Raw genomic sequence first — 42,124 nt, forward strand, 5'->3', positions numbered from 1 at the left:
GGATTCTTAAGGCCCTCGGCCTTAAGCGGGGCCGCGTCGGGTCTTAGGCCGAGCTTGCTCGGTCTTAGAGCCGTCGACAGCAGCGATAGGGCAGCGCCCTGGTCTCCCCGAAGGGGCCGCCGGAGGCATCCCTTACCTCGTCGTCAGGCGCATCCCTCCTACGCGTTGCCGACCACGATGTCGCCGCCGGTGCGTTCGGGGGCGGCGAAGTTGAGGAAGGAGCGGGAGGAGTTGTCGAACACGTAGGTGGGTTGTTCGGTGGTGGTGAAGTGGGTCTGGCTGGCGTCGATGTTGTTGATTTCCGAGGTGCTGCGGTCGACGTTTTCGAAGTTGTTGATCTGGTTGAGCGTGGTGGAGTTATCGGCCTCCACGATTCGGGATTCGGGGAAGGCCAGGGTTACGGAGCGGGTTTCGTCGAAGGTCGTGTCGTTGTCGTTGACGTAGGTGGTGTGGGAGTTGTCCTGGTCGGTGAAGTTGTAGGCCGTGGTGGTTTCCTCGCGGCGCGAGTTGTCGATCTCGTTCACGTGGGTGTCGTTGTAGGCCAGGGAGGAGTTGAGTTCGGTGACCACCTCGGTCCGGGAATTGTCCTGTTCGTTCCGTTCCACGACGTGGTTTTCGGTGGTGCTTTGGCTGGCGTCCACGTTGCGCACGTCGGTGTTCTCGGTGGTCAGGGTGGTTTCGTGGTTTTCCTGGTTGGTGAAGCTGCGCGAGTTGTCCTGTTCGTTGGTGACGTTGGTCACATTGGAGAACTGGTTGTCGTTGTTGAAGTTCTGGGTGACCTTTTCCGTGTTCTCGGTGGTCTGGTTGGTGGACAGGTCCAGGTTGCGGTGGGTGGAATTGTCGAACTCGTTCTGGGCCAGGGACCGGTCGTTGCGCTCAATGGACTGGATCATGGACTGGTCCAGGACCTGGTCCACGGTCTTGTTCTGGATCACCTGGCGGTTCTGCTCGATGTCCTGGGTCTGGTCGATGTTCATGGAGTATTGGGAGCTCATGTCGATGGGCGCGCCCCGGCCCATGTTCTGGTCGAATTCGGTCTTGGGCGTGGAGAAGGTCTCGGCGTACCCGTCCGAGGTCGGCACCCACGGAGCCATGGGCACGTGGGGCGGCTCATAGGACGCGGACCGGCGCTCATGGTGGAAGACGTCGTTGGGCCAGTGCTGGGTGTGCCCGAAGTACGTGCCGTGGGGGTTGGTCATGCGGTGGGCCATGATGGTCCCGCCCGGGGTGATGGGCACGAACCCGGTCAGGGTGGGCATGGAGAAGCCGATCTGGGGCGTGAGCTGGACGCTGCCCGCCGGGGAGATGGGCTGGACGCCGAGGCCCGGAGTGATGGTCACGCTGCCCGTGGCTCTGGTCGGGGGCGAGGCGGGGTTCTCGATCGGGTTGCCGCCCACCGGTCCGCTTGGGTTGCCGCCCGTGGCCGGGGCTGCGTTGGTGCGGCCGCCTTCGGTGGAGATGGGCACGTTGGCCCCGCCCGAGACCGCGAACCCGCCGGACGTGCCCTGGCTCGGGCCGCTGCCGCCGCCGGATTGCACGGAGCCGCCGCCCGTGGCCGGGGAGATGTTCGGCTTGCCCGCTTCAGTGGAGATGGGCACGTTGGCCCCGCCCGAGACCGAGAACCCGCCCGAGGTGCCCTGGCCGATGGCGTTGTCGCTGCCGGTCCGGCCGGTGCTGCCGCCGCCCGTGGCGCTGCCCACGCCGCCGCCTCCGCCTCCGCCGCCGATGTGCGCGGAGGACATGCCCGCGGTCAGCCCCCCGCCTCCTGAAGCCGCGCCGGCAAAGGCCGAGGCGAGCCCGCCGCTGGTGGCCGCCGAGTAGGGTATCCGGGCCATGGACGTGTCGATGGGCACGTGCGCGGGGGTGGCGTCAATGGGGACGTGGCCGGGCTGGCCAATGGATATCTGACCGGGCGGGTTCGCCTGGAACGAGCCTGCCGGGCCTGCGGTGATCTGGCCCGGAGGACCAGCCACGATGAAGTCGGTAGCTCCCATGGACATGGGATTTTCTCCCCGCCGGGCGGGCCTTCCCTGGTCCGCATACGCCCGCAGTGGGGCCTCCTGGCGTATATTTACAATATACGACCGGGAAAAAGGGCGTCAAGGGGTATATTCTCCGCCCGGAATCGGCGGGGAATGGCGGGGCCCGGACAGGGGCCGGGGAGGTCCGGGTCGGCGTGCCGGAGGCGGTGCGGTCGCCGCGCCGCTCCCGGCCGGGATCAGAAGGTCTCGGCGGTCTTGCCGAAGCCGTTGGCGCGGGTGCCGCCGCCATCGGCCATGCCGGTGACCTTGAGCTTGGTCTGTTCGGCCTTGAGCAGCTGGTCGCGCAGGTCCATGAGCATGGTTTCCTTCTGTTGAAGCTGCGTCTGCTTGTGGTCCTCGGGGAGGTCGCCGTCCTTCAGGGCCTTGATCTCCTCTTCGAGCTTCTGGATGCGGTCCTTGAGGAGTTGGATGGTCTGGTCCATGTCCTTTTCCTGGTCGGACTCCTTGGATTCGCCGGGTTTCTCCATGGCGGCCAGGGCGCGGCCCTCCTCGGAGATGATCACGGTGTCGCCCTGCTCGGGAACGCGTACCGCCTGCGCGGTTTCGTTCCCGGTCCTGTCCGTGGCCGCGGGTTTAACGGTCAGCGTCCCCACGAACGTTCCGGCCTGCTGCATCAATGATTCGATAGCCATGGTTCGCACTCCTTTGTTGCTGGCATGGGCATCCCCTCAACGGGCATCTCGGACGAAATAAAGAAAATTTTATGCCTGTCGACGAATCTATATCGAGCCGGCCCGAACAGCGGCTGCCACGGCGGGCGGGAGGCCCCCCCCCGTGGCGGAAAACCGTCGTCTGCGGTCAGAAGGACGCGGCGGAATTGCCGGCGCCTTCGGCCCGGGTGCCGCCGCCCACGGAGCTGCCGATGTTCTTCATCTTCTTTTCCAGGGCCTCGCTCAACTGCTTGTTCAGCTCCAAGAGCATGACCTGCTTGTCCTGGATCAGGGTCCGCTTGAGCTTTTCCGGCATATCCGACTTCTCCAGTTCCTTGATCTCCTTCTGGGTGCGCTTGATCTGCTCCTTGAGCATACGGATGATCTGGTCGATCTCGCTTTCTTTCTTCTCTTTCTGAGACTGTTCGGCGGATATGCTCACCTTGGAATCGCCGGTCTTTCCCGCGTCGCCGGACTCTTCTCCGGCGGACAGGGCCCGCGCCTCCTCGGATATCTTCACGGTGTCGCCCTGCTCGGGAATGCGCGCCTCACGGGCGGCCTCGGCCATGGTCTTGTCCGTGGCCGTCGGCTTGATGGTCAGCGTCCCCACGAACGTTCCGGTCTGTTGCAGCAGTGATTCAACCGTCATGATGCGCACCCCTTTGTAGCGGCCATGAACCTTCCCCTGGTCAGCTTATCGGACGGCGGATAGAAAACTTTAGATTTATGAATACATCTTTATATAAACTTGGGAACGGGCGTTTTGGCGAGCCACCAGGCCTGATGCCTTGCAAGCCCATTCTGCGGTTGCCTCATGGCGGCAAAAGACGCTATCCTCCGGCTGAACCGTCCTGTCGCGACACGCCAAGGAGCCACATGAGCGTCACCAATCTCGAATACCTCTTCAAGCCCAAGTCCGTGGCGGTCATCGGCGCCACCAACGACCCTCGCAACGCGGGCAATATCGTCATGCGCAACATCATGGCCGGCGGGTTCCTGGGGCCGGTCATGCCGGTTTCGTCCCAGGCCGAGGCCATAGCGGGGGTGCTCACCCATCCCTCGGTCAAGCACCTGCCCAAGACCCCGGACCTGGCCGTGGTCTGCTCGCCCCTGGACGAGGTCCCGGAGGTCATCCACTCCCTGAGGGAGCGGGGAACGCGCGCGGCCGTGCTCATGGGCGCGGGGTTCGCGTCCATGTCCTACGACGAGAGCCAGGACATCAAGTCGACCATCCTGTCCATCGCCCAGCCGCCAGAAATCCGCATTCTCGGCCCCAAATCCCTGGGGCTGATGGTCCCGTCCATGAACCTGAACGCCTCCCTGGCCCACGCCAGGGTGGAGCCGGGCAAGGTGGCCTTCATCTCCCAGTCCGACTCCCTGTTCGTCACGGTCCTGGACTGGGCCATCGACAAGGGCGTGGGCTTCTCGCACATGGTCGCCCTGGGCAGCCGCATCGACGTGACCTTCGCGGACATCCTCGACTACCTCGGCTCGGACCCGCTGACCCGGTCCATCATGCTCTACGTGGAGTCCATCCGCGACGCCCGCGAGTTCATGTCCGCGGCCCGGGCCGCCTCGCGCAACAAGCCGGTGCTGGTCATCCGGCCGGGCCAGGCCCTGGACGCCGTGTTCGCGGAGCTCAAGATGCGCGAGACCGGGCAGCGCTGCTGCTCCGACGAGATTTACGACGTGGCCTTCCGCCGTGCGGGCATGCTCCGGGTCGAGGACATCGACGGGCTGTTCGACGCGGCCCAGACCCTGTCCGCGCCGCGCCAGGTCTTCGGCCGCAAGCTGGCCATCCTGACCAACGGGACCAGCGCGGGCATTTTGGCGGCCGACCGGCTGCTGGTGGGCGGCGGCGAGATGGCCCCCCTGTCCGACGAGACCGTCAAGGGCATCGACGCGGTGCTCGGCGCGAGCAACTGGTCCAGGGCCAACCCCGTGGACATCCCGTTCAACGCAGACGGCAAGGCCTATTCCGAGGTCCTCAAGCTGCTCATCAAGGACAAGAATTCCAACGGCATCCTGGCCATGCACGTGCCCTGGACAGCCCAGCCCGACGTGGAGGTGGCCGAGGCCATCCGCGATTCCCTGAAACGGGTCCGGCGCATGGTCCTGACCGCCTGGCTCGGCTCGGGCCAGGCCGGGCAGGCCCGCGAGGTCTTCCGCAACGCGGGCATCCCGACCTACGAGACCCCTTCCCAGGCGGTCCAGGCCTTCCTGTACATGGCCGAGTACCTGCACAACCAGGAGATGCTCATCGAGACCCCGGACTCCCTGCCCACGGACTTTTTCCCGGACACCGCCGGGGCGCGCAAGATCGTCCGCCGGGCCCTGGAGAGCGGGCGCGAGTCCCTGACCGAGCCCGAGGCCAAGGACATCCTGGCCGCCTACGGCATCCCGGTGGTCGAGACGCGCATCGCCGTGTCCGCCAAGGAGGCGGTCATCGCGGCCGACGAACTCGGCTATCCCGTGGCCCTGAAGCTGCGCAGCCCGCAGATTCCCCAGCCCTACGACGTGGGCGGCGTGCTCCTGGACCTGGAGACGCCCGAGCGCGTCTGGGAAGGCGCGGCCTCCATTCTGGCCCGCTGCACCCGCGAGCGGCCCGACGCCTACATCGAGGGCTTCACGGTCCAGAGGATGGGGCGCAGGCCCGGCGCGCACGAGCTGTCCGTGTCGGCCCACCTGGACGAGATCTTCGGCCCGGTGCTCCAGTTCGGCCACGGCGGCATGGCCCGCGAGATGATCCAGGACCAGGCCCTGACCCTGCCGCCCCTGTCCATGTCCCTGGCTCGGGAGCTGGTCTCGCGCACGCGCATCAGCACCCTGCTCAAGGGCACCCCGTCCCACCTCCCGGCGGACATCGACGACATCTGCCTGACCATCATCCAGATATCCCAGCTCATCGTGGACGTGCCCCAGATCACGGCCATCGACATCAACCCGCTCTACGCCGATTCCGAGGGCGTGCTCGCCCTGGACGCCAAGATCGAGATCGCGCCGTTCGAGGGCGAGGGCGAGTCCCGGCTGGCCATCCGGCCCTATCCCCGCGAGCTGGAGGAATGCGTCACCCTCAAGAGCGGACGGCAGGTCACCCTGCGGCCTATCCGGCCCGAGGACGAGGACACCCACCGCGACTTCCTGGCCAGCCTGAGCGACGAGGACCTGCGCCTGCGCTTCTTCGGCGTGGTCCAGCGCGACTTCGACCACAAGGACATCGCCCGCTTCACCCAGATCGACTACGACCGCGAGATGGCCTTCATCGCCACGGCCCTGACCGAGCGCGGCGAGCCCGAGACGCTCGGCGTCATGCGCACCAACACCAAGCCGGACAACTCCGAGGCCGAGTTCGCCATCGTGGTCCGTTCGGACATGAAGGGCGAGGGGCTGGGCTCCATGCTCTTCCACAAGGGCATCCAGTACACCAAGGAGCGCGGCACCAGGCTGCTCACCGGCCAGACCATGCTCGAGAACAAGGCCATGCAGGGACTGTCCCGGAAGTTCGGCTTCGAGATCGCGCCCGACCCCCACGACCCGGACCTGGTGGACATGGTTCTGGACATGGGCAAGGTGGATTTCTAGGCCATGACCCTGCCTCCGGTTCACCACCATACCGGCCTGGAGGCGAGCGGCGGGGCGACTCGGGTCGCCCGGCTGCTGCTCGAGGGGCTGGCCCGGTACGAGGTGGATTCCAGCCTGTCCTTCGAGCTGGCCGAGAAGGCGGACGCGGCGGCCATCCCGCCCGAGGAATTCGGTGCGCGCCTGACTCGGGGGGCCATCGCCCACGTGCACTGCACGGGCAACTGGCCCGCCCTGCTCGGCTCCATCCCCACGGACGCGAAAGTGGTCATCACCCTGCACGACTGCGAGCTGTTCACCGGCGGCTGCCCCTATCCCCTGGACTGCCCCATCGCCGAGGACGGGTGCGCCGCCCCCTGTCCGCGCAACTTCCCGGACGCCGACGGGCTGCGCAAGCGCAAGCTGGCCGAGATTCAGCGGCTCGATCCTGTCCTGGCCGCCCCGTCGCGCTGGCTGGCCCGGCTGGCCAAGACCCATCTGCTCCGGCCGGTCCGGGTCATCCCCAACGGCATCCCCTGGCCCGCCGACCTGCGCGCCAAGGCCGAGGCCCGCAAGATGCTGGGCATCCACCCGGCGGCGCACGTGGCCCTGTTCGCGGCCCACGGCGGCATGAACGCGGCCTACAAGTCCGGCGACACCTGGCTGGAACTCTGGGAGCGCTTGAAGCGGGGCCTGCCCGACCTGGTCTGCTTCGCCGTGGGCGGAGACCGCGAGGAGCGGCGCGACGACTTCATCCTGTGGCCCTACGTGGACCGCGACAAGCTCGCCCTGCTCATGGCCGCGTCCGACGCCCTGCTCTATCCCACCCGCGCGGACAACCACTCCCTGCTGGTCCTGGAAGCCATGGCCGCCGGACTGCCCGTGATCGCCTACGGCGTGGGCGGCATACCCGAACAGATCGTGGACCGCATGACCGGCATGCTCGTGCCCTCCGGCGACCGCGACCGGTTCGTGGACACCGCCCTGTCCGTCCTGTCCAGCCGCTCCCTGGTCCGCCAGATGGGCCAGGAGGCCTTCCTGTCCGGCCGCCGCAAATTTTCCGTGGAGCGCATGGTCGGCGACTACGCCCGGCTGTATGCGGGTTTGTAGGCGTTCATTTCGTCTTTTATGAAAATCAGGTTTTGAAAGCCGCTGCGCGGCGGTTGTCGGAGGACTTCGCCTCCGGCGGGCAAGGGTTCGCACCCTTGCATCCCTCTTTGGCGCCTGCGGCGCGGTATTTGGGCTTCGCAGGGGAAAGCGCTTCATGAAAAAGCCCCCGCATCGAGATTCGGTGCGGGGGCTTTCTTGTGAGTCTTTGTGCTCGCTAGGTCAGCTTCTTGCGCAGGTGGGAGCGGAGCATGATGGCGATCAGGTTCATGCCCAGCACCAGGGCCACCAGCACGAGCGAGGTGCCGTACTGGAGCGGCAGGGTGGCCTCGGGGTTGGTGGAGGAGACGGACAGGGAGTAGATCTGGTACGGCAGGGCCATGACCTCGTCGAAGATGGACTTCGGCAGGGTCGGGTTGTAGCTGGCCGCGGCCGTGAACATGATCGCGGCGGTCTCGCCCGCCGCGCGGGAGATGGACAGGATGGAGCCGGTCAGCACGCCGGGCATGGCCGAGGGCATGACCACCTTGAAGATGGTCTGCCACTTGGTGGCCCCCAGGCCGAGGGAGGCCTCGCGGTAGGTGTCCGGCACGCTCCGGAGCGCCTCTTCCGAGGTGCCGATGATGACCGGCAGGATGAGCACGGCCAGGGTCATGCAGCCCGAGGCGATGGACACGCCCATGCCCATGCCGCCCAGGTCGCGCCCGGCCACGAAAAAGGCCATGCCGAACAGGCCGAAGACCACGGACGGGACGCCCGCCAGGTTGTTGATGCACAGCCTGACCACGCGCATGAACGGGCCGGGGGTGGCGTACTCGTGCAGGTAGATGGCCGAGGCCACGCCCAGAGGCAGGGCCAGGGCCATGGAGCCCAGGGAAAGATAGAAGGTGCCCACGATGCACGGGAAGATGCCGCCCGCCAGGCCGCCCTCGGTGGGCTGGGAGGTCAGGAAGTCCCAGCTGATGGCCGGGAGGCCGTAGTAGACCATGTAGCCGACGATGATGAACAGGGCCAGGGCGTTGATGGCCACGGCGATGCGGAACAGGGTGAACCAGATCTCCTGGGTCGCCTTGCGCTTGAAGCGCATGCCCGGAGTATCCGGAATGTTCGATCCGTTCATGGTCATTTCGGTGCTTACCATTTCAGACATGTCCTTTTCCTAGAGGCTGGCCGAGCCGACCTGCTTGTACTTGTGGGCGATGTGGTCGGCCAGGAGGTTGAAGAGAAAGGTGATGATGAAGAGGACCATGGCGATGGCGAACAGGGCGAAGTAGTGCCGTTCCAGGCCGAAGCTGGTCTCGCCCATCTCGGCGGCGATGGAGGCGGGCATGGGCCGGACCGGGTCGAAGATGGAGGTCGGGATGCGCGCCGCGCCGCCCGCGACCATGAGCACGACCATGGTCTCGCCGATGGACCGGGACATGCCCAGGATGACCGCCGTGGACAGCCCGGACAGGGACGCGGGCAGGACCACGCGCCAGATGGTCTCGAACCGGGTCGCGCCCAGGGCCAGGGACCCCTCGCGGACTTCGGCCGGCACCGAGTGGATGGCGTCCTCGGCGATGGAGGTGATGGTCGGCACGGCCATGAAGGCGAGCATGATCGAGGCGTTGAGCATGTTCACGCCGAACCGGATGTTGAAGACCTCGAGCAGGATCGGGGCGACCACGACCATGCCGAAGAAACCGATGACGACCGAAGGCAGGGAGGCCAGCAGCTCGACCATGGGCTTGACGATCTCGCGGACCTTGTGGGGGGCGATCTCGGCCAGGTACACCGCGGTCATGACGCCCAGCGGGATGGCGATGAGCGAGGAGAGCAGGGTGACCCAGAAGGAACCCATGATCAACGGCAGGATGCCCCAGCGCGGATGCGAGGAGATGGGCTTCCACTGGGTGCCAAAAATGAAGTCGAAGAAATTGAGTCCGCTTATCTTTTCGCCCATGGCGTCGAAGCCGGTGAACGTGGGCAGGGCCTCGGAGATCAGGAAGTACATGATCAGCCCGAGGGCGATGATCGACGCGCTGGCGCAGAGCAGAAAGAGCGCTCGGATGAGCTTTTCCTTTGAGGACCGGGAAACGAGCATGTTTTGCCGCCTTTGATGCGTGATCCCGTCGAGGCGGTTACCCACCCCGACGGGACGACGCGTTCGTCTTTGGTTGCCGTTCGGTCTAGTTGACGGGCACGAAACCGACTTCGGCGATGATCTTCTGGCCGGCCGGGGACATCACGAAGGTGATGAACTTGGCGACCTCGCCGGTGGGCTGTCCGCCGGTGTACAGGTTCAGCTTGCGGGCCAGCGGGTAGGAGCCGTCGGCGCCGGTCTTGACGGAGGGCACGATGCCGTTGACGGACAGGCCCTTGATCTTGGGATTCAGGAAGCCGAGGCCCACGTAGCCGATGCCGTTCTTGTTGCCGGCGATCTTGGCGGCCATGGCGGCGTTGGAGGGCATGCGGGAGACCATGTCATTCTCGTCTTCCTTGTCCATGACCTTCTCTTCCCACACTTCGTAGGTACCGGAGTTGGTCTCGCGGGAGAACAGGGCGATCATGCCGTCGTTGCCGCCCATTTCCTTCCAGTTGCGGATCTTGTCCTGGTAGATGTCTTTGAGCTGGGCGGTGGTCACGGCGCTGACCGGGTTGGACGGGTGCACGATGGGCACGATGCAGTCCAGGGCGATGATGGTGCGCACGGGCTCGATGCCGTTGGCCTGGCATTTCTTGACCTCGGCGTCCTTCATGGGACGGGACATCATGCCGATGTCGGCGGTCTTGTTGATGATGGCCTTGGCGCCGTCGCCGGAACCGGTGGCGGAGATGGAGAAATTCACACCCGGGTTGGCGGTCTGGTAGGCGGCCACCAGCTTCTTCATGGCCGGGTCCACGGTGGTGGAGCCCTTGACGCGGATTTCGGCGGCAAAGGAGAGAGCGGAAACGCTCAGGACAGCCAGGGTCACGAAAGCGATGAGCAATTTTTTCATGAGTAGTACCTTCCTTAAAAAATTTATGATCAAAAAACCTTTCCTCGTCGACGTGTGACGTAGTGATAGACCCGCGATGTTACATCTTCGTGACGGCATCTCGAAAGGTCCGTGACAAAGTTTTTGCGTTATTTTTTTGGGCGGCATCCGATAGCGGGCCATCTGCACATTTTCCGAGGGCCCGCCTGATCCTCACGTACTGGGGTACGCTGCGGTCAGGAGAACCCTCGAAAAATGCACATCTGACCCACTCTCAAAAGCCTAGTACGGGCGCGGAGAGCCGCTGTCGGGTGCTGCGCACCCGATTCGCTCCAATGCTTGAAAGAGGAGACGGCTGTGTTGAGCGCTTTGCGCTCGAATGTGTCTGAGTCGGTTGACGAAGGACTCAATGTGCCGGGTTACGGTCTGAAACAACGCGTCCGCACCCCGCGAAGCGGCGACAAAAAGTTTCGGAAAGGATGGGGATGGGGGTCCGGGGGAAGGGGAAGGAAAAACCCTTTCCAAAGGGTTTTTCCTTCCCCTTCCCCCGAGCGCCGCAGGCGCTCTAAAACAGCGTCGTCAGTATCTCGGTTTCGTCGCCGGGGGCGAGGGTTTGGCCGCTTTGCAGGACGGCGAGGCCGTGGGCCTGGGCCAGGCCGTGCATGGGGGGCACGGTCTTGCCGGCCAGGGGGGTGGCGGTCAGGGTGGAGCCTTTGATTTCCAGGCGGCACTGGACCAGCCATTCGGAGCCGGGGCGGGCGTTGATGCCTTGGGTGAACCTGGCGGTGCGCGGTTCGGGCTCGGGCAGGCCGCGCAGCGTGCGGACCACCGGGAGGATGACCGCGTGGAAGCAGGCGTGGCCCGCGGCGGGCGGTCCGGGCAGGCCGAAGAGCAGGGTGTCGCCGCGCGCGGCCGCGAACATGTTCCGGCCGGGGCGGATGTCGATGTGTTTGAAGAGCGTTTCGAACCCGGCCTCCTGGGCGGCCTGGAAGGCGAAGTCCCGTTCGCTGTTGCCCGTGCCGCCCGTGGTGGCGATGATTTCGGGCAGGTCCGGGCCGGACAGGACCGAGATCAGCCGGTCGCGGTCGTCCGGGATGACCCCGGTCCGTTCCACGATGGCCCCGGCCGCTTCGAAGAGCCCCCGGAGCAGGACCAGGTTGTCCGCCGGAAAGCGCGCGGTGCCGGGCCTGTCCTTTTCGGTCGGGTCGCCGCCCGGCTTGGCCAGTTCGCTGCCCAGCGCCAGGAGCCGGACGCGGGGCCGGGGGTGGACCAGGATGGAGTCCACGCGGGTGCGGGTCATGACCGCCGCCGCCTGGGGCGTGATCTCGCCGCCCGCCGGGGTGATCACCGTGCCCGCAGAAATTTCGCCACCCGCCGCGCGCACGAACCAGCCCGCGCGCACGGGCCCGCCGACCAGGATGCGGCCGTCCGCCTCTTGCACGTCTTCCTCGGCCAGGACCGCATCCGCGCCCGGGGGCACCGGGCCGCCGGTCAGTACGCGCACGGCCGTGCCCGGTTCGATGGAATCCGGGTCTGTGGACTCCGCCCGCAGGCATCCGTTCACGTCCAGGCGCACCGGGGCCATGGGTTTGGCTTCGGCCACGTCCCGGCTTTGCACGGCGTACCCGTCGCGCACCGAGCAGGCGTGCTCGGGCACGTTGCACAGGGCGGCCACGTCCAGCCCGGCGATCAGGCCGACGCCGTCCATGGGGGCCACGGACCGCTCCTTGGCCGGGCGGGCTCGCCGGAGCAGTTTCTGGACCGCGTCCTTGCGGGAAATGGGTGTGTGCATGGGCTTCCTTGGGGTGTTTCGGGGGCCGTATACGTGCATACTGGCACCCGGTCAGCATGTTGTAAAGGATTGCCCCCCGGCACCGTAAATAATTGCACCCTTTGCTCCCTTAATATATGATAAAAATCTGTAGATGCGTCGTGCCGGGAGGCTGTTGCGGACTCCCGGCCGCGTCCCTGTATCGCAACCAGAAAGGATTGAAATGTCACAGCATATACTCTGCATCGTCGGCAAGAAAAAAGCCGGCAAGACCACCTTCATGGAAAAGCTGCTGCCCGAACTGAAGAAACTCGGCCTGTCCGTGGGCGCGGTCAAGCACGACTCCCACTCCTTTGAAATGGACAAGGAGGGCAAGGACTCCTGGCGGCTCAAGCGCGCCGGGGCCGAGACCGTGGTGGTCTCCTCGCCCGACCGCGTGGCCATGATCAAATCGGTGGACCGCGAACGCTCCCTGGAGGAACTGGCCGAGACCCTGTTCGCGGACAAGGATCTGGTCCTGGCCGAGGGCTACTTCAATTCCGACCAGCCCAAGATCGAGGTCTACCGCAAGGACGCCCACGTCCACCCCCTGTGCGACCGGCACAACCAGCACGCCAGGAAGCTCATCGCCATGGTCACGGACCGCGGCGCCGACGCTGACGTCCCCAAGTTCGGTCTCGAAGACGCCGCCGAAGTGGCCTCCCACATCGCCCGCAAATACTTTGGATGGGTATACAACGGCATGTGGGACACGCATGATTAGGGAGCTTGCGCGGTAGGCGGCTTCCAATAGCGGGCCATCTGCACATTTTTTCCGGCGGGCTTTTATCCTTATGTAGAAGGCCACACTGCGGTGAAAGCCCACCGGAAGAAAATGCACAGCTGACCCACTCTCGAAAGCCTTGTGCTAGCGCGGAAGAGAGAGCCGCTGTCGGGTGCCTTGCACCCGAGTCGCTCCATGGAGCGTCGAAAGAAGTTCCTGCCGAGCCTTATCCCAGGTTCGACGCGGCAATCCAATCTCCACAGACGAAGGGCAGCAATCGGAAGCGGACCCAAGAGCCCGTAGGCGGCTTTCGCTGGCTGGATAGATGTCTGTCGCGCAGACTCGATCCAGCCTCGCTTCGCCGCCGGAGACGGGCTCTAAGGGTCCGCTTCCGTCGCGCTGGCACCACAGCGCAGTTTTTGCTCCCTTTTTTCAGCGTCAGCAAAAATGGAAGTCGCCGTAAAGGCGAAACACAAGGTAGGGAGAACGACCCGAGGTCTGAGCGCGGATGCGCGGGCGCTCTTTGCGTTTACACTCCCCTGCGGTCCTGCGAATCCCGTCGCCTCATCGCGGCCATCCAAATAAAGCGATTACGCCTGGGCGGCCTGGCCCGTGGAAATGGTCCGGCCGTCCTTGGCCTTGGTGGGGTCGATGAAGCGGCCGAGCATCTTCTCGACCGTGACAAGGGAGACCGTGGTGTCGATGCAAGGGCCGTGGGGCCGCTCGTTGAGCACGCCGTACACGGGCAGGGGGTAGGTGTCCTGGATGCCGGAGGAGAGATCGCGGTAGCAGGCCACGGCGATGATCAGCCGGGGCCTCAGCTGGACCACGATGCGCCGGGCGATGGTCCCGCCCGTGGCGATGGCCAGGTTCACGCCGTACTTGTCGTGCAGTTCGAGCAGCCCGGCCAGGGGGCACTTGCCGCAGCGCACGCAGTTGTTGATGTCGTAGGTCAGCCGCCGGTCGCACTTGGAGTTCTGCAGGCAGTGCGGCATGAGCAGGAGGATGTCCCCGGGCGCGTACCGCCCGGCTTCGGCCAGGACCATGTCGTTGTTCACGGAGATGAACGACAGCATGATGTGTTCCTTGGGGATGCCGAAGGCCCGGCCGAGCAGGACCATGAGCGGCAGGAACAGCTTGATGGTCAGCCCCCGGAACCGGCGCGCGCCGGGCAGGGGCTTCTTGGTGATGATGTTCAGGAACAGCCCCCAGTAGGCCACGCAGACCAGGCCGACCAGGCCCAGGACCATCGCGCCCAGGACCCACTTGGCCGCCGGATGGATGTTGTCCAGGCCCACGTAAGGCACCAGCCAGAGCAGGCCGAGCAGCACGCAGATGACGAAACAGGCGATGCTGATCAGGCCGACGAACAGGCGCTTGCGCGCCCGGTGGACGGACCGGGGCTGGTCCAGCGGGGTTCCTACTTGCATTCCTTCATGTATCCGCAGGTGAAGGCCGTGGCGTCCATGCTTTTTTTGCCCTCGGGCTTGATCTCCGGGGTCAGGTAGACCTTGTCCGCCGTGGTGATGGCCAGTTTGCCGTTCATCTCGCCCAGCACCGTGCCGGGCGCGATCCGGGGCGTCGCCTCCTCGGCCACCTCGCCCGGGGTCACGTGCAGGCGCAGGACCTTGCCCTCGGGGTTGGTCCAGTCGAAGAACGCGCCGGGCCAGGGGTACATGGCCCGGATGCGGTTGTGGATCTGTTCGGCGGGCTGGTTCCAGTCGATCTCGCCTTCCTTCTTTTCCAGCTTCCTGGCGTAGGTGGCCAGCGAATCGTCCTGGGGCTTCAGGTCGTAGGCCCCGGTCTGCAACCGGGCCAGGGCCTCGCAGATGCAGATCCCGCCGAGCTTGGCCAGCTCGTCGTGGATGGTGCCCGCGTGGTCGTTGTGGCCGATGCGCAGGGCGCGCTGGACCATGACCGGGCCGGTGTCCAGCCCGGCTTCCATCTTCATGATCGAGATGCCGGTGACCACGTCGCCGTTCTCGATGGACCGCTGGATCGGGGCCGCGCCGCGCCAGTGGGGCAGCAGCGAGGCGTGAATGTTCAGGGGCAGGATGGCCGGGATGTCGAGCACGGCCTGGGGCAGGATCAGCCCGTAGGCCGCCACCACCAGCACGTCCGGCGCAAGCGCGGCCAGTTGGTCGACGTCGGCCTGTTCCTTGAAATTCACCGGTTGGTACACCGGGATGTCGTGCTCGATCGCCACCCGCTTGACCGCGGACGGCACGCACTGCCGCCCGCGCCCGCAGGGCCGGTCCGGCTGGGTGTACACGCCGATCACGTCGGCGGCGTCGAACTTGAGCAGTATCTCGAGCGCCTCGGCCGCGAAGTCCGGGGTGCCCATGAAGACCACGCGCAGCGGCTTGAGGTCCACCGCGCCCCAGGATTCGGGCGTGCTCGCGCCGTTGGCTGTTATTTCCATCGCATGGCCTTCTTTCGGTACATGGCTTTTTTCAGGCGGCCCGCGCGGTCGGCCAGGGTCACGCCGTCCAGGTGGTCGATCTCATGCTGCAGGATGATGGACAAAAACCCGTCCGTTTCCACGCAGATCTTTTCGCCCACGCGGTTCAGGGCGTTGACCTTGACCCGCTCCTTGCGCTTGACCTTGAGGTTCAGCTCCGGGCAGCTCAGGCAGCCTTCCTCGGACTCCACCTCGCCATCGCACTCCACGATCTCCGGGTTGATCAGCACGCGCAGGTCGCCGCGCTCCTTGGGCCCGGTCTGGTCCACGCAGATGAGCCGGATGGACTTGGTCACCTGCGGCGCGGCCAGGCCCACGCCGTCGGACTCGTACATGGTCTCGACCATGTTCTCGATGAGTTCCTCGATCTCGGGAGTGATCTCGGTAATGGGTTCGGCCTTGGCCTCAAGGACCTCGTCGGGCCAGGTACATATCTCTAATCGCATTGTGGTTGCCTCCGGCGGTCCGGGGGAAGGGGAGGAAAACCCTTTGAGAAAAGGGTTTTCCTCCCCTTCCCCCGGACCCCCATCCCCTCTTTTCCTAAACTTTTTATCGCGCCGCAGGGAGTATGGAGGGGGAGTGTTGGTCCCGTGTGCGGCGGAATCGGTCTTGTCTATTAACTTAATAACTACGGAAATTCAAAAGGCCAGTTTCAGTGTGAAACCAGCCGTAATCGGTAGGCTTTTTCGCGGACTACGTATCCCGCGAAGCGGCGACAAGAAGTTTTGAAGGGAGAGCGCGAGAGGGAAACTTTTTCAAAAGTTTCCCTCTCGCATCTTCGCTTCTAATCTTCTTTCTTCTTCTCGCGCAGCCGGATGCCCAGTTCGCGGAGTTGCTTGCTCGGGACCTCGGACGGGGCCTCGGTCATGAGGCAGGTGGCCTTCTGGGTCTTGGGGAAGGCGATGACGTCGCGGATGGACTTGGAGCCGGTCAGGATCATGATCAGCCGGTCCAGGCCAAAGGCGATGCCGCCGTGGGGCGGCGCGCCGAACTTGAGCGCGTCCATGAGGAAGCCGAACTTTTCGCGGGCCTCGTCCTCCTGGATGCCCAGGGCGGCGAACATGGCCTTCTGCTGGTCCTCGGTGTGGATGCGGATGGAGCCGCCGCCGACCTCGTAGCCGTTCATGACCAGGTCGTAGGCGCGGGCGATGGCCTGGGCCGGGTCGTCCTTGAGGACCTGCATCTGCTCGGGACGGGCCGAGGTGAAGGGATGGTGCCGGGCCACGAAGCGCTTCTCGTCCGGGTCCCACTCGAGCAGCGGGAAGTCGGTGATCCAGACGGGCTTGAACTCGCCCTCCTTGATCAGGCCGAACCGCTTGCCCAGCTCGCAGCGCAGGTTGCCCAGCGCGGCGTTGGCGATGTCCGCCGGACCGGCCTGGAAGAACAGGATGTCGCCGGGCTTGCAGCCGGAGCGCTCGCGCAGGGTGGCGATCTCATCCTCGGAGAAGAACTTGACGATGGGGGACTGCCACTCGCCGTCCTCCTTGACCTTGATCCAGGCCAGACCCTTGGAGCCGTAGATCTCGACGAACTTGGTGTACTCGTCGATCTCCTTGCGGGACAGCTCGGCCCCGCCGGGCACGACCATGACCTTGACCAGCTCGGAGGAGGCGAAGACCTTGAACCCGGAGTTCTTGAACACATCGGTGATGTCGATGTGCTTGAGCTCGAAGCGCAGGTCCGGCTTGTCCACGCCGTAGTCGCGCATGGCGTCGGCGAAGGTCATGCGGGGGAACTCGGCGGGCAGGTCCACGCCGATGGTCTCCTTGAAGAGCCGCTTGACCATGCCCTCGGCCATGTCCTGGATCAGCGCCTCGTCCACGAAGGACATCTCGATGTCGATCTGGGTGAACTCGGGCTGGCGGTCGGCGCGCAGGTCCTCGTCGCGGAAGCATTTGACGATCTGGAAATAGCGGTCCATGCCCGAGACCATGAGCATCTGCTTGAACAGCTGCGGGGACTGGGGCAGGGCGTAGAAGGAGCCCTGGTTGACCCGGCTCGGCACCAGGAAGTCGCGCGCGCCCTCGGGGGTGGACTTGGTCAGCACCGGGGTCTCCACCTCGAGGAAGCCCAGGCCGTCCAGGTACCGGCGCACCGACTGCGCGGCCTTGTTGCGGATGACGAAATTGCGGGCCAGGGAGGGACGCCGGAGATCCAGAAAGCGGTATTTGAGGCGCAGGTTCTCACCCACCTCCACGCGGTCCTCGATGGGGAACGGCGGGGTCTCCGAGGTGTTCAGGAGCTTGTAGTCCGTGACCTCGATCTCCACCTCGCCGGTGACCATGTTCGGGTTGGCCATGCCCTCGGGGCGCGGACGGACCTTGCCCTTGATCGCCACCACGTACTCGGGACGGATGGCGTGGGCGCGCTCGTGCACCTCGGCGTTGTCCTCGGGATTGAAGACCACCTGGGTCATGCCCTCGCGGTCGCGCAGGTCCAGGAAGATCAGCCCGCCGTGGTCGCGGCGGAACTGGACCCAGCCCATGAGGCAGACGTCCTCGTCCATGTTGGCGGCGGTCAGCTCGTTGTTGTGGTGCGTGCGCCGCCAGCCACCCAGGTCCTCGATGACGCGGTACTCGTCGTAATCTCTCTCTTGTTCGGACATTGTCTCTCCGGTATCTCGTATTGTATGGCCTCCGGCGGCCCCTGCGGGGGGCTTGCCTCCGGCGGCCTAAGAAACCTTTTGAAAAAGGTTTCTTAGGGATCTTCCAAAACTTTTTGGTGCGCCTTCGGCGGGCGATGTTCGCCGTTTGAAGGCTCCGTATATCATCCTGCGGCGAAGCCGCACACGGGATTCCAAAGGCCCTCGGCCTTTGGCCGCCGGAGGCGAAGTCACCCGATTCCGCCGCGCAGCGGCATCCAAATCTCTTTCCCTACAAGCTAGCTAGGTACAGCTTCCGGTCCAGGGTTTCCTGTTCGCGGTTGCCGGCCATGTCCTTGACGGTGATGGTCTCGTCGGCCAGCTCGCTGCCGCCCATGATCAGGCAGGTCTTGGCGCCGGACTTGTTGGCCGCGCGCATGCGGGACTTCATGGACCCGCCCGCGAAGCTGACCTCGCCGCTGAGCCCTTTTTTGCGCAGGGCCTGGGCGAAGAGCATGGCCTCGTTGGAGGCCTCCTGGTCGACCACGGCCAGGTAGAAGTCCGGGGCCTCGGGCGCGATGTCGTCAAGGAGCAGGGCGAGCCGCTCCATGCCGCAGGCGAAACCGGTGCCGGGGCAGTCCGGGCCGCCGAGGTTCCTGACCAGGCCGTCGTACCGGCCGCCGCCCGCCACCGCGGTCTGGGAGCCGATATCGTTGCTGGTCACCTCGAAGCAGGTGCGCACGTAGTAGTCCAGGCCGCGCACCATGCGGGGATTCAGGGTGTAGGCCACCTTGGCCCCGTCGAGCACCGCGCGGACGTCCGCGAAGTGGGCCTCGCAGTCCGGGCAGAGGTGGTCGGTGATGACCGGGGCGTCCTGGACCAGCTCCTTGCAGGTGGGCACCTTGCAGTCGAGCACGCGCAGGGGGTTGGTCTCCATGCGCCGCCGGCAGTCCTCGCAGAAATTCGCCTTGTCCTTGGAGTGGTAGTAGTCCACCAGGGCCTGCTTGTAGGCCGGGCGGCACTCGTGGCAGCCCAGGGAGTTGATCTCCACGGTCAGGTTCTTGAGCCCGATGCGGTTCAGGAAGGAGGTGAGCATGAGGATCAGCTCGGCGTCGGCCTGGGGCTCGTCCGCCCCGAATATCTCCGCGTCGATCTGGTGGAACTGGCGCTGGCGGCCCTTCTGCGGGCGCTCGTACCGGAACATGGGGCCGAAAGTGAAAAATTTCGAGACATTGCCCGGCTGATGGATCTTGGACTCGATGAACGCGCGGACCACGCCCGCCGTGGCCTCGGGGCGCATGGTCAGGGACCGGTCCTTGCGGTCCGGGAAGGTGAACATCTCCTTGCCGACCACGTCGGTGTCCTCGCCGATGGACTTCTGGAACAGCTCGGTCTTCTCCAGGATGGGCGTGCGCAGTTCGCCGAAACCGTAGCGCGAAAAAACCTCGCGGGCGCAGCTTTCCATGAAGGTGTACTTGGCGGCCTCATCGGGGAAGAGGTCCGCGAATCCCTTTATTTTTTGTACTTTCGCCATGTCGCGTTCAATATCCTTAAATAGATGTAGGGTCGCTGGAACCGAATCTGGTTAGACCAAACGCGTATGATTGTCAAAAAGAGTGTGTGGCGGGACGCGGCGCGGCCGGGGTTCGCGGCGATGCCCCCCCTCGGTTCTTTTGATTTGACCTCGGCCGTCGAATTCTCCACTCTCCGGGCCAGGGGGAATGCATATGAAGACCGTTACGGCCTGTACCATGGACTGCGGCGACGCCTGTTCGCTGCTGGTCGACACCGACAAGAAAACCGTCCGGGGCAACCCGAAGCACCCGTTCACCAAGGGATTCTGCTGCAAGAAGGGCGGCCGCTACTTCGAGCGGCTGGACTCGGACGAGCGCATCACCGAACCGCTCATCCGGCGCGGCGACGGCTTCGCGCCCGCAAGCTGGGACGAGGCGCTCGGCCTGGTCACCGAAAAACTCGACGCGGCCAGGAATGCGCCCGAGTCCATCCTGCACGTCCACGGCCACGGCTACCGGGGCATCCTGGGTGCGGCCAGCACGAACTTCTTCGCGCGGCTGGGCTCGTCCACGACCTACGGCTGCGTGTGCGACGACACCGGCATCGAGGCTTGCCTGCGCGATTTCGGCGTGCTCAACCACAACGACCCCGAGGACATCCTCAACAGCGACCGGGTGGTCAACTGGGGCCGGGACATGACCCGCTGCTCCGTGCACCAGCTGGCCCTGCTGAAGCGGGCGCGCAAGAACGGCACCGAGGTCCTGACCATCTCCCCGGGCGGGGACGGCACGCCCGAGTTCTCGGACGTCAACGTCGTCATCCGTCCCGGCACGGACCGTTTCCTGGCCGCCGCCGTGCTCAAGCTCTTCCTGGAGGCGGGCGACCTCAACCCGTGGGTCTTGACCCGGACCGCCAACTGGCCCGCCCTGCGCGGGCTGGTGGACGGCCTGAAGTTCCGTGAGCTGTGCGCGGCCTGCGAGGTTTCGGCCACGGACGCGGAGATGGTCTACGAGTGGTACGCGGACCGGGGCAACGTGGCCACGGTCATCGGTTGGGGGTTGCAGCGCCACGTCTTCGGCGGCGAGAACGTCCGCTTCATCAACGCCGTGGCCATGATCTCCGGCAACATCGGGGTGCGCGGCGGCGGTTCCTATTTCAACATCTCCTCGGCCCGCAACTTCGGCTCCTGGGCCCATTTGATCGAGGGCGGCGAGGAGCCCGGCGAGCGGCGCAGGCTGCTCCTCCAGGACCTGGGCGCGGAGCTGCGCCGGGCCGACCCGCCGGTGGATTTCGTCTGGATCGACGGCCACAACGTGGTCAACCAGGTGCCGGACAGCCTGGCCGTGGCCGACGCGCTGGCCGCCCCGTTCACGGTCGTGGTGGACGGGTTCATGAACGACACGGCCATGCGGGCCGACGTCATCCTGCCGCCCGCGCTCATGTTCGAGCGGCGCGACGTGCTCGGCTCCTTCGTGCACAACTACGTCAACCTTTGCGCCCCGGCGGTCGCCCCGCGCGGCCTGGCCCGGCCGGACTTCGACATCCTGGCCGACCTGGGCTCGCGGCTGCGCGAGCCCGTCCGCCTGCCGGATGCGGAGGCCTGCCTGCGCGAGGGGCTCAAACGCTCGAACGTGTCCCTGGACGAACTGTTTGAAAACGGGTTCGCCAAGGTCAACCATCCCTACGTGGCCTTCGAGGACCTGGTCTTCGGCCACCTGGACGGCCTGTACCGCTTCCCCGAGGCGCTCCACCCCGAGCCCGAACGGGACCCGGACTACCCCCTGCAGCTGCTGACCCTGGTGCGCGGGGAGTTCCTGCACTCGCAGATTCCCGAGAAAGAGCAGCGCGGCGTGCCCTCGGTCTGGATTTCCAAGGCCAATCCGGCGTACGGTGTCCTGAATCTGTCGGCGGACGTATATCTGGCCACCGACCTCGGGGTCATGCAGGTCCGGGTCCAGACCCTGGACGACCTGCACCCCCGGGCCGTGATCATGCGCCGGGGCGGATGGATGAAATACGGCCACGGGGCCAACGCCATCATCCGGCCCATGAACACGGACATGGCCTTCGGCACGGCCTACTACAGCCAGAAATGCCGCCTCGAAAATCGCTAACTAAAAGGATATCCTCATGAAAACGCTGAAGAAGATATTGACCATCGCCTGCATGCTCGCCGTCCTGGCCGTGGCCTTCGGGTGCAGCGAGGAAGGGCCCATGGAAAAGGCGGGCAAGAAGATGGACAAGGCCGCCCAGGAGGCGGGCCAGCAGATGGACAAGGCCGCCGAGGACGCGGGCAACGCCGCCAAGAAGCTCTTCGAGTAGCGGCTTGGCCGTCCGGGCGGGGGAAGCGTGCGCGGTTTGTCACGCCGATGTCGTTTCGCGCCACTTGCCAACCCTTGACCGGGAGGGTAATTAGGCACGTATGCAAGCACGTTTATCAAAGCCCCTGCCTGCGGCGCGGCGGGTGGCGCTCGAAGCCCTGTTCCGCTGTCTCATGAACCGCCAGGACATCCAGGCCGCCCTGGACTCGGCCCTGTCCTCCGGGGTGGACGACCCGCGCGATCTGGGGTTGGCCACGGAACTCAGCTACGGCTACCTCCGGCTCAAGGGACGCATCGAGTACGTCCTGTCCCGGTTCCTCCAGGACCCGGGCAAGCTCAACCCCAAGATGCGTCTGGCCATGGGCGTGGCCGCCTACGAAATCTTGTTCCTGGACAAGATTCCGGCCTACGCCTCGGTGGACTGGGCCGTGGAGTTCTCCAAGTCCAAGCCGGGCGCGCGCCTGGCCGGGCTGTTCAACGCCGTGCTCCGCCGGGTGTCCGAGCTGGGCGAGGACGCCCACGATCCCGACTTTTTCCGCAAGGACGCCTCCCTGCCCGAATTCCTGTCCCGCTGGTACGCCTGCCCCCAGTGGCTGGTGGACCTGTGGTGGCGCGAGTACGGGGAGAAGACGGCCACCGACTACCTCGAGGCCCAGATCAAGCCCCCGGCGCTCGGCTTCAACCTCTTCGGCCACCCCGAGGCGGACGCGCTCTACACCGAGATCGCGGGCTGGCCCGAGCTCATCGACATCGAGGGCATGAGCTTCGCCCTGCCCGCGGGCACCGCCTTCGAGGGCGAGCCCGACCCGCCCCTGGCCCGCCAGTCCTTTGCCGCGCGCCAGGCCGTGGAGGCCCTGGACCCGGAGATCTGGGACGGCCCGGTCTGGGACGCCTGCGCCGGACGCGGGGGCAAGACCCGCATCCTGCTCGAAAAGGGGCTCGACGTGTTCGCCTCGGACCCGCACCGGGGCCGACTGGCCGCGCTCGAACGCGAGCTGCACGGGGTGGAGGTCTTCGAGGCCAATGCGGCCACGGCCGAGCCGCCGCGCGTACCCGGCACCATCCTCCTGGACATGCCGTGCTCGGGCCTGGGCGTGATCTCGCGCCGCCCGGACACCAAGTGGAAGCGCAGGCCCGCCGACCTGGGCGACCTGACCCTGCTCCAGCGGGAGATCCTGGACAACGCCCTGGCCCAGGTGAAGCCCGGCGGGCGCATCGCGGTCATCACCTGCACCCTCAACCCCGAGGAAAACCAGGGGCTGGTCGCCCGGTTCATCGGGGACAACGACCGGGTGTCCGTGGAGCGCGAGTGGACCACGCCGTCCGACTCGCCGCTGAACGAATTCTTCTACGCCGCCTCCTTGTCCGTGAAATAATCTTTGGAGGCGCGACCCCGGTCTCGCACCGGGGCCGCGCCTCCGTTTACCGTCTTTCGTCAGCCGCCGAGTTTGGCCCCCAGCCACGTGGCCGGGCCCATGGGCTCGGGGACGCCCTCGCGGGCGTCCACGCCGCGCGCCTCGGCCAGTTTGTCCTGGTAGGTCTTCCAGCAGGCCTGGGCCAGGGACGTGGACCCGGACAGGGGATAGGCCAGGGTGGCGGCCAGCCGCGCGGACAGGGTTTCGGACAGCAGGGCGTCGTACTTCTTGGGGTCGGTCTCGCGGCGCACGTAGGCGATGAAGAGGGGGGCCTCCTCGTCGCACAGGATGACCCCGGACTGGATCTCCCAGTCCCCGACCTCTTCGCCGTCCGCGCCGGTGACGGCGATGATTCGCAGGAAGTCCGTGGGCAGCACGTACCGGTAGGCCCACTTCCACAGGGGAGGCACGGCCCCGGCGGCCAGTTCGGCCTGGGCCATGGCGCAGTTCCAGGGGTGGGCGCGCAGGACCGCGTCGCGCACCGCGGGCCAGCGGTGGTTGCACAGCCCGGCGGCCTTGGAGACGTCCCCCAGGGACATGATCGCGTCCTCTCCCAGGTCCAGCAGGGCGTTGTTGCAGATTTCGATCACACTCGTTGCCATATGCGTGTTCCTCGCTTCTCTAGGGTTGCGGGCATCCCGGCGCGCACAGCGTACCACGGGTTTTCGCCGCGCCCTCCGTTCGGGGGCGAATGACAAGGAAAAGCGGCTGATCGGCAGGAAAAATCAACTTGACACGGTTCGGGGAGAGACTGCCGCCCCAACCGTGTCACCGGCTGTTGACAAGCGTCGGCGGGTATGGTTGCCTGCCCCCTTGCGAAATATAATAGGCTGTGGGCTGACAAAAATGGATGATTCTTCGGGCCTCGCGGCAAAATCGCAATGCAGTTCGCATACAATGGTGTGATCCCACATGGAAGACGTTTCCCTCATCGACATCGCCTGCGGCATCTCGACCGCCCTGGACTACATTTCCCCCACGGTGACCGGGCATCACCGGCGGGTGGGGCTGGCTTCCGCCGCCCTGGGCAGCCGCGTGGGCATCAAATCCTCCTCCCTGGTGGACGTGCTCCTGGCCGGGCTGCTGCACGACATCGGGGCATTTTCCATGGATCTGGCCCTGGACGGGCTGAGCTTCGACGCCGACCTGGAGCAGCACGCCGTGGTCGGCTACCGGCTGCTCAAGGACCACCCCTTCCTGGAACGCGCCTCGCGCATGGTCCTGTACCACCACACCTGCTGGAAGGACCTGCGGGTCATCCGCCAGGAGGGCGACCGCGAGACCTTGCTCCTGGCGAACATCGTCAACCTGGCCGACCGGGTGGACATCCTGCGCCGCGTGGGCACCAAGGGAAGGGAGCGCGCGGAGGTCGAGGCGGCCGTGGCCGGTTTCACCTCCGACCTGTACGCCCGGGAGCTGATCGAGGCCTTCCGCGAGCTGACCGAGGGCGGCGTGTTCTGGCCGCTGGTGGAGGACATGGACCGTCCGGTGCGGGAGATGCTCTCCAGGGACCTCCTGGATGTGCGCATCTCTCCGGACCAGCTCATCGACTTTTCGAGCTTCTTCACCCGGATCATCGACTTCCGGAGCCGCCACACGGCCACCCACTCGGCGGGCGTGGCCGAGACCGCGGTCCAGCTGGCCCGGCTGGCGGGCATGGACGAGCGGGAGCAGAAGGCCATGCGGCTGGCCGGCAACCTGCACGACATCGGCAAGCTGGCCGTGCCCACCTCCCTGCTGGACAAGCAGGGCGCCCTGGACGAGGCCGAGTACTCCCGGGTGAAGGACCACGCCACGGTCAGCGCCGAGGTCCTGCGAGCCATTCCGGGCCTGGGCGAGGTGGCCGACTGGGCCGCCCAGCACCATGAGCGCCTGAACGGCAAGGGCTATCCCCTGGGGTTGACGGAAAGGGAGCTCTCGCTCGGCTCCCGGATCATGCAGGTGGCGGACGTGCACACGGCCATCACCGAGGACCGCCCCTACCGCAAGGGCATGACCCGCGAGCGGACCGTGGCCGTGCTCCGCTCCATGGCGGACAACGGCTTCCTGGACGTGGACGTCGTCAATCTGGTCATCGAGAACCACGACCACCTGGACGCGGTCCGGACCATGGTCCAGAGCCGCGCCCTGTCCGAGTTCCGCCGCTTCACCGAGGAAAACGGCTAGCCGTCCGGCCTAGGCCTCTTCGAAAATTTTCCGGATTTCGTCCGGGTCCGAGGTCAGCCCCAGGGCGCACATGAGCCGGATGCGCGCCTTGGGCCCGCCCAGCCTGCCGCACAGGATGACGCCCTTGGCGTGCAGGTCGGCCCCGCCGCCGGGGTAGCCGTACACGGGCCAGACCCCGCCCTCGATGCAGCGGGTGGCCAGGACCACGGGCAAGCCCTTTTCCAGGCACGCCTCGATCCCCTCGACCATGGCCGGGGGCACGTTGCCTGCGCCGAACCCTTCGATGACAACTCCCTTTGCTCCCTCGCTTATTGCATGATCGAGAGGTTTCCGGTCAATTCCCGTATACGCGGTGATGAGCGGCACGTTGGGCTCGATGGCGGCGGGCGCGAACTTGCGCCGGGGGGTGGGGGTGGACCGGGGCCGGGCCAGGAGCACGGACTCTCCGGCCACGTAGCCGACGACCCCGGCCTCGCGGGACTCGAAGGCGTCCACGTTCAGCGAGTTGACCTTGACCGCCTCGCGGGCCGCGAAGATGCGGTCGGTCATCAGGATGCACGCCCCCACGCCGGGAGGCAGGGGGAGCAGGCAGGCGCGCACGGTGTTGGCCAGGTTGCGGATGCCGTCGTAGCCCGCTTCGGAGTAGTAGCGCATGGACCCGGTCAGGATGACCGGCTTGTCCGAGTGGATGACCAGGTCGCACATGTAGGCGGTCTCCACCAGGGTGTCCGTGCCGTGCAGGACCACTGCCCCGAGCACGGACTCCTCCTTGAGCACCGCCTCCACGTCGCGGGCCAGCCGGAACATGTCCTCGGGGGTCATGTGCGGGCTCGGCTTGTCCGACCAGAGCACGGGCCGCAGGGCCACGTCCGCCTCCTGGGGGGAGAGCTGGTTGAGCAGCCCGTCGAAATTGCCGCCCGGGGCCACGCCTTCCTTGCCTTCCACCGGGGACATGCCGATGGTCCCGCCGGTGAAGAAAATCACTATTTCAGCTTGTTGCGTCATATCCTATCGCCTGTTGCCGTTTGTTGTTGTCTGTTGTGGTTCAAGCCGCCTTCAGGGCTTCTTCAAGGGCCCGGCGCAGCACGGACTCGTCCACGGCCCCGGTGATGCGCGGTCGGCCCTCAATGATGAAGGAGGGCAGGGCGGTCACCCCGGCCTCCCTGGCCTTTCGCGACCCGTCCGCCACCCGGGCGGCGAAGCGGTGGTCGGTCAAAGCCTCCTTCAGCCGCTCCGTGTCGAGGTTCGTTTGGGCCGCCACGTCCAGGACCACCCCGATCTCCCCGATGTTCCTTCCGTCGGTGAATCCGGCCCGGAACATGCGCCCGTGGAAGTCGTGGTAGCGCCCCGCGTCGCGCGCGAACTCGGCGGCCTCCAGGGCGAGCCGGGAGTTGAACAGCCGCTCGGCGCGGGCGAAGCGGATGCCGTAGGGCTCGCCCCGCTGGTTGCAGGTCATGATCACGTTGTCCAGGTCGAAGCGGTCCACCAGGTCGTCCAGGGGCCGCCCCTCGGGCGGGGTCTCCGGGTGCAGCTCGTGGGGCACCCAGGTGTCGCGGATGTCGAAGTCCCGCTTGAGCCGGTCGATGATGGCCGAGCCGATGAAGCAGAAGGGGCAGACGAAATCGGAGAAGACGGTCACGTTGATGGGCATGGATGGTCCTTGGGCTCGCGTATGCCCACACTCTAAGGCCCGTCTTCGAAAAGTAAAGCGGTTTTACCGGGCCGTGGACGCGGCCAGCAGGTCCCGCCGCAGGGCGTCCTGGCGCGCCTCGTCCAGGAGCCGCCGCCCGTCCTGGGTGCGCACGTGGAAGACGTCGGCGGCCCGGCCCTTGATGGTCGTGATCATGGCCACGTGGATGGACAGCCCGTGGGCCGCCAGGGTGCGGGCCATGTCGAACAGGAAGCCGGTGCGGTCCGTGGCCGCCACCTCGACCACGGTGTAGAAGTCGCTGGCCTGGTTGTCGATGGTCACCAGCGGCCCCAGCCGGGGGCGGCCGCGACCTCGGGTCAGGGGCGATTTGCCGCGCTCCTCCAGGCGGGCGGCCAGGTCCAGCTTGCCGACCATGGCGTAGCTCACGGACCGGCCGACCCGGGCCCAGACCTCTTCGGGATAGAGGTTCTCGGGCGGCTCGCCCACGGTGAACACGTCCACGGCCGTGCCGTCCTTCCAACTGAAGATGTCGGCGGCCAGGATGTTCAGTCCGTGCAGGGACAGGGCCCCGGCGATGGTCGCGAACAGGCGGGGCTGGTCCACGGCGGCGATGGTCAGCTTGTAGGTGTTCTCGGCCCGGCCCGGCGCGGCCTCGATCAGGTTGACCCCCTTGCCGCCGATGGAGGACGGCTTGCGCATGCGGTCTTCGGCCACGGCGGCCCACAGCTTCCTGACCAGCCGCACGTGCCCGGCGATGGCCTCGGGCGTCAGGGCCAGGAAGGCGCGCGGGGGCATGGCCCGCATGGCCGCGTCCACGAACTCCGGGTCCAGGTCCGGGAGGGCGGCGAGCACGGCCAGCTTGGAATCGGCCAGCCTGCGGGCGGCGTCCGGTTCGGCCAGAGGACCGTGGCGCAGCAGGTTGCGGACCTTGAAGTACAGTTCGCCCAGCAGGGAGCGGGTCCAGGAATTCCAGGCGCGCGGGCCTGTGGCCATGGAGTCGGCCGTGGACAGCAGGTGGAGCATGTCCAGGCGGGCTGTGTCCCCGACCACGGCGGCCACGTCCGAGACCGCGCGCTCGTCCGACAGGTCGCGCCGGGTGGCGGTCTTGGGCAGGAGCAGGTGGTGCTCCACCAGGAAGGCCACGTCCTCGATCGCCTCGGGCACCCGTCCGTAGCGCGCCAGGACCTCGCGGGCCATGGCCGCCCCGGCCCCGGAGTGGTCGGGCGCGCCCTTGCCCAGGTCGTGGAAGAATCCGGCCAGGACCAGCCGGGCCGGATCGGCCACCTTGGCGGCCAGCTCGCCGGTCCACTGGCCGTCGCCGCGCACGAAGTCCGAGAGCAGGGCCACGGTGGCCAGGGTGTGCCGCCCGACCGGGTGCACGTGGTAGTCGTTGAACTGGATGAGGTGCTCCACCTCGGCGAACTCCGGGAACAGGGAGGGCAGCAGTCGGGTCTCGAGCAGCCCGTCCAGGGCGGTCCGGCAGTGCGGGGCCAGGAAGATCTCCACCAGGATGGACAGGGTCTCGCGGCGCCCGGCCAGCCCGGCCGCGAACCGGGCCGGGTCGCGCCGGATCATGCGCCGCGCGCCCCAAGTCAGGGGCAGGCCGGTGCGCGCGGACTCCAGGAACGCGCCGAGCACGTTGTCCGGGGTGGCCGCTGCCTGGCGCTCGAAGCGGATGCCCTCGGGCCCGGCGGCCAGATTGCGGATGGACAGCTCGGGCAGGGGAGCGGCGGGCGCCGGGAAGGCCTCCTGGAACAGGGCCTCGCGCATGGCCTTGATCCGGGTCATGGCCTGGTGCAGCCGGGACAGGAAAAACTCCACGGCCAGGCCGGTGTCCTCGGGCGAAGCGGTCCGGGAGGCGAAGCCCATGAGCCGTGCCGTGGGCGGCTGGAGGTCGAAGAAGAGCCGGTCGGTCTTGCGCCCGGCGGCTAGGTGCAGGGCCGTGCGCACGCGGTTGAGGAAGGCCTGGTCCTCGCGCAGCCGCGCGAGCTCCTCGGGCAGGAAGATGGGGTCGCGCTGCAGGACCTGGAGCATCCGGGTCAGCCAGGCCACCTGCTGGCCGTCGCGCAGGCCGCCCAGGCCGTTTTTGAGCTCGGGTTCGAGCAGGGCCGAGGCGTCGCCGTACTGGGCCGCGCGGGCCTCGTTGTGCTCGCGCAGGGAGGCGGCGAAGGTCTCGCCCGATTTCCTGAGGACCCTGGCGGCGAAGGTTGTCTTGAAGGTATCGAAGACCTCGGCGTCGCCCGCCAGGGGGCGGGCGTCCATGAGCGAGGCCAGGACCTGGAAGTCCTTCCTGGCCAGGGTCACGCAGTCGGCCACGGTGCGCACGCCGTGGCCCAGGTCCAGGCCGAGGTCCCACAGGGGGAAGAGCAGGGTCTTGATGAACTGTTCGGCCCCGGACGGGATGCGGTGCTTGAAGAGCAGGAGCACGTCGACGTCCGAGCCGGGGCACAGGCGTCCGCGCCCGTATCCGCCCACGGCGACGAGGGTGAAGGCGAAACGCTGGGGCCCGGCCTCCCGGATGCGACTCTCGAAATAGCGGTCCACCAGATGGGTGTATTCCCAGGCGAAGCCGCCCACGGCCCCGGCCCCGGCCCGCGCCCACAGGTCCGCCCTGGCCTGTTTCAGCCTGCGGGCGGATTCGGGGAGATGGCAGTCCGGCTGCATGGGCGCGCTCCTGGGTGTTGTCGGGCCTGGCGGAAAAAGGACGGCCGGGAGCCTCTCCTCTCCCGGCCGCCGCCAGCCCTGCGGGCTGGGATATGCCCGGGCGGTGGCTGGGACTCTCCTCCCCACGCTGGCCCGGATGGCTCCGGCCCGGGCGGGCCCGGACCGGAGGTGTTCTCGTCTTGTTGAGGCTAGATGGCCTCTTCGCCGGTCTCGCCGGTGCGGATGCGCACGACCTCGTCCACGGTCAGGACGAAGATCTTGCCGTCGCCCACCTCGCCGGTGCGCGCGGCCGCGCGGGCCGCCTCGACCACCTCGGGGGCGAAGTCGTCCTCGACCACGGCCTCGATCTTGATCTTGGGCACGAAGTCCACCTGGTACTCGGCGCCGCGATACACTTCCTTGTGGCCGCCCTGGCGGCCGAACCCCTTGACTTCGCTGACGGTCATGCCCTTCACGCCGATGCCGGAAAGGGCGGTCTTGACCTCGTCGAGCTTGAACGTCCGGGTGATGATCTCGATTTTCTTCATGTCGCTGTCTCCTTGGCTGCTACCACTGATACCCGGTCTCGGAATGCTCGGCAATGTCCATGCCCTTGTCCTGCTCCTCGTCGCCGGCCCGCAGGCCGATGGTGGCGTCGACCACCTTGAAGATGATGAAGGTCATGGCGAAGCAGAAGCCCCAGGTTGCCACCACGGAGACGAACTGGACCCACAGCTGGTGGGCGTTGCCCGCGATGAGCCCGTCCGCGCCCACCGTGGCCAGCAGGCCGGTGGCCAGGGCCCCGTAGGTGCCGCCCAGGCCGTGGATGCCGACCACGTCCAGGGCGTCGTCGTAGCCGAACCTGTTCTTGAGCATGATCCCGCCGTAGCAGAGCACGCCCGCGCCCAGGCCGAGGACGATGGCCCACATGGGGGTGACGAACCCGGCGGCCGGGGTGATGGCGACCAGTCCGGCCACCGCGCCCGAGGCCGCGCCCAGGGTGGTGGCCTTGCCGCCGTGCATCCACTCGGCGATGATCCAGGACAGGGCCGCGGCGGCCGTGGCCATGTGCGTGGTCACGAAGGCGTTGGCGGCCACGCCGTTGGCGGCCAGGGCGGATCCGGCGTTGAAACCGAACCAGCCGAACCAGAGGATGCTCGCGCCCAGGATGGTCATGGGCAGGTTGTGCGGGATGAACGCGGTTGTGCCGTGGCCCTTGCGCTTGCCGATGAGGAGGGCGCAGCACAGGGCGGCCGCGCCCGAGCTCATGTGGACCACCGCGCCGCCCGCGAAGTCCAGCGCGCCCATCTGGCCCATCCAGCCGCCGCCCCAGACCCAGTGGCACATGGGGGCGTAGACCAGGATCAGCCACAGGGCGGAAAAGACCATGAACCCGCCGAACTTCATACGCTCGGCGAACGCGCCGGTGATCAGCGCCGGGGTGATGACCGCGAACATGCACTGGAAGATCATGAAGGTCAGGTGGGGCAGGTTGTCCGCCGGGGACCCCGCATTGGTCATGCCCACGCCCTTGAGGAAGACGAAGTCGAGCCCGCCGATGAGCCCGCCGATGTCCGAGCCGAACGACAGGGTGTATCCGATGACGGCCCAGAGCACGGACATGAGCCCGAGCATGATGAAGGACTGCATGATGGTTGCGAGAACGTTTTTCGAGCGGACCAGCCCGCCGTAAAACAGCGCCAGCCCGGGGGTCATGAACATGACCAGGGCAGCGCAGACCAGGATAAAAGCGTTGTCGGTGTAATTCATTGTTCAAACCTCCAGCGGCCCGATATGCAAGACTGGGGCCAAGGAAAAACCACGGTATTCGGGACACATCTACACAAAAGTATTTTTTTGAGTTTACAAAAGTGGTAATTTCGTCAAAATATTATCAATATTGTTAAACTACATACCGGAATTTGTCGATTCCTGAGGACGTCGGCCGGGCCGGGTCCGGGTTTGACCGTGGCGGGGCAAACCAGTAGGGTTTATTGAAGGAATTGTTACGGGCACGTTACCTGGGGGGTGTGACGCATGACCATGAGGACCAAAAGCGCGCTGGTCGTGACCATCGGCCTGCTCCTGCTCTTTGCGGTGCTGTTCTCCTTCGACTACACGGGACGGTACGTCAGCGACCGCTTCTTCAAGGCCTTGAAGGATGCCCCGGCCGGGACCGACCGGGCGTATTCCCTGGACGCCTTCATGGAGTACTACGACTGGGATTCGGTCTGCGTGGTCCTGCCGGGCGCCGACCACGACTTCTCCACCCTGTTCGGCCGCGACTACAAGCTCGCCCCCCGGAAGGAGGGCGGCTGGAGCCTGGTCTTTCTCAAGGAGGGGACGGTCAACGCGGAGATCACCGTGGACCCGGCCGTGCTCGAACCGTCCGCCGGGCAGACGGACAGCTGCATCGACCGCTGGGCCGCCATCTTCACCCTGCGCCTTGATAAGCAGGGCAAACTCCACATGGCCTTCGCCGGGCATTAGATCATGTCGAATCACGCCCTGCACAATGCGGCCGAGGCCCTGAAAAAGGCGCGCTGCGCCATGGCCTTCACCGGCGCGGGCATTTCCGTGGAATCGGGCATCCCGCCGTTTCGGGGGCCGGGCGGCGTGTGGGCCAGGTACGACCCGGACAAGTTCGAGAAGGGGTATTTCAAGCGCCATCCCGAAGAGGTCTGGCCCCTGCTCAAGGAAATCTTCTATGACATGTACGGCCGGGCCAAGCCCAACCCTGCCCACCTTGCCCTGGCCGAACTGGAGGGTGCCGGGAAGCTCGTCGGCATCGTCACCCAGAACATAGACTCCCTGCACCAGGACGCGGGCAGCCAAGTGGTCCACGAGTACCACGGCTCGACCCGGCGCATGCAGTGCCTGTCCTGCCGGGCATTCTTCGCCACCGAGGCCGTCTCGCTGGACATCCTGCCCCCGCCCTGTCCGGCCTGCGGCGGGTTGCTCAAGCCGGACTTCGTCTTCTTCGGCGAGGGCATCCCGAGCGACGTGCACGCTGCGGCCACGGACCTGGCCAAACAAGCGGACGTCTGCCTGGTCATCGGCACGGGCGGCGAGGTCGTCCCGGCCGGGCGCATCCCCCACGTGGTCAAGAACCACGGCGGCACGGTCATTGAGATCAACCTGCGGGACACTTCGTACACCTACAACACCACCGACTACTTTCTGGAAGGCAAGGCCGGGACGCGCACCCCGGAACTGGTCCGGGCCGTGCTGGGCTGATCAGCCGCCGAATTTGGCCCCGCCCCTGTCCCCGCCGTCCGCTGCTCCGGGCCGGGGCCGGAAGAAGGCGTCGTGCACGGGGCGGACGGCGAAGGCGGCGAAGAGCATCGCGTTTGCCAGGAATATGCCGCCGTAGAACAGATGGGTCGCCCTGTCCCAGTGATGGAGCACGGTTTCCCCCAGGGGGATGCGGCAAGAAGGACGTTGACGGCTGCCGCAAACGAAAAGCCCCCGCCGGTTCCGGCAGGGGCTTCCTCTTTTGCGTTGAAAAACCTCCCGGTCAGGACTGCATGCGGCCGATGAGCTCCTTGAGGGAGCCCGCCAGGGTGGCCAGGCGGTCGAGGTCGGTGCGGGCCTCGGCCATGGCCTGGGCGGTCTCGCTGGAGATGGCGGTGATCTCCTCGGTGGCCCGGGTGACCTGCTCGCTGGTGGCCGACTGCTCCTCGGCGGCCGTGGCGATGGAGCGCACCTGGTCGGCGGTCTGGATCACGGACTGCTGGATATTCTCGATGGACTGCCCGGCCCGGGCCGCCAGCTCCGTGGATTCCTGGATCGCGGCCACGGCCTGTTCCGTGGCGGCCACGTTCTCGCGGGTGCCGGTGCGGATGGACTGGATGGCCGCGTCCACCTCCTTGGTGGCGGTCATGGTCTTCTCGGCCAGCTTGCGGACCTCGTCCGCGACCACGGCGAAGCCGCGTCCCGCCTCGCCCGCGCGGGCCGCCTCGATGGCCGCGTTCAGCGCCAGCAGGTTGGTCTGGTCCGCGATGTCGTCGATGACCTGCATGATCGCCCCGATGTCCTCGGTCTGCCTGTCCAGTTGGGACATGGACTCCTTGAGGGCCTCGGACTGCGTGCCCACGCCCTGGATGGCCTCGACCACCTGGTGGACCAGCCCGGCCCCTTCCTCGGCCAGGTCGCGCATGTCGTCCGCGTTGTTGGAGGCGTTCCCGGCGTTCTGGGCCACTTCGAGCACGGTGGCGTTCATCTGCTCCATGGCCGTGGCCGTCTCGGTGGCCCGGTCGCGCTGGATGTCCGAGCCGTGGCTGGCCTCATCCACCTTGTGGGACAGGGTGGCGGACGCCTCGTCCAGCTCCAGGGCGATGGCCTCGGCCTCGCGGGCGGTCTCGGCGATGAGCTCGTGCTGGTGCAGGGCCTCGGCCTCGCTCTTCTTGATCTCCGTGGTCTCGGTCAGAATGGTGAACGCGCCCACGATGTTCCCGTCCAGGTCCCTGATGGGCGAGGTGTCGACCAGCAGGTGGTAGGGGCGGCCCTTGCGGCCCTTGCCCTTGGTGGTCTGGCCCACGATGACCTTGCCCTTGCGCATGCACTGGCCGAGCAGGGTCGGCCGCGAGCGGTCGCCGTAGACGAATTCGGACATGTGCATGCCGATGAAATCGGACGGGGAGCCGTCGATCTGGAGCAGGTCCAGTTCGGGCTGGTTCAGAAAGGTGATGATCTCGTCGGTGTCCGTCACCACGCACGGCTGGGTCAGGCTGGTCAGCAGCCCCTGGGACATGCCGAGCTTGGCCTTGAGTTCCGCGGTCATGTCCTTGACCGCGTCGATGGCCTCGCTGATGGCGTCGTGGGCCTGGTAGTCGATGGTCGCGGCGAAATTGCCTTTGGCCACTTCATGGGTGTAGACCGAGAGTTGGTGCAACGGCTTGATCAGAATGCGCACCAGGAGGAAGCCGCCCAGCAGGGAGCCGACCACGCCCGCGGCCACGATGCACCCGGCCACCAGGATAATTTCGCGTTTGGCCGCACCCAGCGCCTCGGGGTTCACGTTCAGCCCGGACAGGGCCCCGTCCATCATGTAGACGATGCCTCCGGCCAGGACCACGGAGGTCAGGACCACCATGGTCACCACGCCGAAGATGAGCTTGAAACGGAACGGAACCCTCTTGGAATCGAACATACCACCTCCCTCCGTGGGTGTCCGGCGACACCCGCCGAGCCCGCCGAGTCGGGCCAATTCTCTAGATATTCTTTAGATTCTCTACGGCGGCCACCGGATTCTGTCAACACAACCGGTTCCGGATCAGAAGGTCAGCGCCCCGATGCCGGCCCCGGCCAGGACCACCCAGAGGATATCCACGTTCCTGCGCAGGGCGATGAACGCGGCCAGGGCGAAGACCCCCTGGGCCACGGTCCAGTGCACGGACAGGCCGAAGCGCACGGCCACGGCGGCCATCAGCCCCACCAGGGAAATGAGGCTGCCCCTGAGCACCCGCCGGGCGATGGGCGCGGCCACCAGACGGTCGGCGAAGGGAGTGGCTGCGCACAGGACGATGAGCGAGGGCGAGAACACGGTCACCGCCGCGATCAGCGCCCCGGCCAGCCCGGCCACGGCATAGCCCACGAACGCCCCGGTCATGACGATGGGGCCGGGCGTGACCTGGCCGAGCGCGATGCCGTCCATGAACATGGGTTCGGTCAGCCAGCCGCGCACCTCCACCACCTCGTGGAGCATGAGCGGCACGGACACGTAGCCGCCGCCGAAGGCGAAGCAGTCGATCTTGACCATGAGCAGGCCGAGCCGGAACAGCTCGGGGGCCACGGCGTACAATACGGCCAGGAAAAGGACGAGCCCGCCCAGGAGCAGCCCGGCGAAACGCAGCGGGGCGAGGCCGGTCGGGGCGCGGTGCGCGGGCGCGCCGCCCCGCTCGTCGCGGAGCAGGACCACGGCCAGGGCGCAGACCACGGCCATGGCCAGGATCGGGTTGCCCTTGAGCCCGAGCCAGACGCCCGCCAGGCAGGCCAGGAGCCGGGAGGCCATGTTGTCCAGGTAGCGTCGGGCGAAGTTCACCGCCGCATGGAGGATCAGGGCCACGATGACCAGTTGCAGGCCGGTGAAGGCCGCGGTCACGGCGGCCACGTTCCGGGCCGAGAAATAGACTACGGTCAGGCCGAGCATGAGCAGGAAGGCGGGCAGGGAAAACCCGATGTAGGCGGCCACGGCTCCGGCCCCGCCCCGGGCCCGCAGCCCCACGTAGGCGGCCATCTGCATGGCCGTGGCCCCGGGTAGCAGTTGGGTCAGGGACATGCCCAGGGAAAACGAGGATTCATCGAGCCAACCCTTGCGTTCCACAGCCATGGCCCGGATGTACGGGACCATGGCCGGGCCCCCGAAGGCGGTCAGCCCCAGCCGGAGAAAGGCGAGAAAGATGCGCGTCAGGGAGGGGGTTTCCATGGGGCCGCCTAGTCGCCGAAGGCCAGCCGTTCGATGATCACGTTGGACACGAGCATGCCGTTCTTGGTCAGCCGGAGCCTGCCGCCCGAGATGCGCACCAGGTTCTCGCGGTGCAGGGCGCTGATGAGCTGCTCCTTCCTCTTGACCAGGTCGAAGCCGGTGCGCCTGCGGTATTCCTTCAGGTCCAGCCCCTTGCTCGTGCGCAGGGAGAGCATGACCATCTCCTCGATCAGGACCTCGTCGGTCAGCTCCTCGTAGTCGCTGCCGACCAGCTCACCGCGCACGTAGGCGTCGTATTCGTCCATGTAGCGCGGCACCGTGAATCGCCTGCGCCCCAGGGTGGACACGGCCGACGGCCCGAGCCCGAGGTAGTCGGACCCGTCCCAGTACCCGGAGTTGTGCACGGACATGAACCCCATGCGCGCGAAGTTGGAGACCTCGTAGTGCAGGTAGCCCACGGATTCCAGGTACTCGGCCCCGTAGACGAACATGCGCCCCTGTTCCTGATCCAGCGGCAGGGTCAGATCTCCGCCCTCCGCGCAGCGCCGGGCCATGACCGTACCCTCTTCCAGGGTCAGGTTGTAGGCCGAAACGTGCTCGGGCCGCATCTCGGAGACGATGCGCAACTGGTCGAGCCAGACCTTGAGCTTCTGGTCGGGCAGCCCCCAGATGAGATCCAGGCCGATGTTGCCGAACCCGGCCCGGCGCGCCTGGTCGAAGGCCTGGTAGGCCATGGCCACCGAGTGCGGGCGGCCCAAGGTCTGGAGGTCCGCGTCCTTGAGGCTCTGCATGCCCAGCGACAGCCGATTGAAGCCCATGGACAGCAGGCCCCGGAAATAGCTCACGTCCTGGGCCGAGTCCGGGTTGGCCTCGATGGTCGTCTCGATGCCCGGATTGAGGACGAACGCCTTGTTCAGCGCCTTCATGATCCGGTCGAGCTGGGCCAGGGGGATCAGCGACGGGGTGCCGCCGCCGAAATAGACCGTGCGCAGCCTGGGGCGCTGCAGCCGCCGCCCCCATAGCTCGATCTCCTTGAGCAGCAGGGAGATATACCAGGCGAAGGTGGCCTGGTCGAAGGACTGGGAGTGGAAGGAGCAGTAGTGGCAGCGGGAGCGGCAGAACGGCACGTGGATGTAGAGCAGCAGCCCCTTGCCGTGGTCCGCCTTCTTCACCGGCTTGGCCCCGGCCTCGGGAAAGGCGGGCCGCACCGGGACGTTCTCGCCGTAGATCCTGCCCACGCTCAGCCCTCCCGGCGGCTGGCGAAGACCACCAGCGCCCCGACGACGAGATACGCGGCCACCACAAGGCCGATCAGGGCCATGCCGGGCGCATCCCTCAGACCGGACCAGGCCAGGAGCAGAGCCCCGGCCGCCTCGTAGAGCATCAGCAGGGTGACGGCCCAGATGGAGAGGACCCGTCCGGCCTGGGCGAAGCGGGCGATGACCGCGTAGACCGCCAGAGCCAGGATGCCGATGCCCCAGACCTCGGCCGTGCCCCGGACCAGCCCGTTGACCAGCACGGCCACGGCCTTGAGGAGCAGAAAGCCGACGAGCGCGCGCTTGCGCGTGAACAGGAATGCGAGCAGCGCGCGCATGACCTAGCCCAAAAGCTCCCGCTTGTACCGCTCGTTCTCGCTGTATAGGCAGCCGCAATACTGCTGGCGGTAGATTTCCCACTCTTTCGAGGTCTCGATGCCCTCGTTCCAGCCCTCCCGGAAATCGTGGTACAGGAATTTCGTTTTGGCCGACTCCAGGTCCCGGCCGAGCGCCGCGATCTCGTCGTGCTTCTGGTATTTGGAATAGAGCAGGGTGGTGGTGAAGAAATCGAAGTTGCCGCGCCTGGCGATCTGCGCGGTGCGCTCCAGGCGCATGGCGTAGCAGTGGAAGCAGCGGTTGTTCTCGCGGTGGGCTACGGCCCGGAACCACTCCTGGGGGCGGTACTCGTCGTCTTTGACGATGACCTTCACGCCCAGCCTCTCGGCCACGGCCAGACAGCCGTCCCGCCGCTTCACGTATTCCATGAGCGGGTGGATGTTCGGATTGTGGAACAGCCCCGTGACCTCGTGCCCCTCGGCCAGCAGGGTCTTGAGCGTGGTGATGGAGCACGGTCCACAACAGATGTGCAGCAGTACGTTCGGCATTTGGCCGCAGTTTGAGCCCATTTCACGCGGTTTGTAAAGGGAGCGGCGCCGGGCCGCGTCGTTCGCATCCCTCCGGCAACGCACCGGTTTACCGCCGTGGCGTTGTAAAGCGGTTCGACAGAAAGTGCGTTGTCCTTTACATATCCAGTATAGTACGTTTGCGGAAAATATTGTATTTCAGCTGGATATACAATCGGACCGGTTTTTGCTAAAGTATAAAGCCCCGCAAGGAAATCCATGCGGGGCCGACGCACAGACACCGGAGCATTCACATGAAGTACTCATATATTCTTTTCACCCTGTTGGCACTGATCCTCGCGGCCTCGCCCGCCCGGGCGGCGTACATCGACCTCGGCCTGGCCGGGGAATACAACGCGTTCGTCCTGGGCGACTACACCAGCAACAGCAGCGACACCCAGGGCAATCTGGCCGTGGGCGGCAACGCGGTGATGTCCAGCTACAACATCGGCGGTTCCGTGGTGGTGGGCAACAATCTCTCCATGACCGACGGCAGCATCGGCGGCAGCGTGGTGGTGGGCGGCACGGCCAGCCTGACCAGGGTTGGCATTGGACGCCGTTCCGCCACCGGTCATGCAACGCTGCCGTTTGATTTCGATGCCCAGGCGGCCTACCTCAAGAACCTTTCACTCACTCTGAGCGGGACCGGCGCGAACGGCACGGTGGACAGCAAGCCCTGGGGCGTCATCAACCTGAGCGGAGACAACAGCTCCGAGTTCCAGGTATTCAACCTTAACGGCAGCGACCTCCTGAACGCCAACACGTTGACCATCGATCAGATCGCCGACGGCGCGACCATACTGATCAACGTCTCCGGCGCGCTCTCGGGGCTGACCAACATGGGGCTGCTGTATCCCGCCGAGTACAGCGACAACATCCTGTTCAATTTCTACGAGGCCGACCAGTTGTTCCTGGACGGCGTCGGCGTCCAGGGCTCCATCCTGGCCCCGAACGCCCGGGTGACCGGCGCGTATGGCCCATACAGCGGATGGGGGCACATCGACGGAACCCTCGTGGCCGGGTCTTACGACTCCCACATCGAGCAGCACGACGTGCCCTTTGACGGCGGCACGCCGGTCCCCGAGCCCGGCACCCTCCTGATCACGGGACTGGGGCTTATCGGCATGGCCGGTTTCCTCCGGCGGCGTGGGCGCAGGACCAACGCGTAACCGAAAGCCCCGGACCTCGGTCCGGGGCTTTTTTTGCGTCCGCGCACCGGGAGCCTGTCCGGTTCCCCTTTTCTCCTTTCCGTCCCCATGGTAGCCTGCCCGGAAACCAGACAAGGAAAGGATTTCGCATGGTACAATACACCGGCATCAATCACCTGGCCATGGTCACCGGCGACATGGACGGGACCATACGCTTCTGGCGCGACCTGCTCGGCATGCGCTTGGTGGTCGGCCTGGGCCGACCCGGTTACCGCCACTATTTTTTCGAGATCGCGGAAAACGACATGATCGCCTTCTTCGAGTGGGACGGCGTGGAGCCGCTGGACGAGCGGGACCACGGTTTTCCGGTCAAGGGCAAGGTGGCCTTTGACCACATCTCCTTCGGCGTGGCCTCCGAAGACGACCTGTGGGAGCTCAAGGACAAGCTCGAGGCCGCCGACGTGTGGTGCTCCGAGGTGGTGGACCACGGGTTCATCCACTCCATCTACGCCTTTGACCCGAACAACATCCCCATCGAGTTCAGCGCCGTCGTGCCCGGCGTGGACATCCGCAAGACCCCGGTCATGACCGACTCGAAGCCCAGCCTTGAGGCCCGCAAGGGGCCCGACCCGCAGCCCGGCGTCTGGCCCGAGGTGACCGCGCCCACGCCCGACGAGGACAAGGCCGTGTACGAGGGCGAGGGGCACAAGATCGTCGAGGCCCTGGAAAAGCTCGAGCGCAGCGAGTAGCCCGGGAACTCCGGGTTTTCCGCTGGCAAAAGCGGGGGAAATCGCCTAGTGCTTTTGCCCGAGGAGAGACCGTGCACAGACCCGCCGCCCACATGCCCTTCCATGCCCCGTGCCGCCGCGCCGCCTTTGTCCGCAGGATAAAGCGGTTCACCGTGGAGGCCGTGGCCCTGGACGGCCCGGACAAGGGCGCGCTCCTCAAGGCCCACACCAACAACACCGGCTCCATGCTCGGCCTGCTCCGGCCGGGCTCTTCGGCCCTGCTCTCGCCCGCGGCCAACCCGGACCGCAAGCTCAAGTACACCCTGGAGGGGCTGGAGCTCGCCGGGGCCATGGTCGGGGTGAACACGCTCACGCCCAACCGCATGCTGTATGCGGCTTGGCGGGCGGGCGCCCTGCCCGAGATGGACGGCTACGATCATTTCCAGAAGGAGGCCAAGGTGGGGGAGAGCCGCCTGGACGCGCACCTGACCGGCGAGCCCGGCGACCTGTGGGTGGAATGCAAGAACGTCACCCTGGTGGAGGACGACGTGGCCCGCTTCCCGGACGCCGTCACCGAGCGCGGGCAGAAGCACCTGCGCGAGCTCATGGCCCTGGCCGAAACCGGGGCGCGCGTGGCCCTGTTCTTCCTGATCCAGCGGCCCGACGGCCGCTGCTTCGGCCCGGCGGACTTCATCGACCCGGCCTATGCCGAGCTCTTCTATCAGGCGCTGGACGCCGGGGTGGAGGCGTGGCCGTACGTGGCCGACGTGGACGAGACGGGCATCACGCTGGGCCGCAGGCTGGCGGTGGTGGCCCCGTGAGCGCGCTGCTGATCGGAGCGGTGCTCATCAGTTTTTCCTCGGTCATGGTGGTCCTGGCCGGGCTGCCCCCGGAGGTGGCCGGGTTCTACCGGCTGACCGTTGGCGGGCTGGCCATGCTCATCGTGCTGGCCCGGGCGGGCAAGCTCAGGCTGTTCACGCCCAACGTCATCAAGTGGGGCTGCGTGGCCGCCGTGTTTTTTGCGGGCGACTTCGTCTTCTGGCACCGCTCCATCGCCCATGTCGGGCCTGGGCTGTCCACCATGCTCGGCAATTTCCAGGTCATCCCCCTGGCCATCGTCTCGGCCCTGTTCTTCAAGGAGGGGCTGCCCGCGCGCATGTACGTGGCCATTCCCCTGGCCCTGGTCGGGCTCTATCTCATGGTCGGCGTGGAGTGGGCGCATTTCTCCGCCGACTACAAGCTGGGCGTGGTCTTCGGCCTGCTCACGGCCTTCTTCTACGCCCTGTACATGCTCTCCCTCAAATACGCCCTGTCCAAGGACAGGGCGGACTCCCTGGTCCTGGCCTCGGCCGCGGCCCTGGCCACCGGCCTGATCCTCGGCACGTTCGCCGTGGCCGAGGGCGAGTCCTTCGTCATCCCCACCCTCAAGTCCCTGGCTGCCATCGCCACCCTGGCCCTGGTTTGCCACGCCGTGGGCTGGTTCCTGATCACGCGCGGCATCCAGACCGTGCGCGGCGCCCTGGTCGGCCTGCTCCTGCTGCTCCAGCCCACCCTGTCCTTTGTCTGGGACATCCTCTTCTTCGGCAAGCCGGTCGATCCCATCGAACTGTCCGGCGTGGCCGTGGCCCTGGTCGGCATCTACATCGGCTCCCAGGGCGGGAAGAAGAAATCTCGCGCATAGACGGCTTTCGATAGCGGGCCATCTGCACATTTTCCGAGGGTCCGCCTGATCCTCACGTACTGGGGTACGCTGCGGTCAGGCGGACCCTCGGAAAATGCACAGCTGACCCACTCTCGAAAGCCTATTCATAGCGCGGGGGACTGAGCCGCTGTCGGGTGCTGCGCACCCGATTCGCTCCAAAAGAATGAAGAATTGAAGGCCGTATGGTTTGTTGAATCAACGGTCATTTCTTTGCGTCCCCACCCCGCGAAGCGGCGATAAGAAGTTTAGGAAGGGAGAGGGGATGGGGGTCCGGGGGAAGGGGAGAGGGGGGTACAGCCCGGGTACATAGGTAACACATTAGCCCGGGAACATGGGTAACACTTTGGGCATGAGAGC

General features: G+C 66.3%; 37 protein-coding genes. 13 read left to right on the forward strand and 24 right to left on the reverse strand.

From position 1 onward, the window contains the following. Positions 1–158: 158 nt before the first annotated feature. The 3 genes from AB6M95_RS12465 to AB6M95_RS12475 form a co-directional block, all read right to left on the reverse strand. Positions 159–2,000 carry a hypothetical protein gene (locus AB6M95_RS12465; protein ID WP_371387084.1) on the reverse strand — a complete coding sequence of 614 codons (1,842 nt, stop codon included), beginning with the start codon at positions 1,998–2,000 and terminating at the stop codon, positions 159–161. 218 nt (positions 2,001–2,218) lie between these two features. After that, a complete protein-coding gene (locus tag AB6M95_RS12470; RefSeq protein WP_371387085.1) occupies positions 2,219–2,674 on the reverse strand; it encodes a hypothetical protein in 456 nt (151 codons plus the stop codon). A gap of 166 nt (positions 2,675–2,840) precedes the next feature. After that, on the reverse strand, positions 2,841–3,341 hold the full coding sequence (locus AB6M95_RS12475; protein WP_371387086.1) for a hypothetical protein: 501 nt from the start codon (positions 3,339–3,341) through the stop codon (positions 2,841–2,843). Between the two features lie 227 nt (positions 3,342–3,568). Between AB6M95_RS12475 and AB6M95_RS12480 the strand changes: the two genes are divergently transcribed. Both AB6M95_RS12480 and AB6M95_RS12485 read left to right on the forward strand, forming a co-directional pair. Then, positions 3,569–6,274, forward strand: a complete 2,706-nt coding sequence (locus AB6M95_RS12480) for a bifunctional acetate--CoA ligase family protein/GNAT family N-acetyltransferase (protein WP_371387087.1) — start codon at positions 3,569–3,571, stop codon at positions 6,272–6,274. 3 nt (positions 6,275–6,277) lie between these two features. After that, a complete protein-coding gene (locus AB6M95_RS12485; RefSeq protein WP_371387088.1) occupies positions 6,278–7,360 on the forward strand; it encodes a glycosyltransferase in 1,083 nt (360 codons plus the stop codon). Positions 7,361–7,574: 214 nt separating this feature from the next. Here AB6M95_RS12485 and pstA read toward each other — a convergent pair whose 3' ends face one another. The 4 genes from pstA to AB6M95_RS12505 all read right to left on the reverse strand — a co-directional run bounded on the left by pstA (position 7,575) and on the right by AB6M95_RS12505 (position 12,109). Beyond that, positions 7,575–8,483: a phosphate ABC transporter permease PstA gene (gene pstA / locus AB6M95_RS12490; protein WP_371387119.1), complete on the reverse strand. Its 909-nt coding sequence runs from the start codon at positions 8,481–8,483 to the stop codon at positions 7,575–7,577. 33 nt (positions 8,484–8,516) lie between these two features. Next, positions 8,517–9,443 (reverse strand): phosphate ABC transporter permease subunit PstC, encoded by a 927-nt coding sequence (gene pstC / locus AB6M95_RS12495; protein WP_371387089.1) that lies wholly within the window; start codon positions 9,441–9,443, stop codon positions 8,517–8,519. Between the two features lie 85 nt (positions 9,444–9,528). Continuing rightward, positions 9,529–10,338 carry a PstS family phosphate ABC transporter substrate-binding protein gene (locus AB6M95_RS12500; protein WP_371387090.1) on the reverse strand — a complete coding sequence of 270 codons (810 nt, stop codon included), beginning with the start codon at positions 10,336–10,338 and terminating at the stop codon, positions 9,529–9,531. A 544-nt stretch (positions 10,339–10,882) separates the two neighbouring features. Beyond that, entirely contained in the window at positions 10,883–12,109 is a 1,227-nt protein-coding gene (locus tag AB6M95_RS12505; protein ID WP_371387091.1) for a molybdopterin molybdotransferase MoeA, read from the reverse strand. A 202-nt stretch (positions 12,110–12,311) separates the two neighbouring features. Here AB6M95_RS12505 and mobB point away from each other — a divergent pair, with 202 nt between their 5' ends. Beyond that, complete coding sequence (mobB, locus tag AB6M95_RS12510) at positions 12,312–12,851, forward strand: molybdopterin-guanine dinucleotide biosynthesis protein B (protein ID WP_371387092.1); 540 nt, start codon at positions 12,312–12,314, stop codon at positions 12,849–12,851. Positions 12,852–13,441: 590 nt separating this feature from the next. On the opposite strand, the gene AB6M95_RS12515 is transcribed toward mobB, so the two are convergent. The 5 genes from AB6M95_RS12515 to hisS form a co-directional block, all read right to left on the reverse strand. Further along, the gene (locus tag AB6M95_RS12515) at positions 13,442–14,281 is read right to left on the reverse strand and encodes a DUF116 domain-containing protein (protein WP_371387093.1); all 840 of its coding nucleotides are present in this window, start codon (positions 14,279–14,281) and stop codon (positions 13,442–13,444) included. Beyond that, positions 14,272–15,273, reverse strand: coding sequence for a methionyl-tRNA formyltransferase (gene fmt / locus AB6M95_RS12520; protein WP_371387094.1), 1,002 nt, complete (start codon positions 15,271–15,273; stop codon positions 14,272–14,274). Before fmt ends, AB6M95_RS12515 begins: the two co-directional genes overlap by 10 nt. Then, entirely contained in the window at positions 15,264–15,758 is a 495-nt protein-coding gene (def, locus tag AB6M95_RS12525) for a peptide deformylase (RefSeq protein ID WP_371387095.1), read from the reverse strand. Before def ends, fmt begins: the two co-directional genes overlap by 10 nt. Before the next feature lie 338 nt (positions 15,759–16,096). Then, the gene (gene aspS, locus AB6M95_RS12530; protein ID WP_371387096.1) at positions 16,097–17,917 is read right to left on the reverse strand and encodes an aspartate--tRNA ligase; all 1,821 of its coding nucleotides are present in this window, start codon (positions 17,915–17,917) and stop codon (positions 16,097–16,099) included. A 268-nt stretch (positions 17,918–18,185) separates the two neighbouring features. Further along, positions 18,186–19,427: a histidine--tRNA ligase gene (hisS, locus tag AB6M95_RS12535; protein ID WP_371387097.1), complete on the reverse strand. Its 1,242-nt coding sequence runs from the start codon at positions 19,425–19,427 to the stop codon at positions 18,186–18,188. Between the two features lie 193 nt (positions 19,428–19,620). Between hisS and AB6M95_RS12540 the strand changes: the two genes are divergently transcribed. From AB6M95_RS12540 to AB6M95_RS12550, 3 genes are all read left to right on the forward strand, one after another. Next, on the forward strand, positions 19,621–21,522 hold the full coding sequence (locus AB6M95_RS12540; RefSeq protein WP_371387098.1) for a molybdopterin-dependent oxidoreductase: 1,902 nt from the start codon (positions 19,621–19,623) through the stop codon (positions 21,520–21,522). Between the two features lie 16 nt (positions 21,523–21,538). Then, positions 21,539–21,730 carry a hypothetical protein gene (locus AB6M95_RS12545; protein WP_371387099.1) on the forward strand — a complete coding sequence of 64 codons (192 nt, stop codon included), beginning with the start codon at positions 21,539–21,541 and terminating at the stop codon, positions 21,728–21,730. 100 nt (positions 21,731–21,830) lie between these two features. Further along, positions 21,831–23,105: a transcription antitermination factor NusB gene (locus tag AB6M95_RS12550; protein ID WP_371387100.1), complete on the forward strand. Its 1,275-nt coding sequence runs from the start codon at positions 21,831–21,833 to the stop codon at positions 23,103–23,105. Between the two features lie 59 nt (positions 23,106–23,164). Here AB6M95_RS12550 and AB6M95_RS12555 read toward each other — a convergent pair whose 3' ends face one another. Beyond that, positions 23,165–23,746, reverse strand: a complete 582-nt coding sequence (locus AB6M95_RS12555; RefSeq protein WP_371387101.1) for a phage connector family protein — start codon at positions 23,744–23,746, stop codon at positions 23,165–23,167. A 310-nt stretch (positions 23,747–24,056) separates the two neighbouring features. Between AB6M95_RS12555 and AB6M95_RS12560 the strand changes: the two genes are divergently transcribed. Continuing rightward, entirely contained in the window at positions 24,057–25,310 is a 1,254-nt protein-coding gene (locus tag AB6M95_RS12560; protein ID WP_371387102.1) for an HD domain-containing phosphohydrolase, read from the forward strand. Positions 25,311–25,319: 9 nt separating this feature from the next. Here the strand turns inward: AB6M95_RS12560 and AB6M95_RS12565 are convergent, their stop codons facing one another. From AB6M95_RS12565 to AB6M95_RS12585, 5 genes are all read right to left on the reverse strand, one after another. Then, positions 25,320–26,315, reverse strand: coding sequence for an asparaginase (locus AB6M95_RS12565; RefSeq protein WP_371387103.1), 996 nt, complete (start codon positions 26,313–26,315; stop codon positions 25,320–25,322). A 40-nt stretch (positions 26,316–26,355) separates the two neighbouring features. After that, positions 26,356–26,961, reverse strand: coding sequence for a DsbA family oxidoreductase (locus AB6M95_RS12570; RefSeq protein WP_371387104.1), 606 nt, complete (start codon positions 26,959–26,961; stop codon positions 26,356–26,358). A 63-nt stretch (positions 26,962–27,024) separates the two neighbouring features. Beyond that, complete coding sequence (glnD, locus tag AB6M95_RS12575; protein ID WP_371387105.1) at positions 27,025–29,625, reverse strand: [protein-PII] uridylyltransferase; 2,601 nt, start codon at positions 29,623–29,625, stop codon at positions 27,025–27,027. Positions 29,626–29,813: 188 nt separating this feature from the next. Next, complete coding sequence (locus AB6M95_RS12580) at positions 29,814–30,152, reverse strand: P-II family nitrogen regulator (protein WP_371387106.1); 339 nt, start codon at positions 30,150–30,152, stop codon at positions 29,814–29,816. Between the two features lie 19 nt (positions 30,153–30,171). Next, entirely contained in the window at positions 30,172–31,374 is a 1,203-nt protein-coding gene (locus AB6M95_RS12585; protein WP_371387107.1) for an ammonium transporter, read from the reverse strand. A gap of 267 nt (positions 31,375–31,641) precedes the next feature. Between AB6M95_RS12585 and AB6M95_RS12590 the strand changes: the two genes are divergently transcribed. Together AB6M95_RS12590 and AB6M95_RS12595 are read left to right on the forward strand one after the other, a co-directional pair. Continuing rightward, positions 31,642–32,094 (forward strand): hypothetical protein, encoded by a 453-nt coding sequence (locus AB6M95_RS12590; RefSeq protein ID WP_371387108.1) that lies wholly within the window; start codon positions 31,642–31,644, stop codon positions 32,092–32,094. Positions 32,095–32,097: 3 nt separating this feature from the next. Continuing rightward, positions 32,098–32,841, forward strand: coding sequence for an SIR2 family NAD-dependent protein deacylase (locus AB6M95_RS12595; protein ID WP_371387109.1), 744 nt, complete (start codon positions 32,098–32,100; stop codon positions 32,839–32,841). Here AB6M95_RS12595 and AB6M95_RS12600 read toward each other — a convergent pair whose 3' ends face one another. From AB6M95_RS12600 to AB6M95_RS12625, 6 genes are all read right to left on the reverse strand, one after another. Further along, complete coding sequence (locus tag AB6M95_RS12600) at positions 32,842–33,012, reverse strand: hypothetical protein (protein ID WP_371387110.1); 171 nt, start codon at positions 33,010–33,012, stop codon at positions 32,842–32,844. It lies immediately after the preceding gene. Between the two features lie 109 nt (positions 33,013–33,121). Further along, entirely contained in the window at positions 33,122–34,756 is a 1,635-nt protein-coding gene (locus AB6M95_RS12605) for a methyl-accepting chemotaxis protein (protein WP_371387111.1), read from the reverse strand. A 123-nt stretch (positions 34,757–34,879) separates the two neighbouring features. Next, the gene (gene chrA / locus AB6M95_RS12610; RefSeq protein ID WP_371387112.1) at positions 34,880–36,031 is read right to left on the reverse strand and encodes a chromate efflux transporter; all 1,152 of its coding nucleotides are present in this window, start codon (positions 36,029–36,031) and stop codon (positions 34,880–34,882) included. An 8-nt stretch (positions 36,032–36,039) separates the two neighbouring features. Continuing rightward, positions 36,040–37,269: a radical SAM family heme chaperone HemW gene (hemW, locus tag AB6M95_RS12615; protein ID WP_371387113.1), complete on the reverse strand. Its 1,230-nt coding sequence runs from the start codon at positions 37,267–37,269 to the stop codon at positions 36,040–36,042. Positions 37,270–37,271: 2 nt separating this feature from the next. Continuing rightward, on the reverse strand, positions 37,272–37,625 hold the full coding sequence (locus tag AB6M95_RS12620; RefSeq protein ID WP_371387114.1) for a hypothetical protein: 354 nt from the start codon (positions 37,623–37,625) through the stop codon (positions 37,272–37,274). Positions 37,626–37,628: 3 nt separating this feature from the next. After that, the gene (locus AB6M95_RS12625) at positions 37,629–38,171 is read right to left on the reverse strand and encodes an epoxyqueuosine reductase QueH (RefSeq protein ID WP_371387115.1); all 543 of its coding nucleotides are present in this window, start codon (positions 38,169–38,171) and stop codon (positions 37,629–37,631) included. 272 nt (positions 38,172–38,443) lie between these two features. On the opposite strand from AB6M95_RS12625, the gene AB6M95_RS12630 reads away from it, so the two are divergent. The 4 genes from AB6M95_RS12630 to AB6M95_RS12645 all read left to right on the forward strand — a co-directional run bounded on the left by AB6M95_RS12630 (position 38,444) and on the right by AB6M95_RS12645 (position 41,746). Beyond that, entirely contained in the window at positions 38,444–39,358 is a 915-nt protein-coding gene (locus AB6M95_RS12630; protein WP_371387116.1) for a choice-of-anchor A family protein, read from the forward strand. A gap of 128 nt (positions 39,359–39,486) precedes the next feature. Beyond that, positions 39,487–40,086, forward strand: coding sequence for a VOC family protein (locus tag AB6M95_RS12635; RefSeq protein ID WP_371387117.1), 600 nt, complete (start codon positions 39,487–39,489; stop codon positions 40,084–40,086). A 92-nt stretch (positions 40,087–40,178) separates the two neighbouring features. Continuing rightward, entirely contained in the window at positions 40,179–40,886 is a 708-nt protein-coding gene (gene sfsA, locus AB6M95_RS12640) for a DNA/RNA nuclease SfsA (protein ID WP_371387120.1), read from the forward strand. Further along, the gene (locus AB6M95_RS12645) at positions 40,883–41,746 is read left to right on the forward strand and encodes a DMT family transporter (protein ID WP_371387118.1); all 864 of its coding nucleotides are present in this window, start codon (positions 40,883–40,885) and stop codon (positions 41,744–41,746) included. Before sfsA ends, AB6M95_RS12645 begins: the two co-directional genes overlap by 4 nt. Positions 41,747–42,124 lie beyond the last annotated feature (378 nt).

The sequence above is a fragment of the Pseudodesulfovibrio karagichevae genome (genome assembly GCF_041414475.1).
GTDB lineage: Bacteria > Desulfobacterota > Desulfovibrionia > Desulfovibrionales > Desulfovibrionaceae > Pseudodesulfovibrio > Pseudodesulfovibrio karagichevae.

Coding starts and splice junctions, on each gene's coding strand:
- AB6M95_RS12465 (WP_371387084.1), bottom strand. CDS start 2,000: ATGTCCATGGGAGCTACCGACTTCATCGTGGCTGGTCCTCCGGGCCAG.
- AB6M95_RS12470 (WP_371387085.1), bottom strand. CDS start 2,674: ATGGCTATCGAATCATTGATGCAGCAGGCCGGAACGTTCGTGGGGACG.
- AB6M95_RS12475 (WP_371387086.1), bottom strand. CDS start 3,341: ATGACGGTTGAATCACTGCTGCAACAGACCGGAACGTTCGTGGGGACG.
- AB6M95_RS12480 (WP_371387087.1), top strand. CDS start 3,569: ATGAGCGTCACCAATCTCGAATACCTCTTCAAGCCCAAGTCCGTGGCG.
- AB6M95_RS12485 (WP_371387088.1), top strand. CDS start 6,278: ATGACCCTGCCTCCGGTTCACCACCATACCGGCCTGGAGGCGAGCGGC.
- pstA (WP_371387119.1), bottom strand. CDS start 8,483: ATGACCATGAACGGATCGAACATTCCGGATACTCCGGGCATGCGCTTC.
- pstC (WP_371387089.1), bottom strand. CDS start 9,443: ATGCTCGTTTCCCGGTCCTCAAAGGAAAAGCTCATCCGAGCGCTCTTT.
- AB6M95_RS12500 (WP_371387090.1), bottom strand. CDS start 10,338: ATGAAAAAATTGCTCATCGCTTTCGTGACCCTGGCTGTCCTGAGCGTT.
- AB6M95_RS12505 (WP_371387091.1), bottom strand. CDS start 12,109: ATGCACACACCCATTTCCCGCAAGGACGCGGTCCAGAAACTGCTCCGG.
- mobB (WP_371387092.1), top strand. CDS start 12,312: ATGTCACAGCATATACTCTGCATCGTCGGCAAGAAAAAAGCCGGCAAG.
- AB6M95_RS12515 (WP_371387093.1), bottom strand. CDS start 14,281: ATGCAAGTAGGAACCCCGCTGGACCAGCCCCGGTCCGTCCACCGGGCG.
- fmt (WP_371387094.1), bottom strand. CDS start 15,273: ATGGAAATAACAGCCAACGGCGCGAGCACGCCCGAATCCTGGGGCGCG.
- def (WP_371387095.1), bottom strand. CDS start 15,758: ATGCGATTAGAGATATGTACCTGGCCCGACGAGGTCCTTGAGGCCAAG.
- aspS (WP_371387096.1), bottom strand. CDS start 17,917: ATGTCCGAACAAGAGAGAGATTACGACGAGTACCGCGTCATCGAGGAC.
- hisS (WP_371387097.1), bottom strand. CDS start 19,427: ATGGCGAAAGTACAAAAAATAAAGGGATTCGCGGACCTCTTCCCCGAT.
- AB6M95_RS12540 (WP_371387098.1), top strand. CDS start 19,621: ATGAAGACCGTTACGGCCTGTACCATGGACTGCGGCGACGCCTGTTCG.
- AB6M95_RS12545 (WP_371387099.1), top strand. CDS start 21,539: ATGAAAACGCTGAAGAAGATATTGACCATCGCCTGCATGCTCGCCGTC.
- AB6M95_RS12550 (WP_371387100.1), top strand. CDS start 21,831: ATGCAAGCACGTTTATCAAAGCCCCTGCCTGCGGCGCGGCGGGTGGCG.
- AB6M95_RS12555 (WP_371387101.1), bottom strand. CDS start 23,746: ATGGCAACGAGTGTGATCGAAATCTGCAACAACGCCCTGCTGGACCTG.
- AB6M95_RS12560 (WP_371387102.1), top strand. CDS start 24,057: ATGGAAGACGTTTCCCTCATCGACATCGCCTGCGGCATCTCGACCGCC.
- AB6M95_RS12565 (WP_371387103.1), bottom strand. CDS start 26,315: ATGACGCAACAAGCTGAAATAGTGATTTTCTTCACCGGCGGGACCATC.
- AB6M95_RS12570 (WP_371387104.1), bottom strand. CDS start 26,961: ATGCCCATCAACGTGACCGTCTTCTCCGATTTCGTCTGCCCCTTCTGC.
- glnD (WP_371387105.1), bottom strand. CDS start 29,625: ATGCAGCCGGACTGCCATCTCCCCGAATCCGCCCGCAGGCTGAAACAG.
- AB6M95_RS12580 (WP_371387106.1), bottom strand. CDS start 30,152: ATGAAGAAAATCGAGATCATCACCCGGACGTTCAAGCTCGACGAGGTC.
- AB6M95_RS12585 (WP_371387107.1), bottom strand. CDS start 31,374: ATGAATTACACCGACAACGCTTTTATCCTGGTCTGCGCTGCCCTGGTC.
- AB6M95_RS12590 (WP_371387108.1), top strand. CDS start 31,642: ATGACCATGAGGACCAAAAGCGCGCTGGTCGTGACCATCGGCCTGCTC.
- AB6M95_RS12595 (WP_371387109.1), top strand. CDS start 32,098: ATGTCGAATCACGCCCTGCACAATGCGGCCGAGGCCCTGAAAAAGGCG.
- AB6M95_RS12605 (WP_371387111.1), bottom strand. CDS start 34,756: ATGTTCGATTCCAAGAGGGTTCCGTTCCGTTTCAAGCTCATCTTCGGC.
- chrA (WP_371387112.1), bottom strand. CDS start 36,031: ATGGAAACCCCCTCCCTGACGCGCATCTTTCTCGCCTTTCTCCGGCTG.
- AB6M95_RS12620 (WP_371387114.1), bottom strand. CDS start 37,625: ATGCGCGCGCTGCTCGCATTCCTGTTCACGCGCAAGCGCGCGCTCGTC.
- AB6M95_RS12625 (WP_371387115.1), bottom strand. CDS start 38,171: ATGCCGAACGTACTGCTGCACATCTGTTGTGGACCGTGCTCCATCACC.
- AB6M95_RS12630 (WP_371387116.1), top strand. CDS start 38,444: ATGAAGTACTCATATATTCTTTTCACCCTGTTGGCACTGATCCTCGCG.
- AB6M95_RS12635 (WP_371387117.1), top strand. CDS start 39,487: ATGGTACAATACACCGGCATCAATCACCTGGCCATGGTCACCGGCGAC.
- sfsA (WP_371387120.1), top strand. CDS start 40,179: ATGCCCTTCCATGCCCCGTGCCGCCGCGCCGCCTTTGTCCGCAGGATA.